Below are 57,671 nucleotides of genomic sequence, written 5' to 3'. Positions count from 1 at the left end.
AAGTATCTGCAGTATTAGTCGTTGAGAGAATGCCCTTTATGTCATATAATAGAGAAAATCTTATCTCTATTGCTATTTTATTGGAGTATCTTGCAATTGAGATATCAAAAGAGCATACACTTCAAATGATAGATAAAATCACCAACGTTCATGATGATACATTTACCTATGAATACAATAGATTACAATATCTAAAAGATATGTATAATGTTGACTCCTCTATAATGGTTTTAAAAATAAGTAATGAACTTCAAACGATAAAGGTACATGAAAAAATCATACATATGTTACGTTCTTTAGATATGTCCACACAGGTACAACACAATAAGTTTCATTACATCATTATACTTTTTCCTCTCAGTGATAAATCTTCAGCTCAAGGTTTTTTAAAGAGACTCAAGCACAACATAAAAAATGAAAAAGACAAAGAGTTTGAGACAATGAATTTCACAATGAATCAGCTTGAACTTATAAATAGTTATATACAAGACAGTTATCATGACTAACCTATTTGGCTATTATGAAGAGTATATTTACATTATTCTTATTGTACATCTTGTTATCAGTGTTGTCCTAGCATTTGTAATATCAATCTATGCTCTGAAACGCTTCGAGAAGAGCAGTAAAAAGATAGATGCAAAAGATGCACTAAGATTAACACAAACAGAAGATAAAAGTTGGTTTTACAAACTTCTTTTTAAAGCTTCTTTGCATAAAAACAATCAAATCGGAATTTTTATTTTTACTCTATTTTTTAATATCTCTATTCCATTCTTGGGTTATTTTTTCACCTTATGGCTTTTTTGGTACATGGTAAATGTCAAATATGAAAAACAGGTTCTTGATACAAATATACTTGACTTAGATGAGTTTAAAAACTCTTTTTTAAAAGTAGAAAGAGTTTTTGGAGAAGGTTCAATGATAAATATGATGAACAACGCATATGTACCAAAATCTAAAAAGCTTAAAGCCCTTGCTACGCTCGCCTCTTACATCACACCTATAAGCCTTCAAATAGTGAAACAAACATTATCAAGTAAAGACGATGAAATACGAATGTTTGGGTATGCAGTCATCAATAAAGCTGAAAAACAACTCAATGAAAAAATGAATGCTCAACTAGCAATAATTGCAGAAGAAGTAGGTAAGGGAGAGCAAAAGGACAAAGAAAAAATCGCCTTTGCGGCTAAAGAGCTTGCACATCTTTACTGGGAAATGGTATATGCAGAGCTAGCCCATGACAGCCTAAAAGTGAACTTTCTTAATTCGGTTATCACCTATATCAATATTGCCAAAGATTACTATCTTCCACATCTCGATGAAATCCTTGAACAAATCCGAGACTGTGAAAAAAATGATGCTGAGCTGAAAAATCTTCAAGCTATTCGATATGAAAGACAAAAACTTGAAGAGACTTATCTTATTTGTTCAAGCTTGTTTACGCTGATGGGACGTGTTTATATGCATAGAAATGAGTATGAATTAGCCAAAGCAGAATTTACAGTTGCCAAAGAACTACTCAACAAACGTTCAACATTTCTTATTCCTTACCTTGCTGAAGTCTACTTTGTTACTGGTAAATTCAACATTGTCTCTTCTTTGATAAACCAAACGAAAGGATTGGAGTTTAATGCAAGACTTTATCCTATCATTCAACAATGGAAAACAGCCTCATGAGTGAAAATTTCCCAAAAAGTGATAGCGTTGACATCATGCTTTTCTCAGAAGGAACCTACCCTTATGTCAAAGGTGGTGTCTCCAGCTGGATACTACAACTTATGAAAGGACTCCCAGAGTACTCTTTTGGGGTTTGCTTCACAGGAGCAACACCTTTACTCGATGGGCAACCTATGGAAATTAGTTATGAATTTCCAAAAAATTTAAAACACCTAGAAGTTCATTACCTTTTTAATGACACACAAGTAGATACAATAAAACCAAAAAGTATCAAAGGAAGTGAAAAAGGCTTTGAAGCTATCAGGGAACTTTATAAATCCTTTAAGAGCCAAAAAGGTGAAATACCCGAGATACTACAAAACATTGACTTTTATTTAAAAGATGTCACTTTTAATGATTTTTTACACTCTGAGAGAGCTTGGGAGTTTTTAACCCAGACCTATAATAAAAACTGTCCAGATATTCCTTTTGTAGATTATTTTTGGACACTGAGAAATATTCATAAGCCCATCTGGTCTTTAGCTAAAATTGTCAAAGAACTCCCAAAAACAAAAATATACCATGCTCCATCAACTGGGTATGCAGGGTTTTTAGGAGCGCTTGCTTCATACACAAATAAACGTCCTTTCTTTCTTACAGAACATGGAATCTATACACGAGAACGTAAGATAGATATGCTTAGTGCCGATTGGATAGAGTTTAAAAAGCCTAGCTTATTACAACAACCTGAAGAATACAATTACATCAAAAAAATGTGGGTTAGTTTTTTTGATAAAATAGGAATTTTTTGTTATCATCGTTCTAACCATATTTTATCACTTTACTCAGGAGCACAACAGATACAAATTTCCTTAGGTGCTCCAAAAAATAGAACAAAAATCATTCCAAATGGGGTAGATGTTGATGGTTTGATGCAAACAATACAGTATAGACAAGATCCACCTCAGCCGATTATTACACTTATTGGACGCGTTGTTCCTATTAAAGATATCAAGACTTTTATTCGTGCAATTAAAATTGCTTCGCAAAGCATTCCAGATATTCAAGGTTGGGTTGTTGGTGCTGTAGATGAAGATAGAGAATACGTAGACGAGTGTCAACAAATGGCACTTGCTTTAGACCTTAAAGGTGGGTTGCAACGATTTGAAGGGAACAAAACTAATCTCACTTTTAAAGAGATACAAAACTCTCCTGATAAGATTAAATTTTTCGGACATAGTAATATCAAAGAGATATTACCAAAATCAGCACTCCAAACTTTGACATCTATCAGTGAAGGAATGCCACTTGTTATACTCGAAGGTTTTGCAGCAGGTGTCCCTTGTGTTGCAACGGATGTTGGAAGCTGTCGAGACCTCATTGAAGGGGGAATCAACGACGATGATAAAAAACTTGGTAAGGCAGGCTCCATAACAGGTATCGCTAACCCAAGTGCCCTAGCAAAAGAGTATATAAAATTTCTCGATTTTGAAAATGGCCAATGGAAAAAAGCGCAAGAAGTAGGACTCAAACGTGTTGAAAAATACTACAAACAAGAGATGTTTTTACAAGAGTACAAAAAACTCTATAATGAAGCTCTTAACATTAGCTGGGATGAGCTTAATGAGAGGAGAGAGTAATGGCTGGTATTGGGTTTGAGCTAAGAAAAATACTCAAAGAAGATAGACTCCTTTCACTTGCTAAAGTCTATGGTTACTCTGCGATTTTGAGTTCTGGTCCATGGGTTATTTCCATCATTGCTATCCTACTTGTCGGTTTTATAAACCTTGCAAATTATGCTGCAAATAGTGACGTTTACCGTTTTCAAGTTGTTATCACCTATGCTATTGCCCTTGCTTCAAGTTTAATCATTACAGGAATAGTGCAACTCCCTTTTACACGTTATGTTGCTGACTTAATTTTCAAACACAAAGAAGATGAAGTTCTTCCAGCCTTTTTTGGCGCAATTATCCTCGCTTGGGTTCTTGGTCTTCCTTTTATCACCCCTTTTTATATTTGGATGTTTGATGGACAGAGTGCTGCGTTTATCATAGGTGTGATAGTTACCTTTTTAGTTTTATGTGCTGTATGGATTTCAAGTATTTTAGCTGCAAGTTTAAAGTACTATAATGCTGTTGTATGGGCTTATTTTATCTCCTATGCACTCATCGTTTTTGTCTCTATCTATGCTGGAGATACCATAGAAAAACTCATCTATATCTTTTTTACTGGAAATGCTTTTTTACTTCTCATTCTCATGACACTTATTATTAAAAGTTACAATTCCAATATATTTTTTAAAGTTGATTTTTTTCTTGCAAAAAACTTTTATTGGACTCTAGCGATTGCAGGGCTTACCTACAATCTTGGGGCTTGGGTAGATAAATTTATCTTCTGGTATCACCCTGCGACTGGTTATGCCGTTATAGGAAAACTCCATGCTTCACTTGTTTATGATATGCCTATCTTTTTAGCCTATCTCTCTATCATACCAGGGATGGCAATCTTCTTCTATAGACTTGAAGCTGATTTTGCCGAGAAGTATGACCTCTACTACAATGCAGTAAGAAATGGTGGAACACTTAAAACTATCAGCAACTATAGAGATGATATGATCAATGTTATCAGACATGCTATACATGAAATCATCATCGTTCAAGTAGTTGTAGATATCATCCTCTTTATAACGGTGCCTCATCTCTTTAAACTCTTACATATTCCTCAACTTTATTTAGGATTATTGTACATTTTAACAATCGGGGCAATGCTACAACTTGCCTTTATGTCAGTTTTAGCAATACTCTACTATTTAGATAGAAAAAAAGTTGCTATGTGGCTTTGTATTAGTTTTTTTCTGCTCAATACAGGCTTAACCTTTGCCTCCATCGATATGGGTCCTGCAATGTTTGGATATGGCTACACAGTATCACTCTTGCTTGTCTTCACAGCAAGCATCATAATAATAAGAAAAGAAATGGATAGGTTAAATTATGAAACTTTTATGCTGCAATAAACTCCTCCTTTTAGTATTGCTTATCTACACAAGTGCTTTTGCATCTTTGAGCGACAAGAGTAGTGTTATTTATTATGGAAAAAACATCTCATATCCTATGGTTGGAGTACATGACTATATCATTGTACAGCCATCAAACACCAACACCCATACGCATGGTTTTAAACTCTACAAAGACAAAATGTATGCCTATGTAAGCATTGGTGAGATAGATCAAGAGATAGATGAATACCAAGATCTCAATAAGTCGCTCATCATTGGAGAGAACAAAGCATGGAAGGGTAAACTTTTAGACCTTAGCAACCCTGAATACAAAAGATTTTTATTTGAAAACATCATCGAACCACAAAGAAAACGCGGGTTTAAAAATTTCTTTTTTGATACCCTTGATTCTTACCAATTAATAGCAAAAACACAAAAACAAAGAAGCAAAAATGAAGCAGCCCTTGTTGATATCATTCACAGCTTTCATCAAAAATACCCTGATGCAAAACTCATCATTAACCGTGGTTTTGAAATCATAGACAAAGTACATGATGATGTAAACGCAGTACTCTTTGAATCTTACTATCATGGTATAGGTGGGAAAAATCTCTCTTATCAAGAAGTGAGCGATACAGACAGACAATGGTTGGACAGTCAAATAAAAAAAGTTCAATCATATAATCTTAACGTAATTTGTGTTGATTATCTTCCGCTTGAATCTATGCCGACACAAGCCAAGGCCTTAGTTAAAAGACTTCAAGCTAAAGGCTTCATCCCTTATGTCGCGACAAAAGATCTCAATACTTATGGATATTCAAGTAAAACGCCTATAAAAAGAGAAATACTCACTCTTATTGATGAAAGTGTTCATGATAGAGTTTACCTGACTGCACATCAAATGGGAGCATTAGCACTAGAGTATGAAGGATATATCCAAAAACTTTACAATGTTGATAAAAAACCCCTGCCTAGTATGCATCAAATGCAACAATATGGTGGTGTTATCGTTTGGTTGGGAAAAGATTACAAAAAACCACAAGCATTGATAAACTGGATTCTAAATCTCCAAAAATACAATATTAAAGTTGTTTTTGCTTCATCATTTTTTTTACCTTACAATACAGAAACATTAAGTCCTTTATATATTTCTTTTGAAAAACAAAACAATATCACTACTCAAAAACATATCGCTATTGACAAGATGATTGGCTATGAAATTGATGTACCCAAAATAAACGATAATTTCTCTTTGCACATTACGAAGGGCGAAACTCTTTGTACTCTTATAAATGCTAATAATCAAGAAGCTACGCTAGCAGCTATTATGCCATGGGGTGGCTTTTCTATTGGAAATGCATTTATTTATGAATTTGGCGAAGACAACTTATGGGTTACCAACCCTTTTGAATTTTTTAAAAAGGCACTGCGTTTAGAAAAAATACCCGTAGCAGATCCAAGCACCGAGAACGGCAAAAGAATTCTTTTTAGCCATGTTGATGGTGATGGTATCATGAGTAGAGCAGAGTGGAACCCAAAACTCTTTTCCGGAGATACGATCTACAAAGATATTTTACAAAAATACAAACTTCCTATCTCAGTTTCTATCATTGGTGCAGAAGTAGATAACAATGGACTCTACCCTGAGTTAGCCCCACAGCTGCAAAAGATTGTCAAAAAAATCTACAAACTGCCAAATGTTGAACCCGCTACACATACCTTTACTCATCCATTCTTTTGGAATAAAATCAAAGATGGCAATTTAGACGAAAAATATAGACTTAAACCAAAAGGCTACCATTTTTCTCTTTATAACGAACTCAAAGGCATGATTGATGAAATCAATGTAAAGTATCTGCCAAAAGACAAAACACCTAAAGCACAAACAGTATTTTGGAGTGGTGATTGTATACCTACCGAGAAAGTTCTTGACTTTAGCTACAAACATAATATCTTAAATATCAATGGTGGGAATACCTACATCTCGAACTTACATCCTTGGCTCTCTAATGTTGCACCTTTAGGACTAGAACGTGGTGAATATTATCAAATATATGCAGGTACACAAAATGAAAATGTCTTTACAAATGAATGGCTAGGACCATTTTGGGGCTTTAAAAAAGTAGTACAAACATTTAAACTAACAGAAAGTCCAAGACGTTTAAAACCAATAGATATATACTATCATCTTTATTCAGGTTCAAAAAAAGCTTCCCTCAAAGCACTGGATTATGTTTATGATTGGGCACTCAAGCAAGATGTAATGCCAATTTTCACTTCTGAGTATATTCCAAAAGTTATGGACTACTACACAGTTTCTCTAGCAGAAGAAAATAATGCATTTCTTATTACAGGGATGAAAGACCTTAAAACACTGCGTTTAGAAAAGATGCAAAGTGAGCCAAGTTTGAAAAGTTCAAAGAATATCATTGGATTTAAAAATGTTACAGGGCACAATTATATCCATCTAGGAACGGATTATCAGGCAAGACTCTCACTTGCAGGAGGCAAAGAAAAAAAACGAGCCTACTTGCGTAGTGCTAATGCGAAAATCACAGCAAGTGAAATAAGCAAAGATTCACTTCGTCTCAAACTAGAAGGTCATATAGCGCTCAAGCTTGAAGTCTATCTAACAAAAGAGTGTCAATACACTCTAAATCCTCCAGCAGACAAGATAAGCTACAAAAACAATATCTTAAACGCAGTATATAAAACAAAAACGGGAGCAACACTCAATGTCGTATGTAAACCGTAAAAAGAAGTATGTTGCAACATATAAAGAGATAATTATTGGCTTTTTTGCCTTTAGTATCATCCTTGTCGTGCTTTACCCAAAGGATTCTCTTTACAAAGAGGTTCTTAATGAAGAGTCAAACTATGATATCACTATGCTGTATCTAAAAAATATGCTTAAAAATGATCCTTCAAATGAAACACTTATGCTTGCAGTTGCCAAACAAAGCATCAAAGCAGACAAAAGAGATCTCTCTTTTCGGCTCTTATCCCTCTTAAAAAATTCTCATGATATTAATATAAAAAAAGAGGCCTATCTCACAAGCTATAAAATAGCTAAACAAGACTACTTCTATTTTAAAGAAAAACGAAACAAAACGAAAGAGAAAGAACTCTATGCTCAAATGCAGACACTCTTTCATACTATCGTTACAAAGCATTACTACCCAAGACAAAACAGTGAACCTTACTACAAAGATGCCCTTTTACTCAATGCTACAGAATCTGCCTATATCTTAACAAAAGAGCAACTTGAACAAAAACCAAACAGTATTGAAGTACTCAAAAATGCCTTTTATCTCTCATACAAACTCAAACATTATGAAGAAGCTATAGAGTACCTAGAGAAACTAGAGTCATTGGATACAAAACAGACAAAAAAATACTTAGATGAACACTATTTTGTACTTCTTCAAACATCTTCTTATAATGAAGCTGAATCCTATATGCAAAACAAAGCACAAAGCTCTCTGTACTGGAGAGAAAAACTTGCAGAGTTTTATCTTGCTAAAAAAGAGTACAAAAAAGCTGCAAATATCTATATGACTCTTTTTGAAAAAGCACAGACCAAACATGAACAAAGAGAACTCTGGCTCAAAGCCATTGCTACACTTCTCTCAGGGAACAAACAAAAAGATGCTGCTCGCTTAGGCTATAAGTATCAAAACTATTTCTTCTTTGATAAACGTGCGAGAGTAGCACTACTTAAGCTCTACATCTCTGCAAATGATTTGCAAAAAGCCAAACAGCTTTCTCGAAAAATACTCAAAACTAAAAAGAGAGGAGAGTAAGTATGCGTATCATTTTCCTTATACTGATTTTTGCATTGAGTCTGCAAGCTAAAAAAGATGCGCAGACCTGCTATAGTATTCAACTTGCAAGTGCTGTAGCAAACGAAAAAAATCTGGAACGCTTATCTAAAAACTCTTATCCTGATAGATGTATGGTTATGAATATCAATGATATCTTAACTGTTCGCTGTGAATGTATAGAGAATTTCAAAGAGGCAAAAAAAAGTCTTACAAAGTACAAAGCATCCTACAAACAAGCTTATATTGCAACAACACTGAGGTATAGATTTAATAAACATCAATTAGTAAAAGTGTATACAAGTAGCGATGAAGAACTTCGTCTTATGTTACAAGCATTTTTATACTCCAATGACCTTGAACACGCATATCAGACTGCACTCATAGGCTACAAGAAACATCCAAACTCTTACTACTGGAATCAAAAAATGGCAGAGATTTCACGCTGGAGCGGGAGAGGAAATGATGCAATAAAATATATGAAATATATGTATATGCAAAGTAATGACTCAAAGCTTGCCAAAGAGATTATAGATTATGGGCTTAAAGATTATCAATATGAAGAGATTCAAGGTTTAGTCGAAAAAGAAGCGATGAAAAATCCAAGTAAAGAAAATCTTGACAAGATGACTTTTATCTACTCTCAAATTGGGGAACCACAAAAAGCTGCAGATGTTTTGCACAAACTCTACACTCTTCATCCAAAAAATCCAGAGTATCTCACACGTGAACTACAAATATATATGGATATGGGTGATCTTGAATCAGCAAGCGTTATCATAGATATCATAGAGTTAAAAAATCTCTACAGTTATGATAATGTCAAACTTATTTCTTACTATTACTATCTCAAACGCAATATTCAAAAAGCCTACGCAGTGCTAACGAAGGTTGATATATCTAAGCATTATGATGAAAAATTGTATCAACTCCTCAGTGATTTAGGCTGGTATCTTCAAAAATACAAACCTGCGTCTGAGGTTTCTCAAAAACTCATAGCACGTCAAAATGCTAGACTTGTTGACTATGAACGTGTTATCTATGTAAATAAAGATACAAACTACAAACTAGCCAACCAAACCGCGCTAATGGCTTATAAAAAATTTGGCACCTCCTACCTCTTTTATATGTTTGCTAACAATGCACTAGCGCATAATGAACTAAGTCAACTAAACGCAGTAATCCAGCAGATAGATAAAAGTAACTCTACTTTAAAAGAGGATGCAAATTATTGGCTCATAAAAGCAAAACTCTATGGGCTGCAAAACAAAAGTACGCTAGCAGATGATGCCTTGCAACATGCAATGCAGTTAGAACCAGACAATATGCAAATACAGTTTAATACTATAGACTTGTATCTTAAAGAAGGTAAATATACCCAGCTAAAAGCAGCTCTTACGATGCTTTCATCAAATGAAACACTTGCACAAAGTTTTTACTTTCCCTTAGCTTCACTCTACTACACTGTCCATAATGTAAATCTCGCTTCATACTACATGCAAATGCTACAAGAGTATGAAAATCCTGTAATTCACACTATGGAGTATAAATTTCTTCAAGCCGATATCTATCAAGCACGAAATAAGCACAATGCTTTTATGAGTGAAATTTATTCTATTATCAAAGAGTTAAAAAAAGAAGCAGAGGGTGACCCAAAAGTTACCAAGAGTGATAAATATCTCTACAATTACCTAAGAGCAAAAATGTACACACTTGCTCCAGATAGTTTCAAGCAAGAACTTAAAGAAGCAACACCTTACCTCACAAAAGTACATTATGACAGCATAGCCTACGCTTGGGCTTATAAAATAAATGCCAAAGATAAAATGCATAAGGTATATCTAAATACAAAAACAAAAGAGATATGGCTACAGTTTGCAGATGCGATGCAAGAACAAAACCATACACAGATAGAAAACCTACTTTTTTCTTATCTAAACGCAGTGCCACTCGATGATGGCTCTTTTGCTGCAGTAAATGATGGACAAATAGCCTTAGCACAAACACTTAACTTCGACTCTTTAGATAAAAACTCTGACAATCAAAATGCCTATATAGGTATGCTTGGACTCGTAAAACAAAGAAGTGATAGAGCAGATGTTACAATGTCCTACTACAACAGAGATCCATTACTGAGAAAATATATCAGTATTAACAACTCTATGTACATAAATGATGGTATTTACTTTTTAAGTGACTTGCATTACTATCGTAATTCAAACCTTGACAACAACATTCTTTTACGTGTGCCTAACGACACTTTAGAGTTCAACCTAGGAGCAAAACGACTCTTTAACAAAGGTGAGATTACGCTTTATGGTGGCTATGCAAATAGTATGGATTCTTATTTTGCTTATTCTATTTCTGGAAAATATAGACTTGACAAATACTTCACGCTCAAAGGTGGGTTTTATAAAAATGCAAAAGCAGATGAGTCTGTACCACTTCTTATAGCCGGTAAAAAAGATAAGTTCACAATAGGATTAGACTCTATCATTTTCAACTCCACTTCACTTGAGCTTAGCCTTGAGAAAAGCAGTTATACTTCTCAAGATGAAAAGGCTTTGGGTGAGGGAACCTATGGACGTGCCATCCTAGGGCATCAGATAAGAAATGGATACCCAGATATGAAACTCTCCCTTTTTGGAGATTTTGCAAAGTACAAAGAAGACTCAGGCGATAAAGGTTTACTCAAAACGGTACAGCAAACAGGCATCAATGTACTACCAAATGATTTTTATAATCTCGGAGTTGATTTTGCCTATGGAATGCAAAATAGTGAGATTTATACACGTGTGTGGCGTCCTTACTTTGAAGTAAGCACTTTTTATAACAGTGATATTAATGATTTTAGTTATGCCTTTAATGCAGGATATGGAGGCAAACTCTATTCACAAGATCATCTTATATTTGGAACAAGCTACACCCAATCCGTCAATGGAATAGGCGGTAGTATCTTTGAGGTATTTTTAAAGTATCAGTTTCTTTATACTCATAAGTAAGGGTCTCTTACTTAGATAAAACAAAGTCTAACTTTGTTTATATCCATTTGGATTATTTGACTGCCAACGCCATGTATCCTCACACATCTCTTTAACGCCACGAGTAGCTTCCCAACCTAAAGTTTCTTTGGCAAAACTTGGGTCTGCGAAACATTTTGCAATATCTCCAGCACGACGTGGGACAATTTTATATGGTACTGCTTTACCTGAAGCTTCTTCAAAAGCTTTTACCATATCTAAAACAGAGTAGCCTTTTCCAGTTCCAAGGTTTACAGTTAACACCTCATCAAGAGCATCAATTTTATTGAGAGCCTTGACATGTCCTTGTGCCAAATCAACAACATGAATATAATCACGAACACCTGTACCATCATGCGTATCATAATCACCACCAAAAACACTGAGCTCATCTCTTTTGCCTACTGCTGTTTGAGAGATAAAAGGCATAAGATTGTTTGGTATGCCGTTTGGATCTTCACCAATTGTGCCTGATTTATGCGCCCCAACAGGATTAAAATATCGAAGTAGAACTATCTTCCACTCTTTATCAGAGACAAAAACATCACCGAGTATCTCTTCGATAAAAAGCTTACTTCGCCCATACGGATTTGTAGCACTCAAAGGAAAGTTTTCTTGTATCGGTGTCGTATGTGGGTCTCCATAAACAGTCGCAGAAGAACTAAAAACAATCTTTTTGCAGTTGTTATTTTTCATCACTTCACATAAAGCCACTGTTCCATAGACATTATTGTCATAATACTCTAAAGGCTTTTCTACCGACTCACCTACAGCTTTCAATCCTGCAAAATGAATAACCGAATCAATATCATACCTATCAAACACTTTTTGCAAAGCAACTTTATCACGAATATCGCCCTCCACAAAAGGTACTTCCCTACCTATAATCTTTTCAACTCTAGCTAAACTCTCTTTGGATGAGTTACAAAGATTGTCATAGACTACAAAATCATACCCTGCTTCACTCAACTCCACACAAGTATGTGAGCCTATATACCCTGCTCCACCAGTTACTAATACCATATTAATACCCTCTTTAGTTAATTGAGTATATTATACACCTTAATTAATTTAGGATTGTTTAGTTGAAAAATATTATAAGAAATTTTATTCGTGAACCTTTAGTGCATTTTTTACTTCTTGGTGCTTTTATCTATCTTTTTTATTCTCTAAACGCAGTAGATAAGAACGCTCCTGTGCAAAACCAAAAACAAGAAATATCTCTGGGTAAAAATGAAATAAACGAACTCAAACGCAGTTATGCGTCCGAGTTTCATCAAAAACCTGACGCAAGCATCCTCTCTGCCTTAATTAAAAAAGCCCTAGAGAAAAAAATACTCTTGCAAGAAGCTTACGGGCTTGAACTCTACAAAAATGATACGAAGATAGACAACATTTTACTCAAGAAAATGCACTTTATTCTTAATTCTACTGCTTCGCAAACGCAGCCAGATGAGAGTGAACTCAAAGCTTATTATACTCAGCATATCAAAGACTATTCACAAAGAAAAAACATCTCTTTTTATCTTATACATTTTGACAGCTTATCAAAAAAAGCGCAAAAAGATTTTTATGAACTTTTACAAAAAAGCAGTAATTTTAGTGCCTATAAAGAGATAAAAAAACAGACTAAAGAGCAAATACGCAGTAGATTTGGAAACTATTTTACAACTACAATCTTTCAAGCTAAAAAAGAAAAATGGCTCCCTGCTCTGCCATCAAAAAAAGGTTTAGAATTTGTCTATCTTGTAGATTATGACACGCTTGAGCCTTACCCTTTTGAAGAAGTACAAGAGAGGGTGCTTCAAGATTTTCAAACGCAGCGTAGAGCAAAAAGTCGTCAAAAAACACTTAAACAGATGCAAAATTCTTATGCTATACGAGTACAAAAATAATGCTCAAATTTCTCTTTCTTCTTTTTCCATTTTTGCTTTTAGCCCACCAATCAGGACTCTCGTATATCAACATAACAGAGGATGTAAACAAACACATCGACGTACTCTACAAAAGTCCACTCCAAGATATCAATGCAAACAAAATAAGCATCAACTATCCATCATACTGTAGCATCACGCACAAAAATCTGCAAAAGATACAAAATGGTTTTGTTATCAATCACTACACAATGGATTTTCAAAAAAAGGGACTTTTAGATGCACGTATCTGGATAGATGGACTTATCAAACAAAATAGAGGCGTTTTGATAGAATATAAAAGTCCTAAACGCAGTAAAACAGCTCTGCTTCGTGCTGATAAACCCTTTATTTATCTCGATAAAAAGAGCTCAAATCTCACACTTTTTATCTCTTATGTCAAACTAGGGATTCATCATATACTCTCAGGCTATGATTACCTTCTCTTTGTACTCTCATTGATTTTACTTGCACGCAACATTAAGGTCTTATTATACGCTGTTACTGCGTTTACACTTTCACACTCTATCACTCTCGCTTGTGCTATGCTTGGTCTTGTCGATCTTCCTGTTGTTTTTATAGAAGCGATGATAGCCCTGAGCATACTTTTCTTAGCAAGAGAGTTAGCCACACCAAAAGAAGATACTCTTACAAAAAGACATTTGGGAGTTATTGCTTTTATCTTTGGTTTGTTACATGGTTTTGGATTTTCCAATGTTTTAAAAACTATAGGCTTACCTCAAGATGAGATTCCACTCTCTCTTTTTGCTTTTAACCTAGGTATAGAAGTTGGGCAACTCTTATTTATTTTAGTAGTAGGTTTTGTTCTTTTACTCTTCAAAAATTTTATGAAAAAAGAGCCAAAACACATAAGACACATCACTGCTTATCTCATAGGTATTATCTCTAGTTTTTGGTTTATCCAAAGAGTTTTCTCTTTTTAAAACAAAAGTTTTCTACTGCGTTTAGTTAGCCTGCCGCATTCATAGCAAGTTGTGCCATTTTTTGTATATATTCTGCAACACTTTCATCTGCTTCAAGCACTTTTTTCAGCTCATTGATAAAGTACTCTTTTGTTCTCTCATCTGCAATGTTAAAGGTATAAAGCACCCACTCAGCATTAAGAGCCAGTTTCTCACCGTTTTTCTCAACCACAAAAGTTCTATAAAGGTTCATTTCACTTTGTGCAAGAAGTTCTAAAACACTTTTGTAAAATTCATTTATATTTGGGTTGATTAAAGAAGCTAACTCTTCTTGTGTTATTTTTACATCTACATCGCTGATGGCTTCTCTACCAAAAACTAAAGCATCGCCTAAAACAAGTCGCTCACCAATAAAATAAGCTTGCTTTTTTTCACCAAGAGCATTTGCGTCACTATAGATGATATGCTCTTTAATGCCCTCAAGTTCATCTATCAAAATCGAGCTAAAAAATGTATATACAGTGTTTGCAGTCATATTTAACTCAAGCTCTTTTAACTCATGGCTTTGTCCATCTATAGAGAGTGCTTTCATTAAAATTTCTCCAAAAGAATGACATTTACATAGGTACCTGCTTCAAGAAATTTATCATCTTCTCCCGCTACCATCAGTGCTGAGTCATGAAGCATATTGACAAGAATTGCTGAGCTTCCGACCTTTTTACCTTCAAAATTCACAAAATACTCACCATCTTCTACAACAACATTACATGCAGTAAATTCAGTAAAAGGAGAACGTTTTTTGAAGTCCTCTTGCAGTTTTGCTGCTACAGTTTTATAAGGCTCCTTTTTACCAAGCATCTTCGCAATCAAAGGTAGAGCATACAAGATCCCTGTAACAGTTGAAGAGTATGCAAACCCTGGAAGTGCAATGATAAATTTATTTTCCCGTTTTGCTACCATGATATGACGTCCTGGTTTAATAGCAACCCCTTTGTAGATAACCTCAGCACCTAAACGAGGGACGATATCTTTTACAAAATCATAATCACCTACACTTACCCCACCTGTACTGACTAAAATGTCTGAACATGAAAGTGCATTTTCAAAGGTCTGCATGATGGCATCTCTATCATCAGGTGCAGTTCCTAACTGAATAGCCTCTGCTCCTGCTTGCTCAAAGAGTGCTGCAAGTGTATAGTTGTTAGAACTTCTAATCTGTGCAGGATTATCACTCGGCTCTCCAAGATCAAGTATCTCACTCCCTGTAGCTATCACGGCTACGCGAGGACGAACACTCACGGGAACCATCACTTGATTGAGCCCTGCCATCACACCTATCTCAGCGAAACCTATCTTCGTCCCTTTTTCTATCAAAACATCACCAGCTTTGTATCCCTCACCAATTGGGCGTACAGAAAAGCCCAAAGGAACAACTTCATTGATAGTAATCTTTCCATCAGCAAAAGTGACATTTTCTATCTGGATAAGCGTATCTGCACCCGCTGGCATCATAGAACCAGTAAAAGTTTTGATACATTCTCCAGTTTGAATCTCTCGCACTTCATCATGTCCAGCAGGATTATCTCCAAGAACAGTGAGTTCTCCAAGAGCTAAATCTTCATGCTTCACAGCATAGCCATCCATAGAAGCCGTTGGAAATTGCGGGTCATTATATCTAGCAGCTATATCTACAGCCAAGACTCTACCCAGAGAGTCACTCAGGGGCACTCTCTCAAATCTGTTTGCATTTACTTCTAAAAGTTCAAGCATATTTTGACTTGTTTCATATGATAAAAAATTCACAGTTCATTATCCTTCATTTTATTTCGCTAAAAGCCCGCTGCCTTTTATGGCTGTTGAACGATCTTTTGCATAGATTCTTTTTCCATCTTTAAGGTCATATTTCCAGATAGGTGCACTGGCTTTGAAGTCCTCTACAAAGGTATCAATAAACTCTAAAGCAACTCTGCGTTTAGGAGAAAAGACCGCTGCAATGTATGATGATTCGTGCAACATAACATCGCCACGTGAGTGTGCCATTTTAATGATGGCACCTTTTGCTTTTGCTCTCTCCTGCCAAGCTTGAAACCATGACTCTAAAATTGGTTCATAAATGTCAAAGCTGAGCCCATCTATCTCATCTTCAGCGCGTACTGTTCCCACAAAGGGAATATATGCACCGTAGTTGCTTTTTGCTTCTTCTTCATACCAATCTTTTAAGATTTTAGGTACGTCTAGTGCGCCATCATACAAATAAAGCATAACTCATCCACCACAAACAGGAGGAAGTAATGAAATTTTATCACCATCTTTAAGCTCTTGCTCAAGTGTTGAGACAAGTGTATCATTCACAGCTACTGCACAAGTCTCTAGCCACTCTTTCATCTGTTCATCTTTTTGCAAAATTGCTGCTAATTCGTTCAAATTTTTTATATCTAATTCTAAAGCATCTTTTTGTATTGGTCCTAAAAATTCTACTTTTACCATTTCTTTTTACCTTCATTTCATTATACAAACTCAAGTCATTCTCAGCTTGACTGGGAATCTAGCTTATAATTTCATATAAACTAGACCCTGAATCAAGTTCAGGGTGACTTGAGTTTTGAAGTTATCTTAGTTTTAATTTACCGTGATTTCATTGAGGCAATTATATCTAAGATAAGTTAAGTGATGTATAATTGCACATGATTTTTGGAAAAATAGAATACCTCAACCTCTTACCATTTCATATATTTATGAAACGCTATACAAGATCAAACCAGCAAAAACTCTCTATGGAATACAAAAAAAATGTTCCAGCAAAAATCAATAATGATTTTTTAAACAAAAGAGTAGATGCTGCGTTTATCTCTAGTATCACCGCAAAAAACTCAGCTTCTGTCAATCTTGGTATCATCGCTAAAAAAGAAGTCAATAGCGTTATAGTCATTCCTTCAAAAGATACAAAAAAAGATGCAGAATCAGCCTCTTCAAATGTTCTTGCAAGCCTTTTAAATCTTCAAGGAGAAGTTCTTATAGGAGATAAAGCCTTACGATATGCGCTAAAAAACAAGGACTACATAGATTTAGCAAAAAGATGGAATGAAAAATACCACTTACCCTTTGTTTTTGCAGTGCTTTGTTATCATCAAAACAAAAAAAGATATAAAAATATAGAAAAAGAGTTTCTCAAACGCAGTATAAAAATTCCTCAGTATCTTTTAGAAAAAGCTTCTAAAAGAACACATATACAAAAGCAAGATATTTTAGATTATCTCACACTTATCTCTTACGATTTAGACTCCAAGGCCAAAGCTGGCCTCAAGAAGTTCTACAAAGAAGCAAAAAAAATTTAGGCTTTTGCGTCTAAATGATCAGCTAGTTTTTGTAGTTTTATTTTGTATGCATCGATATCAAAATCCTTCACACGTGCAACACCATCATCTATAGCAGCCTGAGCAACCGCAGAAGCAACCCAAACTAAAACCCTTCTATCAAATGGAGAAGGAATAATATACTCCCGTCCAAAGCTCATATCTTCTCTGTTATGTGCTGTTTTTACCCGCTGAGGAACATCTTCTTTGGCTAGAGCAGCTAAAGCACGTGCAGCTGCAAGTTTCATATTTTCAGTAATTTTTGTCGCTCTTGCATCAAGTGCCCCACGAAAAATCTGAGGGAAACCAAGAACGTTATTTACTTGGTTCGTATAATCACTTCTTCCTGTTCCGATGATAATATCGGCTCTTGCAAGTTTTGCAACATCAGGCGTAATTTCAGGGTTTGGATTTGCACAAGCAAAAATGATAGGATTAGTATCAGACATACTTTTTACCATTTCGGGTGTAATCAAATCAGGTTTAGAAAGCCCAAGCACCATATCCGCATTTTTCATTGCATCTTCAAGACTTCTATCTTCTGTCTCAAGCGCAAACAGTTTTTTGTATTTGTTCAAGTCATCTCTACCGCTATGGATGACACCTCTAGAGTCAAGCATAGTAATCTTCTCTACCCCAAGATTTTTATACATATTTCCACAAGCTATCCCTGCAGCCCCAGCCCCAATGATAACAACTTTAAGATCTTTAGCTTCTTTGCCACTCATCTCTATAACATTCATAAGCCCAGCAGTGGTTATCACCGCTGTACCATGTTGGTCATCATGAAACACAGGTACATTACAGATGGCTTTTAAACGCTCTTCTATCTCAAAACATCTTGGTGCAGAAATATCTTCAAGGTTGATACCACCAAAGCTATCAGACATCGCTGCTACGATATTGATAATCTCTTCACTACTTTTTGTATTTAGCTCAATATCAACAGCATCAACATTTGCAAATGATTTAAAAAGTACGCCCTTACCTTCCATCACAGGCTTGCCTGCTAAAGCACCAATATCTCCAAGACCAAGCACTGCTGTTCCATCACTCACAACGGCTACAAGGTTTCCTTTGTTCGTATATTCGTATGCTAATTCAGGATTTTTTTCGATCTCTAAACAAGGGTAAGCAACTCCAGGACTATAAGCCATAGATAACTCTGTTGCAGTTTTACATGGTTTAGTAAGTAATGTTCCCGTTTTTCCGTTGGTATCAAATTCGTTTTTGGCTCTATGATATTCTAATGATTCATTTTTAAATGATGATGATTCCGACATAATACTATTTCCTTATTATTTTTATAACTAAATTATATACTAATTGACTAAACATAAGATAACTTCAAAACGTAAGTCACCATGAACTTAAGTCACCCTGAACTTGATTCAGGGTCTAGTTTATATGAAATTATAAGCTAGATTCCCAGTCAAGCTGAGAATGACTTACGCGTTTTGATTTACCGTAGTTTAGAGTTTATGAAGGAACAAAACACAATTTCCTGCTCTATTATAATAAATACCCATAGAATTACTACGTGAGATGAAAACACCCCGACCATTAAATTTTTGTGAATTACGAAATATTTCACTTAAAATTTGGGTATCAAACCCTTTACCCTCATCAAAAATTTGCGTAACAATATAGTTAGCATCAGATGCATCAAGTTTATATACTTTGACTTTTATTGTTTTATCACAACTTTTCTGTAGTTCTTGTAATCTCTCAAAATAGTTGTCATTTTCAAGCAATAGATGTTTTTCATGTGAACTCAGACCTAAATTACCATGCTCATAAGCATTCATAAAAAGCTCACTAAATACTACGGAAGCAGTGCTAATAAGATCTTTTTTAGCATTCACACTCTGCCATATTTCACTATACCATTGACTTGCTCTATCTACATCCTCTAGAGTCGAGTTAAAACTTCTTTGAGTGAGTAAATTTGCCGAGTCTAAACAAAGTGTATTGATAAAAATCAAAGTTAAGTCATCTTCTTGTTTAGCTATTTTTGATAATATTTTCTCTTTTATCTCCTCACGAGTAAAAGAGTTTTTAAAATCTTCTTCCACTTTGTCAGCATAGGTTCCACCTTCTACTAAAGAGTTTTCCACTATACCGTCACTATAAAAAAGAAACTTATGGATATCACTCACATCAATAAATGCTGTTTTATACTCTTGTTGCCATTTACTCAAAGGAGGATTGTTCGATGCAATGCGTACAATATTGCCCAATTTATCTTCAAGTAAAAACACTGGCATAGAAAATTTTGCATACTCCAATGTTTTAAAATGAGTATCAAAGAGGATGTAATCAATCGAGAGAGCCTCTTCTTCTAAAAGTATTGGCTTAATAAAGGCGATGGATTCTTCCAGCAAGATGTCAAGACTAAAACTTTCATGCTCTATCATTTTATCTATGATATGATTAACAAAAGTTGTCATTATCATACTTGTTAACGAAGCAGAAAGCCCTTTTCCCATACCATCTACTATCAAGTAAAAAGTTCTGTTTTCATCAACTCTTCTTGCCGTATAGGCATCGCCACTTAAAGTATCAAGTGGTTTATACATAAAGTCAACTAAAGCAATATCTTTATCATCAAGTAACTGATAATAAAAATCATTTCTTAAAATATTTAACTCTTTTTGAAAGGCTAACTCTTCTTGGTACGTATCATAATCAGTTCTCATATACAGCGATACTAAATCTTAAACTTATTCAGTTCTGTTTGCATTGTTTTTGCATCATGCGAAAGTATTTCTACAGCACCTTGTACTTCTTCTCTTAAAGAGCTATTTTTTTCTGAAATTTCAACAACTTCATCAACTGCTATTATCATATCTTTTGTTTTTGTTGCTATGTAAATGCTCTCATGCATCACTTTAACAGATTTTTTCTTCGTCACACTCAGTTTTTCTTTTGTCTCATTTGATGATTCGATAAGTTCCTGAGCAGACTCTGAAATATGTAACATGCTACTAGAAGTTCTATCTGTCTCTTCAGAAATTTCTACAACATTTTGTGTAATGAGATTTACATTTGCGCTTATTTCACTCAAAGATTTTTGTGTTCTCTCTGCAAGTTTTCTTACCTCATCCGCTACAACAGCAAAACCACGTCCATGCTCACCTGCACGTGCAGCTTCTATTGCTGCGTTTAGAGCAAGAAGATTTGTCTGATCTGCTATATCTGCTATAATTGCCAAGACCTCTTTAATATTTTTTGCCTGTTCTGTCAATGATGCAACCTTGTTCACTAACTCTTCTTGTTCTTGTCTTCCATTTTCAATTGAATACACAACATCGTGAAGTTTTTCAACAAATCCATCTAAAACCTTAAATGTAACTTCAAGGTCTTCTGTCACACTTATAGTTGCCTCTTCTACATTGTCAAGCTTTCCTCCGACTTCTAAAACTAGCGTATTAATCCCCTTAATCTGCTCTTCTTCTTTTTGTGAGTTCTGGGCTAATGACTCAACTACACTATTGAGCTTCAGACTCTCACTTGATGTTCTTGCTGCTACATCTTGAGCATTGTATACTGTCTCTTTAAACGCAGTTACCATTATATGTAAGGCTCTTGATATTTGAGAAATCTCATCATTTCCTTCAACAATGACATTGCAAGAGAGGTCAAGGTCACTTGAGACACATTGAATCTTTTGTAATGATTCTTGCACACTTCTGTTTATGCCCTTGCTGATAAGTAAAATAATCACAAATATCATAATAGTAAATGCAATATAAGCGATGAGGATAATAGTCGTTTTTGTTTTTGATGTAGAGATAATCTCATCAAGAAGTTTAGTATTGTTTTTTGCTAAACCATCATCAACTTGTTTGAGTAAATTTATTTTTTTTGTGATAGTTTTAAACCATACTTCACTATCTACACCAAACTTACCCTCTTTTGCTTTTGCTATCGCTCTCATTTTGTTGACCTCAGCTACTACTGGGGAGTTCATCGTATCTTTATAGAGTTTTTTTGACTCAGGCGTTGCCATAGCCACAAAAGCATCCATATAGGCATCTTGCTGCGCAAGTAAAGTGATAAATTTTGCAAACATACCATCCGCAAAGCTATCTGCTGCAAAAGTTCCACTCAGCACTGCTCGCTCTATCCCTGCTCTCTCTTTTGATTTTAAAAAGTTTGTATATGCATCGAGTGCTTTTACAAGTGCTGGCGTATTTGCTAGTTTTGCGGTCAATGCTACAATATTGAGAATTTTTGTATTTGCACTCGTATAGTACTTCACTTCATCTTTTACACTTATGTGCAAATTATCTACTGCAGAGCGTACTTTATCAAGCCGAGAGAGATTACTTTTGAGAGATGCTATTTCAGCTTGTAACTCTTTAGAAAAATTTTCTTTATTTAAAGAACCTTCATAAACTAAAAAATCTTTATAACGCTGGTTCGTTAACACTCTTTGCTTTTGCAGTATTGCTCCAAATTTTTCACCTTTAGAAGCTAAAAATCCAGCAGAAGCACCCCTCTCTTTTTGTGTTTCATGGATTAGAAGACTCAACTTTTGAGAAAGTGTATTTAAGTCTTGTACTTTGCTGAGATTGCTGTTTTGTTCTACTGCTTTTATCACAGTAAGGGCAATAATTATCAATGAAAATGAAACTACAATTGCTATAATTAGATTTAATTTTGCTTTGATGCTCATCACTTAAACCTTTTTCACCTTAAAGAGTGTTGTTAAATTTAAGTCATCAAAAAGCTCTTTTAGTTGTGCATTTCCTACATCTATAGAAATATCTACTCCATCTTTAAGTACGAGTTTGTTAAGGTAGCCTATGACAGATGATATTATAGAAATCGAGTCTGTAATTTTAATTTTTATATTTTTGTTTGTTGTTGCGAGCGCATCTATAGCCTCTTTAATAGCTTGATGGTCAGAGAGATTTTTTATATTACCCTTAATTGTAACAACATTAGAAGATGTAGATAGTTCCATATTTGAATTCCTGTATATTAATATAATATCTGATTGTATCTAAAGTTTTTTTATTTTTTAATGATTTTCAACCACTCTTGCATTTTTTTCTCATATCCTATCGTTTTTAACTTTACAAATTTGAATGGTTTTTCAAGGTACTCTTGTTCTACATAACCACCAAAGTCATGTGGATAGAGATAGCCTTCATTTTGCTGTGTTATGCTTTTTGGGATATTTAGAATATTGCCATCTTTTACGCTTTGAAGTGCTTTGTTTATTGCTAAATACGCTGCGTTTGATTTTGGTGATGCACAGAGATAGATAACGGCTTGTGCTAAAATAATCCTTGCCTCAGGATAGCCTATCTTACTAACAGATGTTAGTGTAGAAGTTGTTAGTGTGAGTGCTTGAGGATTTGCATTTCCAACATCTTCACTTGCGAGTATGACTAATCTACGTGCAATAAAATCTGCACTCTCACCACCGTCAATAAGTCGTGCAAGATAGTAAATAGCAGCATCAGCATCCGAACCACGAATAGACTTAATAAGTGCAGAAGTCAAATCATAATGCACACCAGCTTCACTGCTTCCAGCTTGGAGTGCATTTGGACGTAAAGACTTTAAAAGTTCTAAAGTTAGCTTACTTTGGACATTCAAAGCAAACTCTAAAAGCTTTAACATAGCTCTTGCATCACCACCACTACTTACAACAAGATACTCTTTTGCATCTGCATCTATTTCTATATTTACAGATTCCATTGCTGTGTTGAGTAATTTTTCAAGAGCGCTATTCGTAATGGTTTTGAGCTCAAAAAGCATAGAGCGTGAACGCATAGCAGAGGTAAGTGAGAAAAAAGGATTTTCTGTTGAAGCACCAATAACTAACACCGAGTTGTTTTCCATAACAGGTAGTAAAACTTCTTGCTGGTTTTTTGAGAGGCGGTGCACTTCATCGATAAATATCAAAGGCTTCTGCAGTGCATTTTTGTACTGCTCAAATATCTTTCGGAGTTGTTCTACTTTGAGCGATGTTGCATTGAGTTCATAAAAGGGAAGTTGCATCACTTTAGCTATAACACGGGATAGGGAAGTTTTACCCACTCCTGCAGGACCATAAAAAAAGCTATGCCCAAGTGCTTCTTTTTCACATAAGATACGCAGTGGTGCATCAAACGCAGTTAAATGCTCTTGCCCGATGATGTCATCAAACGCAGTAGGACGAAGCAAGTGAGTAAAATCCACGTTTTATTCTTCTTCTGTAGTGTTTCTTTTTTTCTCTTTGGCTCTTTTTTTCTCTTCTTTTAAAAATTTATACAAAGCAGAGTATTCACTTCTTGTTAAATATCTTGTTTTTCCTGTTGGCAGGTTATTGAGTTCTATTTCTGCAAAACTCACACGTTTTAAGTCAGCCACTTCAGCACCAAAATGTGCAAAGAAACGACGAAGCTCACGGTTTTTCCCTTCTTTGAGTGCCACTTTGAGTATCGAGTAGTTTGGCTGATTTTTTTGAATTTTATAGCCGATAAATGGCTTAATATCCATAGAGGTAATTTTAGAGTGAGAGTGAGCACCGGCGCTTGCATCTGCAAGGAAAATACCATTGAGCATCGCATCTTCCATATCTGGTGTTACTTCCCCTTTGATTTTAAGCTTATAAATTCTCTCCAAATCAGACTCCATCAAAGAAGTTGCAACATGGGAAGCATCTGTTAAAAGAAGCAAACCCTCACTCGCAAAGTCAAGACGTCCAACGGGGATAAAATGTTTAAACTCTTTACTTAAAGTATCATAAATCGTTTTACGCCCTTTAGGATCAGATTTTGTTACAAGCTCACCCTTTGGTTTGTTGTAAACGATAACCGTATATTTTTCTTGTGGAGAGACTTGTTTTCCGCTTATGTAGACAATATCTATTCCCTCTTGTACCTGCGTAGCAGGATTTTCTTCTATCTCTCCATTTACACGGACATAACCATCTTGTATAGCCTTGTCTGCTTCTCTTCTAGAGTAAGTTGAGTAGTGTGCTATGTATTTATTTAATCGCATCATTGTTTATGATATTCCTTTTTCAATTAGCGTATGAATATGTAATACGCCTTGTATTTTTTCCTCTTTATCTGTAACGACAAGAAGTTGAATTTTTTTATTTTCTATTAAAACAAGTGCGTCACTCGCAAGCATCTCTTCATCATCTATAGTCATAGGGTTTAATGTTGCATATTTTAAGACATCTGCTTCGAGTGAAAAATCTTCACTGAGTAAAGCACGACGAACATCTCCATCACTCATAAGTGCAATGAGTCGCCCCTCTTTATCTGAAATAAGCACCGTTCCAAGACGTCCTTCACTGATTGCAAGAATGGCATCTTTGACTTTTGCATCTTCATGTAAAATTGGCAAGTTCTCTTTTTGCATCAAATTGCTTACTTTTATAAAGAGTTTTTTACCTAAAGCACCACCAGGGTGAAAAGATGCAAAATCACTCTTTTGAAAATCTCTCGCTTTCATCAAACAAACCGCCAAAGCATCACCTAAAGCTAATGTCAGTGTTGTTGAACTTGTCGGTGCGATATTAAGTGGGCAAGCCTCTTTTTCTACGACTACATCGATCACTAAGTCACTATATTGACCAAGTGTAGAGTTTTTGTCTCGTGTCATTCCTATCAAAGGAATCCCAAAACGCTTGATATGCGGTAAAATTGAGCTCAGTTCTTCGCTTTCACCCGAGTAACTTATAGCAATTACCACATCATCTTTGCCTATCATTCCTAGGTCACCATGAAGTGCTTCTGTCGGATGAAGAAAAAAGCTCGGTGTACCAGTAGAAGCAAAAGTTGCCGCCATTTTAGCCCCAATAAGACCACTTTTTCCAACACCACTGACAACGAGTTTGCCTTTGCAGTTAAGTATAATCTCCACCGCTTTATCAAATTCATCACCAATATTTTTCGCAGCATCAGCTAAGGTTTGTGCTTCAATATTTAACGTTTCTTGCGCAATTGTTTTATAATTCATAGCCTAATTATACCTTTTTTAACATCAAGAAGATATAATGTTACAAAATAAGTAAGAGACCATAAATAGCTTCCAAGTCAATGATAAGAGAAGCCATAAGATGCAAGGCGAAAATACGAAGGAGCTACTAGTAGCTTCAAGTGTTTTTAACGCAGTAGCTTGTGGCTTCTCTTATCACCCGTAGGGCAACATTTAAAAGGCTCATCTTCTGCGTTAAACTTTCGTCAACGATGCTCGGCATCGCCAACAAAAGTTTGCCTTGAATCTAAACCTTTTAAATGTTGTTGACTGGGAAATTATTTATGGTCTCTTACTTAATGATTTTATGAGGAAGACGAATGAGAAATATTATTGGTAAATATATGGATACAATTGATGCTTTAAAATTAGAGGAAAGGATTTTACATCACAATACTCTAATTTTGGGTGAAGAAGGTTCAGGGAAAACGAACTTAGCATGCAGAATTAGAAACTTTGTTATCGACAGTGAAGTGCCTACATTTTATATGGATTTTGCAAACTCAAATGAAGAGGATGTGGAGTTAAGATATAAAGACGAACACTTTAACTACATTCGTTTTGATGAGACAGCAGAGTTTGAAGCTGCGTTTGATGAACTAGTAGCACAGAGAAAGCACATCTATCTTGCAGTAAACCCTACATTCTTTTCAAACAAAAGAGATGAAAAAAGTAAACTATCCCAAATTATTGCACAACAAGTTTTACTTGATAACTACTACTACTTTTTTCACGATATTGAGAACCTTAATGGTTTTTACACAAAATTTGAAGACTTTTTACTCTATATGTTAAGCTTTGTCAATCTTCAAAAATATGGTTTTACATTTTTGGCACAACCACATCCAACATTTGAAAACCCACACCTCAAGCTACTGTTCTCTTTCTTGTTTGTAGGTAAATGTTCTAATGCCAATTATTTCAATACAGCTACACTCAAGACACTACAGAAAAACAAATTTTATTATCAATACAGAACTGATTATCCTACACTTTTATTTAATGATATTAAAAGTAGCATGGTTAAAATCAACGAGTACGATCCTGAGCTGTAACTATGCAAAAGCTATTTGATGAAGTTTCCTCCCTTGATACAAGGTGTTACAGCAAATTTCATTTAAGTGAAGATTTACTTATGGAGCATGCCGCACAAGGCATGGCCTCTTTCATCAAAGGCAATTTTTCAAATAATGAAAAAGTTATCATTGTAGTTGGTAGTGGAAACAATGGTGCTGATGGCATAGCCCTTGCAAGACTCCTTCACAAAACTTTTGAGGTTTACCTTTATTTTGTCAAAAAGCCAAGATCACAAATGGCTCTTTTACAAGAAAAAAGAGCTAGCGCTCTAAATATTCCAAGTATAGATGAACTACAAGAATGTGACATTCTTGTCGATGCCATAGTAGGTACAGGCTTTCAAGGTGAATTTTCACCCGAGCTAAACGCAGTACTACAGACTCTAAACGCAGCCAAAGCATATAAAATTGCCTGCGATGTTCCAAGTGGACTCAAACAAAACGGACAATGTGCACAGACAACATTTGAAGCTGATATCTCGCTCACTATGGGTGCTCTCAAAAAATCAATGTTTTTAGATGAAGCAAAAGATTTTGTAGGGAAAATTGAAGTGATAGAGCTTGGAATCGCACGTGAGATATATGAAGTGCCTACAAACTGGCAGCTTTTAGACTTGAATGATCTAGCACTTCCATTACGTAAAAAAAAGAATGCACATAAAGGCTCTTTTGGCCATCTAGGCATTGCTTGTGGTGAAAAGTCTGGTGCTGCCATCATGAGCGCACTAACAGCTTTAAAATTTGGTGCAGGACTTGTCACTTTAGTAGGCTTTGAAAATGAACAAACACTAGCCCTTCCTTACACTTTAATGTATGCACATAAACTTCCAAAAAACACTACTGCTATAGCTTGTGGCATGGGTCTAGGCCTTGAGTTTAGTGATACAGAACTAGAAACACTCTTTGACAACACACTTCCCTTAGTTTTAGATGCAGATATATTTTATATGCCAATAATACATACACTTCTCAAACGCAGTAATATCGTTCTTACTCCCCACCCAAAAGAGTTTGTTCTCCTTTTAAACGCAGTAAACTTAGCAAATATCACGGTCAAAGAACTACAAGAAAATCGCTTTAAATATGTAGAACTTTTTTGTCAAACTTATCCAAATGCAGTATTGCTTTTAAAAGGAGCAAATGTAATCATAGGAGAAGATAAAAAGTTTTATATCAATCCTCATGGTAGTTCCAAACTTGCAAAAGGTGGGAGTGGTGATGTTCTTAGTGGACTTATAGGCGCACTTTTAGCACAGGGATATTCAGCACTAAACGCAGCACTTCATGCTTCTCTTGCACATACAAAATTGGCACAAATCTACACTGGTACTGATTTTTCTCTTACACCTCGTGATTTAATCGAAGGTATTGGAAAGTTATAAGATAGCTTATGATATAAATCAGTAATTAATAAATATAGGAAATACTTTAATGGATAATATACTAAAAATTGGAAAATATGAACTCGGTTCACGTCTTATTGTTGGAAGTGGAAAATATGACTCATTTGAGATGACAAAAGAAGCAACACTTGCAAGTGGAAGTGAACTTATCACTGTTGCAGTTAGACGTTTAAATATTACAGACCCTGACAAAGAAAATCTTCGTGATACTTTTGCTGGAACAAATGTAAAATTTTTACCAAACTCTGCTGGATGTGTAACAGCTGAAGAAGCAATAACAACATTTCGTTTAACACGTGAAGCAACTGGTATTGACTTAATCAAGCTGGAAGTTATCGGTGACACAAAAAAAACGCTTTATCCTGATGTTTTAGAGACTATCAAAGCTTGTGAAATTCTCTCTAAAGAGGGCTTTACAATCATGGCTTACACTTCAGATGATCCGATTATGGCAAAACGTTTAGAAGATGCTGGTGCAAATGCTATCATGCCTCTTGCTGCGCCTATTGGAAGTGGACTTGGAATTCAAAACCCATACAATGTTGCCTTTATTAAAGATGCTGTAAATGTACCGGTAATTGTTGATGCGGGAATCGGTTGTGCAAGTGATGCAGCTTATGCAATGGAGTTAGGTGCTGAGGGTGTTTTAACCAACACTGCAATCGCTCAAGCACAAAACCCTATGCTTATGGCAGAGGCGATGAAACATGCTGTTCAAGCTGGTCGCATGAGTTATCTTGCAGGAAGAATTGCTAAACGTCCTTATGCTACTGCATCAAGTCCTGTTGATGGACTTATCCAGTTCTAAATCAGCTCTCAAACTTTGAGGAGAGTTGGGTCATCAAAAGTAGTTGACCCATTCCCTCAAAAAACTTCTCTATTCCCATCTCTTTGGCATTTACAGATTTTTTTAATGCTGTAACGAATACTAACTTTAACTCTTCAGAAGCCTGCATATATGTCTCTATGATATACTCAAAAGAGAGTGAATGCACTGTGCCATTGACATCAAAGTCTATACTCGAAATCGGATTAATCCCTTGAGCCTTTAAAAGGTCTATACACTCTTGTTTTAAATTTTTCATTTATAAGACTCCCATAAGAGAGAGCATAACTACAAACATTGCCACCGGAGTAATGTAGCGAAGTGAAAAGTACCACGGTTGAAATGCCCATTTTAGTTGGGGTTTCATAACTGCTTCAACCTCAGAACGTGGGATAACAAAACCTACAAATACTGCCATTAAAAAGCCACCAATAGGTAACATAACAGCAGCCGTAAAGTAATCAACCCAATCAAAAAAGTTTTTTCCACCCCAAGTAAGAAACTCTTTTGCTCCATCAATATTAGAAAGAATAGCCACTATTCCAAAGAGCCAAAAGAATGTTCCCATGGAGACAGTTGCTTTGAGTCTACTCCAGCCAAAACGGTCTATAAAGTACTGTACCATAGGTTCAACTAAAGAAACAGATGATGTCAGCCCAGCAAAAGCAAGCGCTATAAAAAATAAAACAGCAAAGATATTTCCGATAATCCCCATCTCATAGAATGCCGCTGGGAGTGAGATGAAGACTAAGCCCGGTCCTTTTGCAGGACCTGATCCATATTGATATAAAAATGTAAACAACATTAAACCAGCGACTATAGCTATAGTAGTGTCTAAAAAAACAACCCAAAAAGCACTTTTGACTATATTGGCTTCTTTATCTAGTGAAGCGGCGTACGTCATAATCGCCCCCATACCAAGACTAAGCGTAAAAAAAGCATGCCCAACTGCTGTAACAAAAGCATCAGCATCTATTTTTGACCAATCAGGAGAGAACATAAAAGAGACTGCTTGTCCAAAAGCATCAAGTGTCGTCGCATAAATAAACATAGCAGCCAAAATAATCATCAAGGCAGGCATCAAATACATATTTAGCTTTTCAATTCCACCTTTTAAACCTTTGTGTAAAACATATATAATACCAATAAATGAAAGTGTATGGTAGAAAAATTGTGTCCAAAAGCTTGTGTGCAACATTGCTGTAAAAATTTCTTCTGATTCTTTTACACTCGCAGGTAGATACGATAATGAGGTAACAATATAGTTAAATATCCAGCCTATCACAACAGAGTAAAAGATCATGATAAATAGACCTGCTAGTCCTTGAAAACCCGCGAGTTTCCACAAATGCTTATGTTTTGGGGCAAGCTTTTCAAAACAAGTCACTGTATCACGGCGACCCAAATACCCAATAAGCATTTCTGCTATCATTATGGAAAATCCAATAAGCAACACGGTAAACAGGTAAACTAAAACAAAAGCTCCTCCACCATATTCACCTGCTATGTAAGGAAATTTCCAGATATTACCAAGCCCAACAGCACTTCCTGCTGCTGCTAATATAAAACCAATTCTACTAAATCTAGCTATTTTCATATTTCACTTTCTGTGTTAAATTACGCTTATTATACTTAAAAAATAAAAATATATAAAAGAATTTACAAATACTATTGACATTTTCTATATTATTGACTATAATTCCGGCTCATTAATCAGCACTTGTGTTTGATTATTGTGTAGGTCGGGGTGTAGCTCAGTATGGTTAGAGTACCTGGTTTGGGACCAGGGGGCCGAAGGTTCGAGTCCTTTCACCCCGACCACTTTTCAAATTACTATGTTTATATTCAAGACTTATATATGGTGGGATTAGCTCAGCTGGTTAGAGCACTGGTTTGTGGTGCCGGGGGTCGCGGGTTCGAATCCCGTATCCCACCCCATAATTTACAAAATATAAACTTAATAACAATAATAACTAATATGTAGTAGCGTCCGTGGCTCAACTGGATAGAGTTTCGGATTTCGGCTCCGAGGGTTATAGGTTCGAATCCTATCGGGCGTACCACTCTTTGCCTCCTTAGCTCAGCTGGATAGAGCAACGCCCTTCTAAGGCGTAGGCCACACGTTCGAATCGTGTAGGGGGTACCACTAATAGAAATATTATGTTATCGTGTCAGAAGTGACATAAAAAACTTATTCCACGCGGATGTGGTGAAATTGGTAGACACGCCAGACTTAGGATCTGGTGCCGCAAGGTGTGAAGGTTCAAGTCCTTTCATCCGCACCACTATACAGAAAACAAACTTTCATAACTCATACTTTCAAAAACTATTCTAATACAAAACAAAGGAACTAATATGTTAATTGATTACAAAGATACTAAGTTTCAAGAAAATTACAAACTCATGGCACAGACCATCATCCCCCGCCCTATTGCCTGGGTTATAACCCAAAACAATGGTATCACAAATATCGCTCCCTTTAGCTACTTTATGGGGCTCTCATCAAACCCTCCGACCATGATTATCTCAGTGGGACACAAATCAGATGGCAGCGAAAAAGATACACTTAAAAATATCAGAGAAACAAAAAAATGTACTATTTGTATGGTTAAACCTGAGCATTTAGAACTGATGCACTACTCTTCAAAAGAACTCACAGCAGATCTCAGTGAAGAAAAAGAGTTTCACATTCCTACAAAAGAGGTCGTAGAAGATTTTCCACCAATGATAGAGGGTGTTCCAAGTGCATTTTTTTGTGAGTTTTATCAAGAGGTTGATTTACGAGGGAGTGCAACTATCCCACTTATCATAGAGATCAAACATCAATACATTGCAGATGAAAATATCTCAGATAAAGAGCGACTAACTATAGACTTCGAGCCACTAGCAAGAGTCGGTAAAAGTTACGCACTTTTAGGCGAAGAGATTAATCCTCCAAAAATTCCTTAATACTACTCTATAGTAAGGTTAAGGGCGTGGCTCTCCCCTGCGCACACTATCCTAAAATCTTCTTGCGCATTGGCACTCTCGATACATACAAACTCTCTGTAAGCCTCTTTATCCATGGCACTCATACGAGCGCATTTATCTATCCAAGGATTCCAAACTATAGCTGAAGATGAACCTACTGCGTTTAGATGTAACTCTTTTAGATTATCAGCTAATACTATCTCATTTTTCACATCTTGATAGACTCTATCTACCTCTTTATCAAAAAATATTTCCCCTTTTTGGAGTTCTTCTTTGTTTGTTAAAGTATCAAGATAGGGTTTATCTTCAAGTCCTAAAATTTTGACATTGTTAATCTCTGAAACATTAAAATAAGAGTGCAATGCTTGGGTTATCATAAACTCTTTGTCATCTTTGTTTGTAGTTTTGAGCTCTATCTCTAAAGTATCTCCAATGATAAAGTTCACTTCTAGTTCAAATTTATACTCCCATATCTCCCTACTTTGTGGATTATCTTGAAGTTTAAAAGAAACAACTGTTCTTCCTTCATCTATCTCTTTGGCTCCCAAAAATGTAAAAAGCATTGTTCTTGCAAAACCGTGTGGCGGTAGTGCGCTGTCAAAAGAGCCAAAACGTGGCCAACAAATCGGTACACCGCCACGAATGGCTTTACCCTCCTCAAAATCACTTTTATCACTTAACCATAAAATATCTTCACCATTACTGCGTTTATACTCAAATATATGCGCACCCTGCAGAGCAATCTTTGCTACTGCGTTTAGATTTTGAATTTCTATATACGCAAACCCATTATCAAACTTTTTCAATGTCACCATTATGCTCTCCAACTTTGTAATTTATGCCCTTTAAGTGCATAAAACAAAATAATCAAATAACAGACTATCCCAAGAAGGTAAGCCTCTTGCATATTTTCTGTAATTTGTGCTATTTTCCCAAAAACTAAAGGAATGAGCGCCCCACCTGCTATAGCCATAATGAGCAAGGCACTTGCTTTTGCTGTATGTTTTCCTAAGTCTTTCAAAGCCAAAGGCCAGATAGTCGGCCAAACAAGTGCATTTGCCAAACCTAAGATAGCTACAAATGCAACACTATCAGGGATACCAGTGATGATGTGTGACCCAGTTACCGAGCTAAAGGCAACCCCAAGCAGTAACACTATTCCGCTGAGTGCTGAGAGTATCAAGGCTTTTTCTTGAGACAAATATTTGGGGATAAAAAAGACACCGATAAGATAGCCTAAAACCATAAAACTCATAGTATATGAGGTCAATGCAGTTGCATTTGGCACACCAAGACTTTGAGCATATAGACCGATAGTATCGCCAGCTATGACTTCTATGCCAACATAAAAAAAGAGTGCAACCGCCCCTAAAATTACCCGAGGAAAAGCAAAAATATTTGAAGTATCATAAACATCATCTTCAAACTTTAGCTCTTCAAGTGAAGAAAATAAAACAAACAAACTCAAAACAAACAAGATAACAGCCATAACAATATAGGGTGTTATAAGTATATGTGCTAGTTTTGTTGTGTCCACAGTTTCGAGTGCATTTGTTGTGCCAATATCTGAGAGTATAAACGCAGTAAAAAGCAGGGGAGCTAAGACTCCCGCACTTTTATTTATAAGGCCCATAATGCTAATACGCATCGCTGCAGACTCTATATCTCCTATGAGTACAATGTAGGGATTTGATGCCGTTTGAAGTATTGTAAGCCCAGTTCCCAGTACAAAAAGAGCACTTAAAAAGATAAAATATTCAGCACGCAAAGCTGCAGGGATAAATAACAAAGCCCCCAAACTCATGACAAACAAACCCAGTGCCATTCCTTTTTTATATCCTGTTTTTTCTAAAAGCATTGCCATAGGAAAAGCCATGACAGTGTAGGCAATGTAAAAAGCAAAAGTCACAAAAAGTGCTTCAAATTCATTTAAATCACAAATGACTTTAAGATACGGAATAAGTGAGCCATTGAGCCAAGTAACAAACCCAAAAATAAAAAATAAAACTCCAATGATAAGCATAGGAATCAAACTTGATTTTTTATCCATGACGTAAACTCTCAAGATACTTTGCTACACCATCTTCATCATTTGTATGCTCTAGAACAATATCTGCTTTTGCTTTGACACCCTCTTGTGCATTTGCAACTGCTACAGAAACATTTGCAAGTTCAAACATACCTATGTCATTAAAGTTATCTCCAAAAACACTCAAACGAGTCAAGTCAAATCCCATCGCTTCACTCACACTTCGTATCCCATGAGATTTGTCCGCATCTTTATGCAGTATGGTCAAAAAGTAGCAGCCCATATATGCTTCAGGAGCCAAGATATACTTGAGCTCCTCTTTAAAAATTGCTTTGATGTTTTTCTCTAACTCGATTAAGATAGCTTCATCAGCCATATAAACAATTTTGAAGTTATCCTCCATCGCGCGCAAATCTTTAAAAACATGGGTATGATCATCATCTGAGTAACGTTTAATGATTTCACTTTGATAACTATTAAGTATGCTCGAGTAGGAAAAAGCTTCATTTAGTTGCGTATCCACCAAAGAGAGAACAAAAGGATAAATTCCAAGCTTTGCACCCTCATCTATGATGACATCCCCTACTTCTTTGTTGATAAACTTTGTGTCAATTATCTTTTTATCCATCGTAGCAATGAGTGCACCATCAAGAAGTATCATAGGAGCATTCACGCTCACACCATCCAAAAACTGTGCAGTTTTTTTGTATGTTCTCGCTGTTGCAATGGATAAAATAGAGTCCTGCGCATACGAGTTCCATATTTTTTTAGTATAATCACTGATAGATAAATCACTCCGTAAAAATGTGTGATCTAGGTCTGTTATGTAAATATTTTTCATAGATGTAGTATATCAAAATTGTGAGGTAAACTTTGAACAAAGCAGTAGTAACAGGTGCAAGCAGCGGCATAGGAAAAGCAATAACAAACAGACTGCTAACGCTTGGGTATGAAGTTATAGGTGTTAGCAGAAGTGTAAAAGATGATGATTTTAATCATGCTAACTTTCATGCAGTTACATGTAACCTTGCAAAAGAAGAAGAGACAATACAGTTATGCCAAAAACTCAAAAAAGAAAACATTTTTATACTCATAAACTGCGCAGGCTTTGGCAGATTTGAGCCACATGAAGCGTTACATGTAAATACCATCACCACTATGACTTTTGTAAACCTTACTGTCCCGATGCTGCTCACAAATGCCCTCTTGCGTTCACTCAAAGAGAATGAAGGCTACCTCATCAACATAAATTCCATAGAAGCACTCAGAGCAAGTAAATTTGCGGCGGTATATAGTGCTACAAAGGCAGGCTTAAAAGCTTTTGGTGATGCACTTTTTGAAGAAACAAGAAAAAGCAGACTCAGTATAACAAACATAAATCCGGATATGACACAAAGCAGTTTTTATGATGAACTGCGTTTTGATGTCAGTCAAAAAGAGGATGAAAAACTACTTGCCTCAGATATTGCCGATGCAGTTGCACATATTTTAACCATGAGAAAAGGGGCAGTTGTAAGTGAATATACACTCAGAAGTCTGCATTTTGGTATTGCCAAAAAGTCTAAGAAATAATGTCAAGTGTATTGGGGGCTTGATTTTGTGTAGAGGCTAAAAAATCTTTATGCTGACGCAACTTTTGTAAAGTCTCTCCTGTTTCATTTTTCATTTGCTGTAAAACTTTGAGCGCTTCTTTTATGAGTGATGCAGCAGACTCCATCTGCTCTTGTGTCTCAAATGTCGGCATTTGGGATACAAGCATATCAATCTCTTGCACATTTTTTTCTATAATGGCGATTTGCAGTTTAGTGTGCCACATTTGTTGTTTCTCTCCAGCCTGCAAGCAGACCTTTAAAGACATTGCTTACCTCATCAATTTTTTCTGTATTATTTTCAATATTGGCATAACTTAATAACTGTATTTGATAATTATAGAGTCCGTCCAAATAGACTGCAATATCCCCCTGCGATTTGTCCAGTACTGCAATAAGTTCTACAATGACTGCAATAGCACGGTTTATCCAATAGACTTTTTTTGTATTGTTTTCATCTAAAATAGCTTTTTTTGCCTGTGCATTAAAACGCAAAACGCCCTCATACATCATCTCTATTAATTTTTCCGGTGATTCTATACTGACATTATTTTGATTATAAATATTATATGCTACATTGCTGTACATCGCAGATTCCTTTTTGTTTTTTTCATTGTTCATTCAACCTATATCGACAAGATTTTGAATTACTTGAACCGAAATTTAGCAAAAAAAATATCCGAAATTTTTCTAAAGTTTTTGTCTATTTTGACGATTTAGCGTATAATACATAAAAGAAGGATTTTATTATGGCAGGAAGTATAAGCTCTCTCGGAATTGGTTCAGGTGTTTTAACATCAGATGTAATTGATCAGCTCAAAGCTGCAGATACAGCAAATATTATAGATCCTATTGATAAAAAAATTGAGACTAACAACCAAAAACAACAGTCATACGATTTACTTTCTTCTTATATGAATACCTTTAAAGGAAGTACTTTTGCACTTAGTAACGACACTCTTTTTGATAACAAAACTGTTGATGTCAGTGGCTCTGCAGAAGTAAGCGTTGAAGCCGGAGCCAATGTTGACTCATTTACTCTTGAAACAGTGACCTTAGCAAAAAAAGATATAACAAAATTTGGCGCACTCAGCAGTACAACTTCCCCTATAGCTTCTGCAGCCGGTGTTTTGAATCTTGACATCAACGGTACTACCTATAATATTGATTATGATACTACAACAACTTTAGAAAGCCTGGCACAGTCCATAACAGATATTGCAGGAACACAGATAGATGCTTCAATATTAGAAACTAGTTCCGGAGCATTCAGTCTTGTCCTCTCCTCAAAAGAAACAGGGGCAAATCAAGCCATAACTATTACAGATACAGATGATGGCACTAATGGAACAGGTTCACTTGATGCTGCTCTCTTTGATACAACAGCAGTAGATGGTTATCAAAAAATTCAAGATGGAACAGATGCTGTTTTTAAATATAATGGCATAACAACTACCCGTTCTACAAATGAGATTAGTGATCTCATTTTAGGTGTAAATATAACTCTTACACAGGAGGGAGATTTTTCAAATGTAACCATCAACCAAGATACACAAAAAATTGTTGATGAAGTACAGATGTTCGTTGATAATTACAACACTTTAATGACTAACCTCAACGATATGACTGTTTTTGATCAAGAACAGGGGAGTGTCGGTATTTTTCAAGGAGATAGTTTTGTCAATGGTCTCAAAAGGGATATGGCTAGCTCTGTAACAAGCAGGTTTGGGTCAAATGATGGGTCTTTAATGGATTACGGAATTGAAGTTGACAGATATGGGGTAATGAGTTTTGATAGTAGTGTTTTAGAATCAAAACTCCAAAGTGACCCTGAGAGTGTAAAAACTTTCTTCGCAGGTGGTGTTGATGAAAACGGCAATGATATTACAGGGTACTTCACAAACCTAGATGATAAAGTGAAACAATACACTGGATATGGAGGGCTTCTTTCAAATTTTGATAATGGACTTACAAAAGATGCGCAAAACCTTGCAGATTCAAGAGAAAGAGCACAAGCATCTTTAGATAGTCGTTATGATATAATGACCCAACAATTCATTGCTTATGATGCAATGATTAGTCGATTAAATGCAGAATTTGCGTCACTGCAAAGTATGATAGATGCACAAGCAAACAGTAGCAACTAATTTTTCTGCTTAAACAAAGAGAACATATAACCGGCTATATCAAAGTCTAGTTTTGTGTCAATATCAATAGACTTTTTTTGATCCATTACATATGCATATATATTTTTTTCCAAAAAAAAGCTTTTCTTTTCTAAAAGTTTTTGGATATTTATAACATATATTGCACCATTTAGCCGGTAGTATGTTTCTAAATCTTGGCTTCTTTTATTTAAAATTTCTTTATTCAAAAAAGTTGTCATGCTGTTGTCTTTTGGCAGTGTATTGGACCAAAGCGGTGAATGCTCCATTTCACATACACTTACAACAGCATCAGCATTTTTTTTATCCAAAAGCTCTATTGCCTTGTCAATATCTTCACTCTCTCGTAGTGGACTAGTTGGTTGCAGTAAAATAAGATGTGTGTATTGTTTTTCAAAGTTTTTTATCAGATGTTGTATAACTTCAAGCGTTGTAGCTGTATCAGTCGAGAGTATTGCAGGACGTTTTAATGCAGTCACATCCAAAGAATGCGCAATGCCTAATATCTCATCATCATCACTTGAAACAATAACTTCATCAATATATTTACTTTTTTTTGCTGCTTCTATACTCCATGAAATCAAAGGCTTTCCCGCTAGATCTAGGACATTTTTGCGAGGCAGCCTTTTAGAACCGCCTCTTGCAGGAATAACAGCTAAAAAAGTTTTCTTATGTAACATTAAAATATCTCTTTATACTCAACTTGTGCCTGCTCAAAATCACTCATACGACCAATATCGAGCCAATATTCATGAATAGGAAATGATATAGTTTTGAGTTCATCTTTTATAATATCTTCAAAAAGTGTCGGCATATCATAAAATTCACCTTTTGGAATATACTCAAAAGCTTGGGGAGAAAGGACATAGATACCGGCATTTACAAAAAATTTATGGACAGGTTTCTCTGCTATTGAAAGGATGCGGCTTCCATCTGTCTGAATGACTCCATAAGGGACTTGATAGTCATATTCTCTGACACACATTGTTGCTACAGATTTTTCAAAAGAGTGAAAATCTAAAAGGTGCTCAAAATTGACATTTGTGAGTAAGTCTGCATTCATTACAAAAAATGGTTCTTGGGGGCGTTCTTCTATCAGGGAGAGTGCTCCTGCTGTTCCAAGGCGTTTGCTCTCCTCAATATAATCAATATTTACGCCTAATGCACTTCCATCACCGAAATACTCTTTTATCATCTTTGCTTTATAATTCACACTAATTGTGATATTTACAAAACCATATTTTGCAAAGTTTTCTATGATAGTCTCTAAAATCGGTTTATTTCCAACTTTTAAGAGTGGCTTTGGTACATCTTGCGTGAGAGGTCGCAGTCGCGTTCCAAGTCCTCCTGCCATCAAAATGACACGATTTTGCTTGGCGTTTGTTTTGAGCAGTTTTGCTAAATCTTCAATTTTGACAAGTTTTCCCTCATCATCGACAATAGGTATTTGGTAGATTTGCTTACGAATCGCTTTTTGAATGATAAGTTCTTTTGAGTCATTAATATTTGCAAGAGTAGGTTCTTTAAAGTAAAGACTCTCAATGGAAGACTCTAAAGTTAGCCCATTCAACAATCCCCTGCGAATATCACCATCTGTCAGCGTTCCAACAACTTTCTCATTGTCATCCAAAACAATTGCAATACGAATAGCACCTTTGTCAATGACTCCAAGAGCATCTTTTATACTCGCATGCTGGTTGAGTAAAACATTTTTATAGTTTTGCATTTTCTACCTCTATGTCATAGAATGTTTTGTATTTTAGTTCATTCAATGGCGTATTTTTCAAACTCTCTTTTATACTTGAAGCAGTTTGCGTTCCCTCATATGGATTGTGTATCTTTTGAAGATCTTGTTGCCATCTTTCATCATACACTTTTTCAATAGCAGTTTTAATTGCGTGGGTTTCAATGATACAGGTAATTACCGAATCTGCCTGAACACGTCCTTTTTGCCTTTCTCCGATATTTATTGTAGTTTTATGAAAACTCGGCACTTCCAAAATTCCACTTGAGCTGTTTCCTACAACTGCATCAACATACTTAATAGCACTAAAATAGCGAAGCTGTCCTAAAGATGCAAACGCAACACACCTTTGTCTGTTTTTTTCCACATAGCTGTCTATCATTTCATTAATAATTTTACCACCTGCATCAGCATTTGCTTTTGTAAAAATGACTTTTATATCTTTGAAATAATCCAAAGCTTTCAAAACTCTTTGAAATTGTTCTTTAGGAGCTAAATTACTTAGTGTTTGAGGATGGAATGTTACAAGAAGATTTTTTTTACCAAGGTGAAAATTCATAGACGCTTCTAATGCTTCTTTTGAAAGTAACTGTATTTTTTTTATATTTTCTACTCCTAAAGAGCCTACATTCAAAACTCTTTGAGGATTTTCTCCAAGCTGAATGGCTCTTTGTCTATAAACTTCTGTTGATGTAAAATGAAGTGCAGAAAGTTTTGTAATGCTATGGCGAATAGCATCATCAATCGCCCCTTCGGTAATCTCCCCACCATGAATATGTGCAATAGGGATCTGTAACATAAACGCAGCCAAAGCACAGCCTAATATCTCATATCTATCTCCTAAAACAACAACAATGTCAGGTTGTAACTGGTCAAGTGTTTGTGTCATTTCACATTGCAGTTTTGCCATAGCACAGGAAAGTTCTTCTTTTGCGTCGCTATTACATGTAAAGGGAACTTTGGCATCAATAGTAAAGTCATTTTCTATCTCTTTAAAAGTTTTACCATACTCTTTACTCAAATGTGTACCGCTTACAATGAGTTGCAAAATGAGGGCATCATCTTTTTGTATTTCTCGCATAAGCGGCTTCAAAAGTCCATACTCCGCTCGTGTTGTGGTTATAACACATATTTTTCGCTTATTCATATTGGTTCATCTGCTTTGTAATCTTTTTGTGCAATGGATCCAATAACCTCATCCCATTTCATCGGGCTTATCCCATCTGCTGGTCGTTTTACAGTAATATTTTCTCCACTAAAAACTTCTCCTTTTTTAATGACTCTGCTTGCTACTATAGATTTTCTTGCTACTTTTATATTTGGGGCTTCACTTTTGCTTGGTTTTTTAACTCCATTACCCATCGCTTTTTCTATGTTTCGAATTGCCTGTACCATCGCTTTTAGTTCATAAGGTTCAAGACTTGCTTTATGATCGGGGCCTTGCATTGTTTTATCAAGAGTAAAATGTTTTTCAATGACACTCGCCCCAAGTGCTACAGCAGCCGTTGGGACTTCTATGCCAAGGGTGTGGTCACTGTATCCATACGCCACATCAAAAGTTTTGCCAATTGTAAGCATCGCTTTTAAATTAACATCCTCCATCGGTGTTGGATACATGGTATTTGCATGCAGTACTGTTATATTTTCTTTTTTTGTGCCGTTACATGTAAGCACATTTAAAGCATCTTCAACTTCGCTAAGTGTTGCCATCCCTGTTGATAGCACTATTTTTTTACCCAGCTTGGCTATTTTTCTAAGATATGGCAGATTGGTAATCTCTCCGCTTGGGATTTTAAAAATCTCCAATCCCAAATCACTGAGCAAATCAACGCTATCCAAATCAAAAGGGGTGGAGAGAAACATAATATTTTTTGTTTTGCAATAGCTGATGAGTTCTTTGTGTGTTTGACTATCCAACTCAAGTTTTTTAAGCATAGCAAATTGAGAATTATCCTCATCTTGCATATTTGCTTGCTGATACTCGGCTTTTTTGGCATTTTTACTTACCAGTTTTTCTGCTTTAAATGTTTGAAATTTTACAGCATCTGCCCCTGCATCGCTTGCAACATCTATAAGTTGTTTGGCAAGTTTTATACTTCCATCATGATTAACTCCTGCTTCTGCAATAATAAACACGCTCATTTGACAATACTCCTCGCTTTTACAAATCCATTGACAACAGACCCCTGTACTGCAATGGCACCACTGCCGACAAAACTGTTTGCTTTGACTGTGACATCACCGTTAAGGAGTGCTCCTGTGGAGATATGACAATAATCACCAACTTGTGTATCGTGTTCTAAGAGTGCTTTTGAATTAATGATACAGTTTTTTCCAACTTTTACTCCAGCGTTCATTACAGCATGATGCATAACAACGGTTCCTTTTTCTATGGTTGCGTGAGGTGAAACATAAGCAAATGGGGAGATGATTGTGGGGATGGAGAACGAAAATGCTTCTAACTTTTCAAACAGCTTTACCCGCACACTGTTTGACTTGATATGCCCAACACTAACAATGGCGTACTTGTATTTTTTGCGTAACTCCTCAAGTTCATCGTCAGTGCCAATAAGTGGATAGCCTAAAACAGGTTTGGATTCCCCAACAAACTTTTCAACAATACCAGCAATTTGAAATCTCCCCTCTTGCTCAATCACATCAATGACACTTTTGCAGTGTCCCCCACCGCCGAGCAGTATAATTTTTTCTTTCATAGCACACTACTTGGAATATTTATAACTCGCTCACTCAAATATTTTGAGTTTTTCAGACTATCATTTTGACAATCTTTAAACATTGCTAACTCACTCATCAGTTTCCATATTGGACGTGTCATAATTCCATTTTTGTTAGTAATTTCCAGCAACGCATCTCTCATCTTTTTATCTTTACATGTAATGGCATTGAGCCAATAGTTTGATTGAGTATTTTGTGGCTCTTTAATGAATGTTATATCGTCAAAATCTTCAAAAAACTGTATATATTTTTGTGCCAAGAGCCTTTTTGAGGCTAAAAAATCTTCTAATTCTTCAAGTTGTGCTACAAGAAGTGCTGCATTGAGATTTGGAAGGCGATAATTATACCCTATTATATCATGAGCATACTCCCATTTATGCGGTACTTTTGCCGTTGTTGTAAGATGTTTGAGCTTTTTTGCCACTGCTTCATCATCGGTAACTATAGCGCCACCTCCACCAGCGGTGATAATTTTGTTACCATTAAAACTAAAGCAACCCATTTTCCCAAAAGTTCCAGTATGATTTTGTTTGTAAAAACTTCCCAAACTCTCTGCGGCATCTTCTATAAGTGTAATGTGCCATTTTTTGCAAAGTGTAGCGATTGCATCAATTTCACAAGGGTGTCCAAAAGTATGCATCGGCACACAGGCTTTCACTCTTTTGTTCGTTGTTTTGTTGATACATTCACCATTCTTTACTACACAGTTTTTTTGCAAAAATATCTCTAAATTCTTTGCACTCATACCAAGAGTATCTAAATCGACATCAATAAAAACAGGTTTAGCATCACAATAACTTATGGCATTACATGTAGCCACAAAGGTAAGTGCCTGCGTGAGAACTTCATCTCCTTGTGAAACATCAGCGACCATGAGTGCTGCATGCAAAGCGCTTGTTCCATTGACTGTTGCAACGGCATATTTCGCACCCACATAAGAAGCCAAATCTTTCTCAAACCTATCAACAAATGCTCCAACACTTGATACAAATGTAGAGTCTATACACTCATTTAAGTATTTTTTTTCATTGCCTCTAAAGCGGGGTTCATGGAGAGAAATAAACTCTTTTGTCTGGTAAATATTTTGGATGAAATTGATGATTTTTTTATTCAAGTTGTTTCCTTTGTCCTCGACGCTCCTTCGGACATCGTCTGTGGTTGCAATTTCGCGCAAGTCCTCGACGGTCCTTCGGACATCGTCTGTGGTTGCAATTTCGCGCAAGTCCTCGACGGTCCTTCGGACATCGTCTGTGGTTCCGACGCTAAAAACGAGAAGCAGTTCTCGTTTTCTTGACGTGTCTCACATCTTACCATCAAGATATTTTTTCTTATCTTCATACTCAAGGTTTGGCAGAAGCTCTAAAAAAAGTTCTACTATCTGTTCTTTATTCCATGATTTTTTTGCAAGCATCTGCTCTATCTCTGTTTCAAACTTCTCTAAAAGTTGCGCATCAAAATCGAGTTCATTTTTAATGACTCCAAGATTTTTAAAGCGTTTCATATCAAGTATTTCATTCTCGGTAAAAAACTCTTCAAAATCTTTCTCTCCCGTTGTGTCACTTTGTGTGAACAAACAGGGCCATTTTCCTTGTTCTGGCAGTGTTTTTGCCAAGGATCTTGCTTCATCTTCACTGCTGCAAAGATAAGGCTCATACCCTTTTTCTTGTAGATATTTAACTGCAATATCGGCAAAGCTAATGAGATGCAGAGCTTCTGAGAGTTTTGGAAAGAAAATATCACGATTTTCACCAAATATGCAGCTCATCAAACAAAGTTCTCCACTCTCTTTTGGTGTTACAAAGTAGCGTTTGATATCATTGGGTGCTACGATGGGCTGTTTTTTCTCAAGCCTTTGGTTAAATCCATGTAGTAGTGAGCCATCACTAAAAGCAACATTGGCAAAGCGTGCCATAGAGACATCAATTTGCGTGGAATTTCTATGCACAAACATCTCCATAATCCGCTTGCTTGCTCCCATCATATTAACTGGGTTAGCTGCCTTGTCAGTTGAGACACAAAAATATTTCTTTACTCCCTGCTCAATTGATTGCTTGAGCGTTTTATCGGTGTTAAATATATTTGTTTCAATCATCCGCATCAAAGTAAAGGGGTCTTTTTCACTGCGTACATGTTTTAAGGCTGAGAGATTGAGCACATAATCATACTCTCCATCTTGAGTAATAAAAGCATCATACTCAATCGAACCTATATCAAGGGCATAAGTTGCAAATTCTCCATCAATATAACCATGTGAGCTGCGAATATCACGCACAAGTTCTGTTAAATTGTTCTCTGAGATATCAACTACATGGAGCTTTTTAGGATTGCGTTTAAAAATCTCTTTTACTACAGCACTCCCTATGCTTCCTGCACCGCCAAGCACCAAAAATTTTGCATTACATACAATCTTGGTTAATTCATTTTTATATTTTTGTATATCATTTAGAAAAAGTTCTTTTTCTCTGCCTATTAGTTTTAAAACATTCATGTGAAGTTACTAGCAACTTCTATACCATTAAATTTGGTATATTTTATGCTTAGAGTACTACTTATGAAAGGATGTGTATGCAAAATATAGAAGAACAGGCTATAAAAAACTATCAAAATAATATTGAATTTTTTAAAAAATACAATGAAAAAGTTTCCAATAAAATTTTAGCATTGGAGAGCTTGCTGGATGATGGAAGACTCTCCCCAAAGTACGATCTAATCTATGAAGATGGATACTTTGATGTTGTTGAACTTGCAAGCGGGGCAAAACTCTACAATACAAATTCTCAAGAGTTCTCACAAAAGATTGTTGATGACATTAACCTGAAAAAAAATGATCAAAGTTTTCGAAGTTTACGGAAAATCAACTTTGAAGAAAATTCTTTTGAAACAATAAAAAATGCAAATGCCTATACAAATTTTGCAACTACTGCAGAGATATACGAACTTTATCATAAAAATATTGATGATTCTACACACATGAAAGAGCTTGATAAATTTATATTTTTGGGTGTTGGACTTGGGCTCCATATTCCTAAAGCTGTTGAAAAATATGATTTTCAAGTAGTGCTCATAGTAGAAGATAACCTGGAACTTTTTCGCCTTTCTCTTTTTACTATTGACTATAAACAAGCGCTTATGAATACAACAAGTTTTTTCTCAATCGCAGACAATGCAGGCACCTTTAGAGAGTGCTTTAATGGTTTTTATACCAATGCTTTTTTCAAAAACCAGTTTATTAAATTTCATCTCTTTTCCTCAGCATATGAATCAAAAATTCAAGAGATTCAAGCCATTCTCATCTCTCGACCCGAAGCGACCTACTCCCATAATCGTATCTTAGAAAAAAACAGAAAAGTTTTAGATAAAATCAATGAAGAGTATAAGTTTCTAGACCTGCGTAAAAGAGAAAAAGATACAATATTTCAAGACAAACCATGGCTTGTTTTAGGTGCAGGCCCATCACTTTACAAAAATGCAGAATGGGTAAAAGAAAATCAAGACAGATTTGTCATTATCGCTGCATTTACAGCACTCAACACCCTCAAACGCATCGGTGTTACTCCTGATATTGCTGTTCAAATTGACGAGAATGTATATACAACTCATGAAATGCTTGAAAATTTGGGAGACTTGGATTTTTTAGAAGAAACACTCCTCTTTTTCAGTGCTTCTGTCTCTCCTGAACTTTTTCAACGCTTTAAAAAAGAAAATATCTATCTGCATGAAGACAGAACAAAATACAAACTCTCCCGTAGCACACTGACAGTCTCAAGTGTTGGAGACTCTATCCATGCCTTGGCTCTTATCTTCAATGCACCGCAGATTTATCTTTTAGGAATAGATTTGGCACTCAGTGATGAGGGGCTTTCACACACGCCTGACCACTTTAAAGCACGCTCAATAGATAACAATAATAACAAAGCACAAACAGAGGAGAATCAAGATTTTCACCTTGGTGACTCTGTCCTTGAAATAGCAGGAAATTTTAAAGATAAAGTCAAATCAACTCCTTTGTTTATGCTCTCCATCCCTGTTATCAACTACTTCACCAGAAAATACAAAACACCGACACAAAGCATTTACAATCTCTCAGATGGCTGTAAACTTGATCAAACAATTCCAACCTACATCAAAGATGTAACACTGCCACAAAAACAAGACAAAACACTCGTGCGAAACGAGATGAAAAAATATTTTGACAATTTATCAACAACACAACTTGATCAAAATGAAATAGACGGTATCTATTGTCGTATAGGACAAATCAAAGATTACTATCAGCTGCTTGAGAGCTTTACAAATGCACCCCACAGTGATGCACTTATGTTTAAACTCAATCTTATTGATATGGTAAGTGCAATGTGTAATCATGAGTGTATATTTGAACTCAGAGATCTGATGACTATATACTATATGAACACTACACCTTATGCAGATGATTTTTTTAATACAAAAGAGTTAAAAAACTCCAAAAAATTTACAAAAAAATTTCACGCTGTGTTTGTAAAAAATATTAAAAAGATTATAAAAACATATGAGAAAGATTTACATGTACTCAAAGTGCTAGAAGAAGAGAGTTCCCAAGCCTGAAGCTTGAGAACAAAGAAAAAAAACTACTGAAGCAGTCTTAAAACATTTTCTAAAGAAACTTGCTCACAAGGCTAGAGCCTTGTTTTAGCGATTATTACTATTGTAATAATCTAAGCACGTTTTGCTGAACAGCATTTGCTTGACTCATAGCATATGAACCAGACTGTGCAAGAATGTTGAGTTTAGAGAAGTTTGCACTCTCAGCCGCAAAGTCAACATCACGGATTTGCGATTCCGCTGCCGTAACATTTACCTGTGTAACAGAGATATTTCTTACTGTAGATTCAAGTTGATTTTGAACCGAACCGATATCTGAACGCGTCGCATCTATGTCTTTGAGTGCATAAGAAGCAATAGTAATCGCTTTTTGTGCATCTCTACGTGTTGTAACATCAACTGTTGAAAGATTATTATTTAAACCAGCAGCAGTATTTGCGATTAGAGTAGATGTTTTACCGTCATTTACATTATCGCCTATAGTCATACCAGTTAAATCACCAGAAGAGTCTATACGAATACTATACTCAGGGTTATCTATTGTTGAACCAGTTGCCTCAACAATACTTGCTCTTACATCTGCCCCTGCAACCTGTGCCTGCTGATTAAATTTATCTACAATAGTTTGTGCAACTTGATATCCGGATAAATCAGCACCAGAAGTAAATGTAATTGACGAAGTCGATACTGTTGCAGTTGAACCATCAGCATTAACAACTGTAACAGAAAGTGAAGCTGAACTATTACCTGTATTTGCAGCGCCACTTAAACGAGAAAAACCAACGCCTGTTTCAGCTAAAGAGAAATTCGCAACTTGTGAAGTTTGTGTATCCCCAATAGAAAGTTTTACAGTCTCACCAGAGTACGCACCAATTTGGAATGATTTATTTTGGTATGCACCGTTTAGAAGTGTTTGTCCATTAAATGAAGTCGTTGAAGCGATATTTTGTGCTTCTTCAAGAAGTCTGTCAATATCTGCTTGAATTTTTTTACGAGAATCCAATGTTTGACCATCAGATGCAGCTTGAATAGATTTTGTTCTTACTGTATCAATGATTTTTGTATACTCATCCAAAGCACCATCAGCAGTTTGCGCAACACCGATACCGTCATTTGCATTGTTGATAGCTTGACCAAGACCTTGCGCTTGTTGACGAAGTGAATTTGCAATCGCCATACCAGAAGCATCATCTGCCGCTTTGTTAATACGTAAACCAGAAGATAAAGCATTTAAACTTTTATCTAAACCTTTATTTGTTTCTACAGAATTTCTGTGTGCGTTCATTGCCGCAACGTTTGTGTTAATTCTAAAACCCATAATAAATCCTTTTCTATGGAAGAGCCTTACGCCCTTGTGTTTTTTATTTTATCTTTAGGCTTCCTTGCCCGAGACTATAACAATATCGTCAACTCAAAAAATAACTTTAGAAAATTTGTAATTTTTTTCATATTTGACACAGATAGCTAAAATAGTTATAATAACCTAAATAGACAAAAGGAACTTTTATGCATACTATATCTGCAACAGAGATAAAACAAAACTCAACAAGACTCCAAGAAGCTTTGCGTGATGACATACTTATCACAAAAAGAGAAAAGCCTTTTGTTGTTGTGATGGATTATGAAAAGTATAAAAAGCTTCAAAATACAGATGATGAGTGGAGTTTTTGGAGTGACAGCGAGATTGATAACTTTTCAAAGATAGCTATAGGTCTTAGCAGCAATAACTTTGATGATGAAGACGAGGATTATTCAGAGTGGTAGGAAGTATCTTTTATATCAATATGCCTTACTCTAACTTCACTAAAGCAAAAGGACGACCTGTGTTGGTCTTTCATACGATTTCTAAAAATGATGTCTTAGTCTTACCTCTAACCAGCAATCTCAAAAGAGAAGGTATTCTCATAACAAATGCAGATATTAAAGATGGTAGTTTAAAAAAGGAGTCTGTTGTTGTCGTTCCTAAACTTACTGCTGTAGATAGCGAACTTATTTTGGGATCAAAATTTATTGCTTCTTTAAAAGATCTTAGTTTACAAAAGATTAAAAAAGAACTTTGTAATCAGCTTGAGTGCTAAACTTTTTCACATTTAATCTTTTTTTCGCTACACTTCCAAACTTGAAAAACAAATCACTATACTATATATAGGAAAACAATTTGAAATTAATTATTGTCGAATCACCCGCAAAAGCCAAGACTATCAAGAACTTTTTAGGTAAAGATTATGATGTTATCGCTTCTAAAGGACACATCCGAGATTTACCAAAATCTCGTTTTGGAATCACTTTAGATGAAGAAACGAACGAACTTGTTCCCAAATACTCTGTGGCAAAAGAGAATGCCCCTACGGTTAAAGAGATAAAAGAAAAAGCTAAAAAAGCTGATGTTATCTATATCGCAACCGATGAGGACCGCGAGGGAGAAGCTATAGGCTGGCACATAGCGCATGCTATCAAAAAAGATCCACTTGAACTACCACGTATTGTTTTCCATGAGATTACAAAAACTGCTATCAAACATGCACTTGAGTCTGCTCGTAAAATTGATATGGATATGGTAAACGCACAACAAGCACGTCGTCTTCTTGACCGTATCGTTGGGTACAAACTCTCCCCTCTTTTAGCGTCTAAAATTCAAAAAGGTCTCTCTGGTGGACGGGTACAATCTTCTACACTCAAACTTGTAGTCGATCGTGAGCGAGAGATAAAAGCTTTTATCCCTCAAGAGTATTGGACTATAAACACTGCGTTTAAAACAAATATAGACGCAACACTCATCAAACATAAAGATGAAAAGATCTCTAAACTCTCTATAGAGAACAAAGAAAAAGCGGATGCAATTACACAAAGTGTCAAAAATGACAACTTTATCATTGCAAAAATTGAAACAAAACAGAGAAAAAGTGCAACACCACCACCATTTATGACCTCAACACTCCAACAAGCAGCATCAAGTAAACTCGGGTTTACTCCAAAAAGAACGATGATGATAGCCCAAACACTTTATGAGGGTGTAAAAACTCCAGATGGAACTTCTGGGGTTATTACTTATATGAGAACCGATTCACTCAACCTTGCAAAAGAAGCTGTAGGTGCAGTTCGCGGTATCATCGAAAACCGTTTTGGGAAAAAATACCTACCAAAAGAGCCAAAAGTTTATACTAAAAAATCAAAAGGAGCACAAGAAGCGCATGAGGCTATCCGTCCTACTATGCTGCAGTTCACTCCTGAGGTTGCACAAAGCTTTTTAAAAGCAGATGAGATTAAGCTGTATCGCTTGATATATGAGCGTTTTATGGCGTGTCAGATGGAAGATGCACAGTTTGAACAACAAAGTATCATCTTTAAAGGCAATGAAAACGAATACCGTGCAAGTGGTAGAAAACTCATCTTTGATGGTTTTTATGCTGTAACTGGGGCTGAAGATAAAGATAAACTCCTTCCTCGGTTAACACAAGGTGACAAGGCTGAGATACAAAGTGTAAAACCTGAACAGCACTTTACAGAGCCACCTTCTCGTTACTCAGAAGCGAGTTTGATTAAAAAGTTAGAAGCTGAAGGCGTTGGACGACCATCAACATACGCACCAACCATAGCGACACTTTCAAACCGAACCTATGTGACCATAGAGAAAAAGCAAATCATCCCAACAGAGATTGCATTTACTGTAACGGAGATATTAGAAAAGCATTTTGCAAATATCGTAGATATTAATTTTACCGCAGAGATGGAAGAAGAGCTTGATGAAGTAGCAGAAGGCAAAGTTGACTGGCAAAAACTTCTACTTGAGTTTTATCAAAAATTTATGCAACAAATAGATGCAGGGAAAGAAAACATTGTTTCTCTTAAACTTGCAAAACCACTCGGAAGAACTTGCCCTAAATGTGGGGAGAATGAGCTCCTTTTAAGAAGTGGTCGTTTTGGAAACTTCATCGCGTGTAGTGGTTTTCCTAAGTGTAAATATACAGAACAGTGTGATGAAGAGGGCAATAAGGTAGAGAAAAAAGAGACAACGGCTGATGAGAAGTGTGACAAATGTGGTGCAGATATGATTGTGAAAAACGGTCGTAATGGAGAATTTTTAGCATGTTCAAACTATCCAGATTGTAAAAATACAAAAAGCATTAATGTCGAAGAAAAAGTCAGTGAAACGCCTTGCCCTGATTGTGGTGGTAAAATTAGCTTGAAAAACTCTCGTCGTGGACCTTTTTGGGGATGTGAAAACTATCCAGATTGTAAATTTATATCAAAATTTGAACCGACAACTATCAAGTGTAAAGAGAAAGATTGTAGTGGTGTTTTAGCTCCTCGTACTTACCGAAACAAAGAAGTATATGAGTGTGTGAAGTGTAAAGCAAGAACACCTCGCGAAGAGATAGACGAGCAAAAAAAATAATGAAGATAGGAATCATCTCAGACAGCCATACAAAAGTAGAAAAAGCAAAAGATGCCATTGCTATGCTTTTGCAAAATGGTGCTGAGTTTTTTATCCATGCTGGAGATATTGTTGACCCTGAAACATTAGATATTCTCGAGGCATCTGGCAAAAAGTACATAGCTGTGTACGGAAATAATGATGCCCATCTAGCAGAGTACCACAACAAATACCATTTAGTTCAAGAGCCTTACTACTTTAAACTTGCCAATACAAAATTCAAGCTCATGCATCTGCCTTTTTATATGAGCAATGATGCAGAGATTATTATCTTTGGTCATACACATACCTTTAAAGTAGATTTCATCGAGGGAACACTTTTTATCAACCCTGGAGAAGTTTGTGCTAGAAATAAACCAATCTCTGAATGTGTTTTACTTGATGTTGTAGAAGATGAGTTTATTGTACAATATTACACGCAAAATAAAAAAGAAGAAAAGTACTCACTCAGTGAGACTTTTTCATTTCCAAGGCAAAAGTAATGAGTGAAAAAATATTTTTATGTTCTATCTGTAATATTAATAGTGGAACATGTAAAGAAGACTGCAAATTTTGTTCTCAAAGTGTCCGCTACAAAGCTGACATAGAACGATACAAACAAAAACCTATGGATCAAATCAGACAAGAAGCCATCAATGCAAGAGATAATGGCGCTCTTGGTTTTTGTCTCGTCACAGCAGATAAAGGGCTTACAGATAAGACTTTAGATTTTGTCTGCAATGCTGCCAAAGAGGTACAAGAAGTTGCCCCTGAGCTGCGTTTGATAGCTTGTAATGGTACGGCTAGTATCGAGCAACTCCTTGTTTTAAAAGAAGCAGGCATTCAAGCCTACAACCATAACCTTGAAACAAGTGAAGCTTTTTACCCAGAGATCTGTACAACACATCCTTGGAGTGAAAGGTATGAGACTTGTCAGAATGTAAACGCAGCTGGACTCGTACTTATCAGTGGAGGTATTTTTGGACTTGGTGAAACACAAGAAGATAGAGTATCTATGCTTCAATCTTTAAAGTCACTCAACCCGACCTCTGTACCTATCAACTTTTATCATCATAATGAAGCTTTAGAACTAGAACCAAATTCTCTTACAGCTGATGAAGCGCTCCAACTCATCAAACTCACAAGAGAAACCTTAGCGGATGCGCAGCGTATTATGGTTGCGGGTGGTCGTGAGCTCATGTTTGGCTCACGCCAAGCTGAGATTTTTGACAATGGGGCAAATTCCATTGTCATAGGAAACTACTTAACAACAAAAGGTAGAGTTATGAGTCAAGATTTGGAGATGCTCAAATCTCTCAACCTTGATGTAGCTACAAGCGTTTAACAAGTAAGGGAGAGAGTATATGGCTGATAATACCACTTTAATTATAACCATCTCTCTCATTATAATTTTTTCACCCTTTATAGCCAAATCTTTTCGCTTACCAACAACTCCTGTAGAGATCATTCTAGGGTCTATCCTTGGCTATGCAGGCTTTTTACATGATGAACACCTTTTTGATTTAGTGGCAGAGTTTGGATTTTTGTACTTGATGTTTATCGCAGGAACAGAAATAAACCTCAAAAATATACTAAAAATTACGCCAAAAACATTTCAAAAAGTTCTCCTTTACCTTATCATTTTGTATGCATCTTCTGTCATCTTTTCCATGCAGTTTGAACTTGGAAAAATATTTATCGTACTTCTTCCACTTATCTCTGTTGGACTTGTTGCCTCACTCTCAAAAGAGTACGGTAAAACCCCATGGCTCAACCTTTCACTCACAGTAGGTGCGATAGGAGAAGTCGCAAGTATTATGATACTCACCATTAGTTCAGCTGCTCTAAAATTCGGAATAGGACTCAAGCTCTTTCAAACCATCATGGCACTACTAGCCTTTCTTCTTTTTATGTTTTTGCTTTTTCGTTCTATGCAGCTTATCTTCTGGTGGTTTCCTAAGGTGGCTACCTTACTTATGCCACACAAAGATAACAAAGAACAAGACATCAGACTCTCGATGGGGATATTTTTCTTGCTTGTAGGTGCTATGCTTTATCTGCATCTTGAACTTGCTTTTGGTGCCTTTTTAGCCGGTATTTTCATTCCAACATTCTTTGAGCATAAACTAGAGTTGCCCGAAAAACTTGCCTCTTTTGGTTTTGGGTTTTTAATTCCTATCTTCTTTATCCATATTGGCAGCTCTTTTAATCTCGATGCTCTTTTTATGCCGGGGCTTATCAAAGAAGCAGTCGTTATTACTTTTATTATGATAACTATGCGACTCTTTGCTTCTCTTGTTTTTATAAAAGAGCTTGGAGTTATCGATGCACTCCTTATGGGACTTTCACACTCTATGCCCCTTACACTGCTTATCGCTATGGCGACATTAGCATATAGTGCCAACTCTATTGATAAGCTACACTATTTTGCTTTCATCTTAGCAGCGCTCTTTCAAGTCATAGGTGTTATGATTGTTATCAAACTTATCAATATTTATAAAATAAAAAAAGAATTAGGAGCTGAGTGATGGGTCGTTCTGTTTTACTGCAACTCGCCCGAGACTCTATAGAAGAAGTCCTCCAAGCACAAAACTCCATAGATAAAGATGCTCTTTTAGCTGAGTATGCACTTCTCGCACAAAATATACCTACAATAACAAATCTATATATAAACAATGAATTAAGAGGAAGTTACACAAGCAAACAAGAGAAAAGTTTAGTAGATGCTATCATCATAGGAGCCAAAAGAGCTGCGTTTGAAGACAAGCATTTTTCACCGCTTACTACTTCGGAGTATCTCAGTTGTGAGATTGAACTCATCTTAGAGACTCCAGACGGTATATTAAGCGAAAAAGACAAAGCTATCGCTCAACTCCCTTGAATATAGCGAGCGATGTCATAGCCATGGTTTAATCCAAGAGCAATGCTTCCTCCACTCTCTTGCGTAATGTCGCCTGCTACAAATAAGCCCTTGACATTTGTTTCATAATGTTCATCATGCACCGGTTTTCCATCTTTTTCTTGGATACCTGAACTCGCTAAGAATGCACTTGGAGTTGTTCCACCAATGGCATAAATAACCCTATCAAATGTTTCAGCTTCTCTATCTTCAAATAAGACTTTTACTTTAGAGTTATCATCTTCTAGTCCAAGAATATTTACATTTAAAATAGGACGTACCTCATTATGTGCTATTGCATTGGCAATGTTTTGTTGATTTGTAGGATTTGCCCGACGAAATGTTGCTCGTCTGTAGCATATCGCCACATCATTTTTCTCACTCAAATCAACAGCATACTCAACAGCACTATCTCCACCACCAACGATAAGAACTTTTTCTCCGTCTTGACAATCATCTAAAGTATAATTTACTTTTTTTCTGATGCTTGGAGGTATTTTATAGCTTGGTTTGTTTGGTTTTCCCATACGACCTATGGTAACAACAACATTTTTTGCTCGTAAAGATTTGCCTGCCATATGAACTTCAAAATATCCATCTTTTTTTTCAATAGATTGCACTTCTACCTGCGTTTGCAGCTCAACTTCATGACTATCTAAAATCTCATCAAAAAAATCAAGTGTCGTCTCTTTTGTGCCATCGATAAAATGAATACGACCGTTAAGTTCGACTTTTTGACCCTTCCACTCTAAATCTACACGCTTATTTTCTTTGTAATACTTTCTAATCGTAGAGTTATGCTCTGTGTCTTTCTCAAGAAGGACAATATCATGAATACCTTGCAAATAACTCTCTACCGCAGTAGCGATTCCTGCAGGTCCTGCACCTACAATGACTAGTTGATGAATTTTTTCCATAAAAACTACCTTTAAAATGTGTACCAATAAAGATAGTTTATCACATCTAAGCTAATTTATCTGGAAATTTCGTCATAAATTTTTGGAGTTTTGGTGCGATAACCACCTGACAATACCCTTGCGAGCTATTTTGATTGTAGTAATTTTGATGATACCCTTCTGCTGGGTAGACTTCAGGAAGAGGACTTACCTCAGTCACTATTTTATCTACAAACTCACTTTGATGTTTTTTTATTGATGCATCAATAATCTCTTTTTCCTCTTCATTCGCATAGTATATGACAGAACGATATTGTGTTCCTTTATCGGCACCTTGTGCATTCAATGTTGTTGGATTGTGTACAGTAAAGAAGATGTCTAAGAGTGAACTCAGAGAAACTTCATCCGCATCATATGTGATATCCACTATTTCTGCATGTCCCGTTGCTCCAGTACAAACATTTTCATAACTAGGGTTTGCTCTTGCTCCACCAGCATAACCACTCACAGCTGAGATAACTCCTTTTACATTTGTGTAAACTGCTTCTATACACCAAAAACATCCGCCACCTAAAACTATTCTCTCTTTTTTCATTCTATTACCCCAGTATTTTAATTGGGTAATTATTACACATTTTTCTTGTAATAAGAAGCTGAAAATTCTCTATAGTATAAAATTAAGAATAAAAGAGCTGAAGAGGTACTTAGGTTATTTTCTCTTACTGAGTTCTTTATAAAGTTCTTGCATCAGTGGTTTTTTCACATAGCCACTAAGGTTTTCAAGCTCTGTCTTTTTGCCATTTTGAAAATCAAGATGCATAGAAGTTGAAGACTTATAAGGCACTTTACTTGCAGTGTCGAGTGCTTTTTGTACCTCACCACTTATATCTATGCCCTCTTTTTCTTTGGCAAAAGCAGCTATCTCTTCTAACAACTCTTTTGCCATATCAAAATGATGTTCGTAAATATACCCGATACTTTTATCATAGTAAGAAGTGAGTGTTGCAAAAGCTGCGATAAATATGTACTTTTTATAGAGCGCTTCTTTAATGTTTTGTGGAGTTTTATAACGAAGTTCTGCTTTTTCAAAGAGAGTTGCCACTTTTTGTGTCGCTTTTTCATCTCCACCAAAGACAGCTGCAAAAACTTTGCCTTTTTTACGAATAACACCTGCTTTTTCAATGTGAGAGAGAATATATATACAACTCTCCAAGACTACTGCGTTTGAGAGTGAGCGTAGCACTTCAGCATTATTTACACCATTGGAAAATGACATCAAAATCGTATGTTCATCAATATTTGAGGCTATGTTTTTATAAGAATCTACCAGATCATAACTCTTCACACAAAACAGTACCACATCAAAACAACCCTCTACTGCGTTTAGCTCTTGTACTTTTAGCGGTACGCTCCACTCTTTCGTATCTTCTACTATCTTGATGCCAGACTTACGAATCTCTTTGAGATGTTCACCTCTTGCAAATCCTACAACATCTAAACTAGTTTTTGCAAAACTAGCTGCCAAATAGCCACCAACACCACCCAAACCTACAACAGCAACTCTCATCATATTTTCCTTCGTATAATACATTAAACAACCAATTCAGACAAGCTCTTTTATCGCAATTCCAAAAGCACTAAAGTCATCAATAAAATCCAAAAATGAATAGAGCTGTTCAAGATCGATACGAACATACTCATGAATTAACATATTTCTAAGTCCTATGGCTGAGATGAGAGATTTTGATAGTGTTTTTGAAATATAATCAAACTTTTGTAGTTTCTCAATACACTCTACATAACTTTTGGATGTTCCTAAATTGTATTTTGCAGCAATATGACACGAGATATCTATAATAATTTGTATAGATTCAAAAATTCCATAACGAAGTGCCCACTCATCAAATTTATTGTTTTTTATATTATCAAGAGAAATTTTTGATTGCAACTCTTTTAATGAGACAATATTCTCCTCTAAATGCGTTAAACGCTCAAGCATAATTTCTCCTTGCAAAACTACCACTTTCTAATCGATTTTTTAGACTAGTGAAATTTGCTTCAATTAACTCTTTATGGTCGAGATAAGCAAGCTGGACTTTTGTTTTAAAATCAATATAAATTTTTTCATCATTGAGTGTAATGAGTTTATGATTTTCTAAAATTGAAAATGCAAAGTTTGGATCTTTTTTCTCAATAGAGTGCAAAAAACATATATCCACTTTTTTATTGAGTTTGTTCTCTAAGATAGCAGTAATATAGCCAATCTCTTTTAAAGGGATTTTTTCTGTTGTAAAAATGCCAATATCTATATCACTCATCTCATGCATAGTATTTGTAGCAGCGGACCCAAATAGTAACACAAAATCAAAGTTGTATTCTTGAAAAAATGTTTGTAATGTTTTTATCATTTAACTATTATAACAAAAACGACTACTATATCCAAAGTCATTTGTTTATTATAAGTTATAAATCACAAAGTGAAACGCAGGCTAATCTATTTTTTCAAATAATCAATAAGAAATATGAACTTGGTTCCATCATAATTACTATAATGAACCCCAAAAATCGAACCAGTAAATTTTCAAATTTAATTTCAAAATGTTACAATTGAAATAGAAAATATAGGGATAAAGAAATGAGTAAGAAGAGAAAAAGTTATAATGCAGATTTCGA

The 57,671-nt window shown here is 35.8% G+C and carries 56 protein-coding genes and 5 tRNA genes (1 of these 61 running past the window's edge); 29 read left to right on the top strand and 32 right to left on the bottom strand.

Annotation, left to right across the window (positions count from 1 at the left end; genetic code table 11):
- The 7 genes in view from MV052_RS08805 to MV052_RS08775 are tightly spaced (at most 2 nt apart) and all read left to right on the top strand, a layout consistent with a single transcriptional unit that may run on beyond the window.
- Positions 1-506 carry the 3' end of a PelD GGDEF domain-containing protein gene (locus tag MV052_RS08805; RefSeq protein ID WP_297443355.1) on the top strand. It extends 850 nt beyond the left edge of the window, so only the last 506 of its 1,356 coding nucleotides appear in the window; its start codon lies off the left edge, out of view; it ends in the stop codon at positions 504-506.
- The gene (locus MV052_RS08800) at positions 499-1,677 is read left to right on the top strand and encodes a hypothetical protein (RefSeq protein WP_297443353.1); all 1,179 of its coding nucleotides are present in this window, start codon (positions 499-501) and stop codon (positions 1,675-1,677) included. Before MV052_RS08805 ends, MV052_RS08800 begins: the two co-directional genes overlap by 8 nt.
- The gene (gene pelF, locus MV052_RS08795) at positions 1,674-3,296 is read left to right on the top strand and encodes a GT4 family glycosyltransferase PelF (protein ID WP_297443350.1); all 1,623 of its coding nucleotides are present in this window, start codon (positions 1,674-1,676) and stop codon (positions 3,294-3,296) included. The genes MV052_RS08800 and pelF overlap by 4 nt, the downstream gene beginning before the upstream one ends.
- Complete coding sequence (gene pelG / locus MV052_RS08790) at positions 3,296-4,669, top strand: exopolysaccharide Pel transporter PelG (protein WP_297443347.1); 1,374 nt, start codon at positions 3,296-3,298, stop codon at positions 4,667-4,669. Before pelF ends, pelG begins: the two co-directional genes overlap by 1 nt.
- Positions 4,647-7,406 (top strand): endo alpha-1,4 polygalactosaminidase, encoded by a 2,760-nt coding sequence (locus tag MV052_RS08785; RefSeq protein WP_297443344.1) that lies wholly within the window; start codon positions 4,647-4,649, stop codon positions 7,404-7,406. Before pelG ends, MV052_RS08785 begins: the two co-directional genes overlap by 23 nt.
- Positions 7,387-8,454, top strand: a complete 1,068-nt coding sequence (locus tag MV052_RS08780; RefSeq protein WP_297443341.1) for a hypothetical protein — start codon at positions 7,387-7,389, stop codon at positions 8,452-8,454. Before MV052_RS08785 ends, MV052_RS08780 begins: the two co-directional genes overlap by 20 nt.
- Before the next feature lie 2 nt (positions 8,455-8,456).
- Positions 8,457-11,474 (top strand): tetratricopeptide repeat protein, encoded by a 3,018-nt coding sequence (locus MV052_RS08775; protein WP_297443338.1) that lies wholly within the window; start codon positions 8,457-8,459, stop codon positions 11,472-11,474.
- Positions 11,475-11,501: 27 nt separating this feature from the next.
- On the opposite strand, the gene galE is transcribed toward MV052_RS08775, so the two are convergent.
- Complete coding sequence (galE, locus tag MV052_RS08770) at positions 11,502-12,515, bottom strand: UDP-glucose 4-epimerase GalE (protein WP_297443335.1); 1,014 nt, start codon at positions 12,513-12,515, stop codon at positions 11,502-11,504.
- Between the two features lie 62 nt (positions 12,516-12,577).
- On the opposite strand from galE, the gene MV052_RS08765 reads away from it, so the two are divergent.
- Both MV052_RS08765 and MV052_RS08760 read left to right on the top strand, forming a co-directional pair.
- Positions 12,578-13,387, top strand: a complete 810-nt coding sequence (locus MV052_RS08765; protein WP_297443332.1) for a peptidylprolyl isomerase — start codon at positions 12,578-12,580, stop codon at positions 13,385-13,387.
- Positions 13,387-14,349, top strand: a complete 963-nt coding sequence (locus tag MV052_RS08760) for a HupE/UreJ family protein (RefSeq protein WP_297443329.1) — start codon at positions 13,387-13,389, stop codon at positions 14,347-14,349. The genes MV052_RS08765 and MV052_RS08760 overlap by 1 nt, the downstream gene beginning before the upstream one ends.
- Before the next feature lie 25 nt (positions 14,350-14,374).
- Here the strand turns inward: MV052_RS08760 and MV052_RS08755 are convergent, their stop codons facing one another.
- From MV052_RS08755 to MV052_RS08740, 4 genes are read right to left on the bottom strand one after another with little or no spacing between them, the layout of a single operon-like run.
- Positions 14,375-14,920, bottom strand: coding sequence for a hypothetical protein (locus tag MV052_RS08755; protein ID WP_297443327.1), 546 nt, complete (start codon positions 14,918-14,920; stop codon positions 14,375-14,377).
- Positions 14,920-16,131: a gephyrin-like molybdotransferase Glp gene (gene glp, locus MV052_RS08750; protein ID WP_297443324.1), complete on the bottom strand. Its 1,212-nt coding sequence runs from the start codon at positions 16,129-16,131 to the stop codon at positions 14,920-14,922. Before glp ends, MV052_RS08755 begins: the two co-directional genes overlap by 1 nt.
- Before the next feature lie 18 nt (positions 16,132-16,149).
- The gene (locus MV052_RS08745) at positions 16,150-16,590 is read right to left on the bottom strand and encodes a molybdenum cofactor biosynthesis protein MoaE (protein WP_297443321.1); all 441 of its coding nucleotides are present in this window, start codon (positions 16,588-16,590) and stop codon (positions 16,150-16,152) included.
- 3 nt (positions 16,591-16,593) lie between these two features.
- On the bottom strand, positions 16,594-16,815 hold the full coding sequence (locus MV052_RS08740; RefSeq protein ID WP_297443318.1) for a MoaD/ThiS family protein: 222 nt from the start codon (positions 16,813-16,815) through the stop codon (positions 16,594-16,596).
- A gap of 197 nt (positions 16,816-17,012) precedes the next feature.
- On the opposite strand from MV052_RS08740, the gene MV052_RS08735 reads away from it, so the two are divergent.
- Entirely contained in the window at positions 17,013-17,663 is a 651-nt protein-coding gene (locus tag MV052_RS08735; RefSeq protein WP_297443315.1) for an MqnA/MqnD/SBP family protein, read from the top strand.
- Here MV052_RS08735 and MV052_RS08730 read toward each other — a convergent pair.
- The 7 genes from MV052_RS08730 to MV052_RS08700 all read right to left on the bottom strand — a co-directional run bounded on the left by MV052_RS08730 (position 17,660) and on the right by MV052_RS08700 (position 25,652).
- Positions 17,660-18,964, bottom strand: coding sequence for a malic enzyme-like NAD(P)-binding protein (locus tag MV052_RS08730; protein ID WP_297443312.1), 1,305 nt, complete (start codon positions 18,962-18,964; stop codon positions 17,660-17,662). The genes MV052_RS08735 and MV052_RS08730 overlap by 4 nt on opposite strands.
- 189 nt (positions 18,965-19,153) lie before the next feature.
- A complete protein-coding gene (locus MV052_RS08725) occupies positions 19,154-20,380 on the bottom strand; it encodes a PP2C family protein-serine/threonine phosphatase (protein WP_297443309.1) in 1,227 nt (408 codons plus the stop codon).
- An 11-nt stretch (positions 20,381-20,391) separates the two neighbouring features.
- Positions 20,392-22,362: a methyl-accepting chemotaxis protein gene (locus MV052_RS08720; protein ID WP_297443307.1), complete on the bottom strand. Its 1,971-nt coding sequence runs from the start codon at positions 22,360-22,362 to the stop codon at positions 20,392-20,394.
- Positions 22,363-22,365: 3 nt separating this feature from the next.
- Positions 22,366-22,653: a hypothetical protein gene (locus MV052_RS08715; RefSeq protein WP_297443304.1), complete on the bottom strand. Its 288-nt coding sequence runs from the start codon at positions 22,651-22,653 to the stop codon at positions 22,366-22,368.
- 50 nt (positions 22,654-22,703) lie between these two features.
- Entirely contained in the window at positions 22,704-23,879 is a 1,176-nt protein-coding gene (locus MV052_RS08710; protein ID WP_297443301.1) for a replication-associated recombination protein A, read from the bottom strand.
- Between the two features lie 3 nt (positions 23,880-23,882).
- Positions 23,883-24,686, bottom strand: coding sequence for a pseudouridine synthase (locus MV052_RS08705; RefSeq protein WP_297443299.1), 804 nt, complete (start codon positions 24,684-24,686; stop codon positions 23,883-23,885).
- A 3-nt stretch (positions 24,687-24,689) separates the two neighbouring features.
- Entirely contained in the window at positions 24,690-25,652 is a 963-nt protein-coding gene (locus tag MV052_RS08700; RefSeq protein WP_297443297.1) for a KpsF/GutQ family sugar-phosphate isomerase, read from the bottom strand.
- A gap of 338 nt (positions 25,653-25,990) precedes the next feature.
- Here MV052_RS08700 and MV052_RS08695 point away from each other — a divergent pair, with 338 nt between their 5' ends.
- From MV052_RS08695 to MV052_RS08685, 3 genes are read left to right on the top strand one after another with little or no spacing between them, the layout of a single operon-like run.
- Positions 25,991-26,725 carry an ATP-binding protein gene (locus tag MV052_RS08695; RefSeq protein WP_297443294.1) on the top strand — a complete coding sequence of 245 codons (735 nt, stop codon included), beginning with the start codon at positions 25,991-25,993 and terminating at the stop codon, positions 26,723-26,725.
- 2 nt (positions 26,726-26,727) lie between these two features.
- Positions 26,728-28,128, top strand: a complete 1,401-nt coding sequence (locus MV052_RS08690) for an NAD(P)H-hydrate dehydratase (RefSeq protein ID WP_297443291.1) — start codon at positions 26,728-26,730, stop codon at positions 28,126-28,128.
- A 49-nt stretch (positions 28,129-28,177) separates the two neighbouring features.
- Positions 28,178-28,957 carry a thiazole synthase gene (locus MV052_RS08685; protein WP_297443287.1) on the top strand — a complete coding sequence of 260 codons (780 nt, stop codon included), beginning with the start codon at positions 28,178-28,180 and terminating at the stop codon, positions 28,955-28,957.
- Position 28,958: 1 nt separating this feature from the next.
- Here the strand turns inward: MV052_RS08685 and MV052_RS08680 are convergent, their stop codons facing one another.
- Both MV052_RS08680 and MV052_RS08675 read right to left on the bottom strand, forming a co-directional pair.
- The gene (locus tag MV052_RS08680; RefSeq protein ID WP_297443284.1) at positions 28,959-29,234 is read right to left on the bottom strand and encodes a hypothetical protein; all 276 of its coding nucleotides are present in this window, start codon (positions 29,232-29,234) and stop codon (positions 28,959-28,961) included.
- On the bottom strand, positions 29,235-30,572 hold the full coding sequence (locus MV052_RS08675; RefSeq protein WP_297443281.1) for a sodium-dependent transporter: 1,338 nt from the start codon (positions 30,570-30,572) through the stop codon (positions 29,235-29,237).
- 146 nt (positions 30,573-30,718) lie between these two features.
- On the opposite strand from MV052_RS08675, the gene MV052_RS08670 reads away from it, so the two are divergent.
- The 6 genes from MV052_RS08670 (at position 30,719) to MV052_RS08645 (ending at position 31,924) form a co-directional block, all read left to right on the top strand.
- Positions 30,719-30,796: transfer RNA gene (locus MV052_RS08670), tRNA-Pro, on the top strand.
- 40 nt (positions 30,797-30,836) lie between these two features.
- Positions 30,837-30,913: transfer RNA gene (locus MV052_RS08665), tRNA-His, on the top strand.
- Positions 30,914-30,961: 48 nt separating this feature from the next.
- Positions 30,962-31,038: transfer RNA gene (locus MV052_RS08660), tRNA-Arg, on the top strand.
- A 6-nt stretch (positions 31,039-31,044) separates the two neighbouring features.
- Positions 31,045-31,121: transfer RNA gene (locus MV052_RS08655), tRNA-Arg, on the top strand.
- A gap of 54 nt (positions 31,122-31,175) precedes the next feature.
- A tRNA-Leu gene (locus tag MV052_RS08650) sits at positions 31,176-31,260 on the top strand.
- 70 nt (positions 31,261-31,330) lie between these two features.
- Positions 31,331-31,924: a flavin reductase family protein gene (locus tag MV052_RS08645; RefSeq protein WP_297443278.1), complete on the top strand. Its 594-nt coding sequence runs from the start codon at positions 31,331-31,333 to the stop codon at positions 31,922-31,924.
- 2 nt (positions 31,925-31,926) lie between these two features.
- Here MV052_RS08645 and MV052_RS08640 read toward each other — a convergent pair whose 3' ends face one another.
- From MV052_RS08640 to MV052_RS08630, 3 genes are read right to left on the bottom strand one after another with little or no spacing between them, the layout of a single operon-like run.
- The gene (locus tag MV052_RS08640) at positions 31,927-32,760 is read right to left on the bottom strand and encodes a D-hexose-6-phosphate mutarotase (protein ID WP_297443275.1); all 834 of its coding nucleotides are present in this window, start codon (positions 32,758-32,760) and stop codon (positions 31,927-31,929) included.
- Positions 32,760-33,995 carry a sugar MFS transporter gene (locus tag MV052_RS08635; RefSeq protein WP_297443271.1) on the bottom strand — a complete coding sequence of 412 codons (1,236 nt, stop codon included), beginning with the start codon at positions 33,993-33,995 and terminating at the stop codon, positions 32,760-32,762. Before MV052_RS08635 ends, MV052_RS08640 begins: the two co-directional genes overlap by 1 nt.
- Positions 33,988-34,815, bottom strand: a complete 828-nt coding sequence (locus MV052_RS08630; protein ID WP_297443269.1) for an HAD-IIB family hydrolase — start codon at positions 34,813-34,815, stop codon at positions 33,988-33,990. Before MV052_RS08630 ends, MV052_RS08635 begins: the two co-directional genes overlap by 8 nt.
- A gap of 32 nt (positions 34,816-34,847) precedes the next feature.
- Here MV052_RS08630 and MV052_RS08625 point away from each other — a divergent pair, with 32 nt between their 5' ends.
- On the top strand, positions 34,848-35,546 hold the full coding sequence (locus tag MV052_RS08625; RefSeq protein WP_297443267.1) for an SDR family NAD(P)-dependent oxidoreductase: 699 nt from the start codon (positions 34,848-34,850) through the stop codon (positions 35,544-35,546).
- Here the strand turns inward: MV052_RS08625 and MV052_RS08620 are convergent.
- The gene (locus MV052_RS08620; protein WP_297443264.1) at positions 35,536-35,790 is read right to left on the bottom strand and encodes a hypothetical protein; all 255 of its coding nucleotides are present in this window, start codon (positions 35,788-35,790) and stop codon (positions 35,536-35,538) included. The two genes, MV052_RS08625 and MV052_RS08620, sit on opposite strands and share 11 nt — an antisense overlap.
- Positions 35,777-36,151 carry a flagellar export chaperone FliS gene (gene fliS, locus MV052_RS08615; protein WP_297443261.1) on the bottom strand — a complete coding sequence of 125 codons (375 nt, stop codon included), beginning with the start codon at positions 36,149-36,151 and terminating at the stop codon, positions 35,777-35,779. Before fliS ends, MV052_RS08620 begins: the two co-directional genes overlap by 14 nt.
- Positions 36,152-36,312: 161 nt before the next feature.
- On the opposite strand from fliS, the gene fliD reads away from it, so the two are divergent.
- A complete protein-coding gene (gene fliD / locus MV052_RS08610) occupies positions 36,313-37,710 on the top strand; it encodes a flagellar filament capping protein FliD (protein WP_297443258.1) in 1,398 nt (465 codons plus the stop codon).
- On the opposite strand, the gene MV052_RS08605 is transcribed toward fliD, so the two are convergent.
- The 7 genes from MV052_RS08605 to MV052_RS08575 form a co-directional block, all read right to left on the bottom strand.
- A complete protein-coding gene (locus MV052_RS08605) occupies positions 37,707-38,408 on the bottom strand; it encodes an acylneuraminate cytidylyltransferase family protein (RefSeq protein WP_297443255.1) in 702 nt (233 codons plus the stop codon). The two genes, fliD and MV052_RS08605, sit on opposite strands and share 4 nt — an antisense overlap.
- Complete coding sequence (locus MV052_RS08600) at positions 38,408-39,454, bottom strand: nucleotidyltransferase family protein (protein ID WP_297443251.1); 1,047 nt, start codon at positions 39,452-39,454, stop codon at positions 38,408-38,410. Before MV052_RS08600 ends, MV052_RS08605 begins: the two co-directional genes overlap by 1 nt.
- Positions 39,441-40,619 carry a UDP-N-acetylglucosamine 2-epimerase gene (gene neuC, locus MV052_RS08595; RefSeq protein ID WP_297443249.1) on the bottom strand — a complete coding sequence of 393 codons (1,179 nt, stop codon included), beginning with the start codon at positions 40,617-40,619 and terminating at the stop codon, positions 39,441-39,443. The genes MV052_RS08600 and neuC overlap by 14 nt, the downstream gene beginning before the upstream one ends.
- A complete protein-coding gene (neuB, locus tag MV052_RS08590) occupies positions 40,616-41,614 on the bottom strand; it encodes an N-acetylneuraminate synthase (protein ID WP_297443246.1) in 999 nt (332 codons plus the stop codon). Before neuB ends, neuC begins: the two co-directional genes overlap by 4 nt.
- Entirely contained in the window at positions 41,611-42,186 is a 576-nt protein-coding gene (locus MV052_RS08585) for a NeuD/PglB/VioB family sugar acetyltransferase (RefSeq protein ID WP_297443243.1), read from the bottom strand. The genes neuB and MV052_RS08585 overlap by 4 nt, the downstream gene beginning before the upstream one ends.
- Positions 42,183-43,322 carry a LegC family aminotransferase gene (locus MV052_RS08580; RefSeq protein WP_297443240.1) on the bottom strand — a complete coding sequence of 380 codons (1,140 nt, stop codon included), beginning with the start codon at positions 43,320-43,322 and terminating at the stop codon, positions 42,183-42,185. The genes MV052_RS08585 and MV052_RS08580 overlap by 4 nt, the downstream gene beginning before the upstream one ends.
- A 186-nt stretch (positions 43,323-43,508) precedes the next feature.
- On the bottom strand, positions 43,509-44,696 hold the full coding sequence (locus tag MV052_RS08575; protein ID WP_297443237.1) for a UDP-N-acetylglucosamine 4,6-dehydratase: 1,188 nt from the start codon (positions 44,694-44,696) through the stop codon (positions 43,509-43,511).
- A 77-nt stretch (positions 44,697-44,773) separates the two neighbouring features.
- Here MV052_RS08575 and MV052_RS08570 point away from each other — a divergent pair, with 77 nt between their 5' ends.
- Entirely contained in the window at positions 44,774-46,792 is a 2,019-nt protein-coding gene (locus tag MV052_RS08570; RefSeq protein ID WP_297443234.1) for a 6-hydroxymethylpterin diphosphokinase MptE-like protein, read from the top strand.
- Between the two features lie 97 nt (positions 46,793-46,889).
- Here the strand turns inward: MV052_RS08570 and MV052_RS08565 are convergent, their stop codons facing one another.
- Positions 46,890-48,107 (bottom strand): flagellin, encoded by a 1,218-nt coding sequence (locus MV052_RS08565; protein ID WP_297443231.1) that lies wholly within the window; start codon positions 48,105-48,107, stop codon positions 46,890-46,892.
- Between the two features lie 188 nt (positions 48,108-48,295).
- Here MV052_RS08565 and MV052_RS08560 point away from each other — a divergent pair, with 188 nt between their 5' ends.
- From MV052_RS08560 to MV052_RS08530, 7 genes are all read left to right on the top strand, one after another.
- Positions 48,296-48,553, top strand: a complete 258-nt coding sequence (locus tag MV052_RS08560) for a type II toxin-antitoxin system Phd/YefM family antitoxin (RefSeq protein ID WP_297443228.1) — start codon at positions 48,296-48,298, stop codon at positions 48,551-48,553.
- Positions 48,547-48,867 (top strand): type II toxin-antitoxin system PemK/MazF family toxin, encoded by a 321-nt coding sequence (locus tag MV052_RS08555; RefSeq protein ID WP_297443225.1) that lies wholly within the window; start codon positions 48,547-48,549, stop codon positions 48,865-48,867. Before MV052_RS08560 ends, MV052_RS08555 begins: the two co-directional genes overlap by 7 nt.
- An 80-nt stretch (positions 48,868-48,947) precedes the next feature.
- Positions 48,948-51,185 (top strand): type I DNA topoisomerase, encoded by a 2,238-nt coding sequence (gene topA, locus MV052_RS08550; protein ID WP_297443221.1) that lies wholly within the window; start codon positions 48,948-48,950, stop codon positions 51,183-51,185.
- Positions 51,185-51,706 carry a YfcE family phosphodiesterase gene (locus MV052_RS08545; RefSeq protein WP_297443218.1) on the top strand — a complete coding sequence of 174 codons (522 nt, stop codon included), beginning with the start codon at positions 51,185-51,187 and terminating at the stop codon, positions 51,704-51,706. The genes topA and MV052_RS08545 overlap by 1 nt, the downstream gene beginning before the upstream one ends.
- Positions 51,706-52,548, top strand: a complete 843-nt coding sequence (locus MV052_RS08540; protein WP_297443215.1) for a biotin synthase — start codon at positions 51,706-51,708, stop codon at positions 52,546-52,548. Before MV052_RS08545 ends, MV052_RS08540 begins: the two co-directional genes overlap by 1 nt.
- Positions 52,549-52,567: 19 nt before the next feature.
- Positions 52,568-53,731 (top strand): cation:proton antiporter, encoded by a 1,164-nt coding sequence (locus MV052_RS08535; protein WP_297443212.1) that lies wholly within the window; start codon positions 52,568-52,570, stop codon positions 53,729-53,731.
- The gene (locus tag MV052_RS08530) at positions 53,731-54,084 is read left to right on the top strand and encodes an AMMECR1 domain-containing protein (RefSeq protein ID WP_297443209.1); all 354 of its coding nucleotides are present in this window, start codon (positions 53,731-53,733) and stop codon (positions 54,082-54,084) included. Before MV052_RS08535 ends, MV052_RS08530 begins: the two co-directional genes overlap by 1 nt.
- Here the strand turns inward: MV052_RS08530 and MV052_RS08525 are convergent.
- The 5 genes from MV052_RS08525 to MV052_RS08505 form a co-directional block, all read right to left on the bottom strand.
- Positions 54,072-55,019 carry an NAD(P)-binding domain-containing protein gene (locus MV052_RS08525; RefSeq protein ID WP_297443206.1) on the bottom strand — a complete coding sequence of 316 codons (948 nt, stop codon included), beginning with the start codon at positions 55,017-55,019 and terminating at the stop codon, positions 54,072-54,074. The two genes, MV052_RS08530 and MV052_RS08525, sit on opposite strands and share 13 nt — an antisense overlap.
- 46 nt (positions 55,020-55,065) lie before the next feature.
- Positions 55,066-55,593 carry a peptide-methionine (S)-S-oxide reductase MsrA gene (msrA, locus tag MV052_RS08520; protein ID WP_297443202.1) on the bottom strand — a complete coding sequence of 176 codons (528 nt, stop codon included), beginning with the start codon at positions 55,591-55,593 and terminating at the stop codon, positions 55,066-55,068.
- A 114-nt stretch (positions 55,594-55,707) separates the two neighbouring features.
- Positions 55,708-56,568 carry a 2-dehydropantoate 2-reductase gene (locus tag MV052_RS08515; protein ID WP_297443199.1) on the bottom strand — a complete coding sequence of 287 codons (861 nt, stop codon included), beginning with the start codon at positions 56,566-56,568 and terminating at the stop codon, positions 55,708-55,710.
- Between the two features lie 33 nt (positions 56,569-56,601).
- Positions 56,602-56,997 carry a HepT-like ribonuclease domain-containing protein gene (locus MV052_RS08510; protein WP_297443196.1) on the bottom strand — a complete coding sequence of 132 codons (396 nt, stop codon included), beginning with the start codon at positions 56,995-56,997 and terminating at the stop codon, positions 56,602-56,604.
- Positions 56,990-57,406: a nucleotidyltransferase domain-containing protein gene (locus tag MV052_RS08505; protein WP_297443193.1), complete on the bottom strand. Its 417-nt coding sequence runs from the start codon at positions 57,404-57,406 to the stop codon at positions 56,990-56,992. The genes MV052_RS08510 and MV052_RS08505 overlap by 8 nt, the downstream gene beginning before the upstream one ends.
- Between the last annotated feature and the right edge of the window lie 265 nt (positions 57,407-57,671).

It is taken from the genome of Sulfurimonas sp., assembly GCF_026988655.1.
Lineage (GTDB): Bacteria > Campylobacterota > Campylobacteria > Campylobacterales > Sulfurimonadaceae > Sulfurimonas.
This window is presented reverse-complemented; position numbering and strand designations above follow the sequence as displayed.

Bases quoted from the DNA above. Each gene is read 5' to 3' on its own strand.
- MV052_RS08800 (WP_297443353.1), top strand. From the start codon at position 499: ATGACTAACCTATTTGGCTATTATGAAGAGTATATTTACATTATTCTT.
- pelF (WP_297443350.1), top strand. From the start codon at position 1,674: ATGAGTGAAAATTTCCCAAAAAGTGATAGCGTTGACATCATGCTTTTC.
- pelG (WP_297443347.1), top strand. From the start codon at position 3,296: ATGGCTGGTATTGGGTTTGAGCTAAGAAAAATACTCAAAGAAGATAGA.
- MV052_RS08785 (WP_297443344.1), top strand. From the start codon at position 4,647: ATGAAACTTTTATGCTGCAATAAACTCCTCCTTTTAGTATTGCTTATC.
- MV052_RS08780 (WP_297443341.1), top strand. From the start codon at position 7,387: ATGTCGTATGTAAACCGTAAAAAGAAGTATGTTGCAACATATAAAGAG.
- MV052_RS08775 (WP_297443338.1), top strand. From the start codon at position 8,457: ATGCGTATCATTTTCCTTATACTGATTTTTGCATTGAGTCTGCAAGCT.
- galE (WP_297443335.1), bottom strand. From the start codon at position 12,515: ATGGTATTAGTAACTGGTGGAGCAGGGTATATAGGCTCACATACTTGT.
- MV052_RS08760 (WP_297443329.1), top strand. From the start codon at position 13,387: ATGCTCAAATTTCTCTTTCTTCTTTTTCCATTTTTGCTTTTAGCCCAC.
- MV052_RS08755 (WP_297443327.1), bottom strand. From the start codon at position 14,920: ATGAAAGCACTCTCTATAGATGGACAAAGCCATGAGTTAAAAGAGCTT.
- MV052_RS08745 (WP_297443321.1), bottom strand. From the start codon at position 16,590: ATGCTTTATTTGTATGATGGCGCACTAGACGTACCTAAAATCTTAAAA.
- MV052_RS08740 (WP_297443318.1), bottom strand. From the start codon at position 16,815: ATGGTAAAAGTAGAATTTTTAGGACCAATACAAAAAGATGCTTTAGAA.
- MV052_RS08735 (WP_297443315.1), top strand. From the start codon at position 17,013: ATGATTTTTGGAAAAATAGAATACCTCAACCTCTTACCATTTCATATA.
- MV052_RS08730 (WP_297443312.1), bottom strand. From the start codon at position 18,964: ATGTCGGAATCATCATCATTTAAAAATGAATCATTAGAATATCATAGA.
- MV052_RS08725 (WP_297443309.1), bottom strand. From the start codon at position 20,380: ATGAGAACTGATTATGATACGTACCAAGAAGAGTTAGCCTTTCAAAAA.
- MV052_RS08720 (WP_297443307.1), bottom strand. From the start codon at position 22,362: ATGAGCATCAAAGCAAAATTAAATCTAATTATAGCAATTGTAGTTTCA.
- MV052_RS08715 (WP_297443304.1), bottom strand. From the start codon at position 22,653: ATGGAACTATCTACATCTTCTAATGTTGTTACAATTAAGGGTAATATA.
- MV052_RS08705 (WP_297443299.1), bottom strand. From the start codon at position 24,686: ATGATGCGATTAAATAAATACATAGCACACTACTCAACTTACTCTAGA.
- MV052_RS08700 (WP_297443297.1), bottom strand. From the start codon at position 25,652: ATGAATTATAAAACAATTGCGCAAGAAACGTTAAATATTGAAGCACAA.
- MV052_RS08695 (WP_297443294.1), top strand. From the start codon at position 25,991: ATGAGAAATATTATTGGTAAATATATGGATACAATTGATGCTTTAAAA.
- MV052_RS08690 (WP_297443291.1), top strand. From the start codon at position 26,728: ATGCAAAAGCTATTTGATGAAGTTTCCTCCCTTGATACAAGGTGTTAC.
- MV052_RS08685 (WP_297443287.1), top strand. From the start codon at position 28,178: ATGGATAATATACTAAAAATTGGAAAATATGAACTCGGTTCACGTCTT.
- MV052_RS08680 (WP_297443284.1), bottom strand. From the start codon at position 29,234: ATGAAAAATTTAAAACAAGAGTGTATAGACCTTTTAAAGGCTCAAGGG.
- MV052_RS08675 (WP_297443281.1), bottom strand. From the start codon at position 30,572: ATGAAAATAGCTAGATTTAGTAGAATTGGTTTTATATTAGCAGCAGCA.
- MV052_RS08645 (WP_297443278.1), top strand. From the start codon at position 31,331: ATGTTAATTGATTACAAAGATACTAAGTTTCAAGAAAATTACAAACTC.
- MV052_RS08640 (WP_297443275.1), bottom strand. From the start codon at position 32,760: ATGGTGACATTGAAAAAGTTTGATAATGGGTTTGCGTATATAGAAATT.
- MV052_RS08635 (WP_297443271.1), bottom strand. From the start codon at position 33,995: ATGGATAAAAAATCAAGTTTGATTCCTATGCTTATCATTGGAGTTTTA.
- MV052_RS08630 (WP_297443269.1), bottom strand. From the start codon at position 34,815: ATGAAAAATATTTACATAACAGACCTAGATCACACATTTTTACGGAGT.
- MV052_RS08620 (WP_297443264.1), bottom strand. From the start codon at position 35,790: ATGTGGCACACTAAACTGCAAATCGCCATTATAGAAAAAAATGTGCAA.
- fliS (WP_297443261.1), bottom strand. From the start codon at position 36,151: ATGTACAGCAATGTAGCATATAATATTTATAATCAAAATAATGTCAGT.
- fliD (WP_297443258.1), top strand. From the start codon at position 36,313: ATGGCAGGAAGTATAAGCTCTCTCGGAATTGGTTCAGGTGTTTTAACA.
- MV052_RS08605 (WP_297443255.1), bottom strand. From the start codon at position 38,408: ATGTTACATAAGAAAACTTTTTTAGCTGTTATTCCTGCAAGAGGCGGT.
- MV052_RS08600 (WP_297443251.1), bottom strand. From the start codon at position 39,454: ATGCAAAACTATAAAAATGTTTTACTCAACCAGCATGCGAGTATAAAA.
- neuC (WP_297443249.1), bottom strand. From the start codon at position 40,619: ATGAATAAGCGAAAAATATGTGTTATAACCACAACACGAGCGGAGTAT.
- neuB (WP_297443246.1), bottom strand. From the start codon at position 41,614: ATGAGCGTGTTTATTATTGCAGAAGCAGGAGTTAATCATGATGGAAGT.
- MV052_RS08585 (WP_297443243.1), bottom strand. From the start codon at position 42,186: ATGAAAGAAAAAATTATACTGCTCGGCGGTGGGGGACACTGCAAAAGT.
- MV052_RS08575 (WP_297443237.1), bottom strand. From the start codon at position 44,696: ATGAATGTTTTAAAACTAATAGGCAGAGAAAAAGAACTTTTTCTAAAT.
- MV052_RS08570 (WP_297443234.1), top strand. From the start codon at position 44,774: ATGCAAAATATAGAAGAACAGGCTATAAAAAACTATCAAAATAATATT.
- MV052_RS08565 (WP_297443231.1), bottom strand. From the start codon at position 48,107: ATGGGTTTTAGAATTAACACAAACGTTGCGGCAATGAACGCACACAGA.
- MV052_RS08560 (WP_297443228.1), top strand. From the start codon at position 48,296: ATGCATACTATATCTGCAACAGAGATAAAACAAAACTCAACAAGACTC.
- MV052_RS08545 (WP_297443218.1), top strand. From the start codon at position 51,185: ATGAAGATAGGAATCATCTCAGACAGCCATACAAAAGTAGAAAAAGCA.
- MV052_RS08540 (WP_297443215.1), top strand. From the start codon at position 51,706: ATGAGTGAAAAAATATTTTTATGTTCTATCTGTAATATTAATAGTGGA.
- MV052_RS08535 (WP_297443212.1), top strand. From the start codon at position 52,568: ATGGCTGATAATACCACTTTAATTATAACCATCTCTCTCATTATAATT.
- MV052_RS08530 (WP_297443209.1), top strand. From the start codon at position 53,731: ATGGGTCGTTCTGTTTTACTGCAACTCGCCCGAGACTCTATAGAAGAA.
- MV052_RS08525 (WP_297443206.1), bottom strand. From the start codon at position 55,019: ATGGAAAAAATTCATCAACTAGTCATTGTAGGTGCAGGACCTGCAGGA.
- msrA (WP_297443202.1), bottom strand. From the start codon at position 55,593: ATGAAAAAAGAGAGAATAGTTTTAGGTGGCGGATGTTTTTGGTGTATA.
- MV052_RS08515 (WP_297443199.1), bottom strand. From the start codon at position 56,568: ATGATGAGAGTTGCTGTTGTAGGTTTGGGTGGTGTTGGTGGCTATTTG.
- MV052_RS08510 (WP_297443196.1), bottom strand. From the start codon at position 56,997: ATGCTTGAGCGTTTAACGCATTTAGAGGAGAATATTGTCTCATTAAAA.
- MV052_RS08505 (WP_297443193.1), bottom strand. From the start codon at position 57,406: ATGATAAAAACATTACAAACATTTTTTCAAGAATACAACTTTGATTTT.